This window comes from Ruegeria sp. R8_1 (genome assembly GCF_017743815.1).
Lineage (GTDB): Bacteria > Pseudomonadota > Alphaproteobacteria > Rhodobacterales > Rhodobacteraceae > Ruegeria > Ruegeria lacuscaerulensis_A.
In genome coordinates this window covers 508,102-565,772 of the sequence record NZ_JAGHRL010000003.1, presented here as the reverse complement: position 1 = coordinate 565,772, position 57,671 = coordinate 508,102, and the positions used below count along the sequence as shown (strand labels likewise).

The following is a 57,671-nucleotide window of genomic DNA, read 5'->3' as shown; positions in this document are numbered from 1 at the left end:
GCAGTCACATCATCCGTTGCTGCGGACTTGACGTGCAAAAAACTGCGCAGGAACGCTTTGGTCAAAATCGGATTCGACACCGTGGCCGAGGCGATAAACGGGCGCACAGTGTCGCTTTGCAGGTAAATCGGGGTCTCGGTTGGTGGATCATGCCTGCCAAGGGCTATCGCTCCGTTCACCACAACAAGACCCGACACCAGATCAGGGCGGCGCATCACGGCTTCGACAACGGGGCCTGCTCCGATGGAATGCGCGACGGCTATTGGCTGGTTGTCCAATGCCTCAAGCAGGGCGATCACGCGATCGGCTTGTTTGGGGCGGCTGTAATCGCTGTCGTAAGGGTGTTGTGACCATCCAAACGGGGGCATATCAAACGCGATTGCGCGAAAGCCTGCGCCCCCGACGGCATCGAGTGTAGGAAGCCACAGGCCGGACCAGGCCGCCGTACCGTGCGCAAACAAGACCGGAACGCCAGTGTCAGGGCCACGTTCCAGCGCAAAAACGGCACCTTCGGCAGTATCGATCAATTGGCCGCCCATTGGCAGATCTTGCCCAAAAGCGATGGTTTCGCGGTTACTTGCAACAAGGCGCAGCCCTATCAGAACCATCGCCACAAGGACCAAACCCGTAAAAACAAATCTAAAAAACATACGCATTGAATTTATAGTTGGGCGCTTGAAGTTTTAATGCAACCGCGGAAAACCATACCATTCCAAAGCGTGTGATTTTGGCAAAAGCTGACAGATCTCCGGCAGCTTGCTAGGGTAGTTTTACTTTTTGATCGGAGTTTTTACATGCTTTTCATAACCAACAGATTCCCGACCCAAAGCATCCGTACCCGCCGCGGGCGCCGGTTCACTTTTGACCTCAACAACAACGCGCCTTCCAATTCGGTGTTCTATTGCGAAAAGGGTGAAGACGAACACCATACCGAAATCACAAGTGCCGAATTGTTGCGGCGGGTCCGTGACAGCGATTGCCGCCAGATTCTGCTATACCTGCATGGGTTCAACAACCTGCCTGACGATGTCTTTCGCACCACAGCCGAGCTGCAACGCCTGTGTGATTTGGCCGATCCGGGCGAAGTGATGGTGCTGCCACTGATCTGGCCCAGCGATAACGAGCATGGGATCGTTCAGAAATACTGGGATGACCAGAAATCCGCAGACCAAAGCGGGTATTCCTTTGCGCGCGTGTTGGAGCGGTTTCTGGAATGGCGCAACAGCGCCGAGAATGAACCTGACGTGGCCCCGTGTCTAAAGCGGATCAACCTGCTGGCGCATTCAATGGGCAACCGCGTATTGCGGCAAACGCTGATAGAATGGGACCGCTATGATCTGGCCTCGGGCGTGCCGCTGTTGTTTCGTAACACGTTTATGGTTGCGGCTGATGTGGTGAATGAAACGGTGCACGAAGACGAACCGGGAGTTCTGGTCAGTCATGCGTCGCGCAATGTGGTGGTTTATTTCGCGTCAGACGATCTGGCGCTGCGGGCCAGTAAGGCGGCGAACCTCAAGAACAAAGTGGCCTCGCGGCGGTTGGGGCACACAGGCCCCGAAAACATCGACCGAACGCCACGCAACGTGTTTCAGGTCGATTGCGATGACGTCAACACGCGCTATGATAGCCCGACAGGTCACAATTATTTTGGGCCGGTCACGCCGGGCGGTGAGCCCGGACAGGTGTTCAAGCATATCTTTGACTGTATTCAGTCCGGACGTGTCTTCCCCCATGAGGAATATCGCAGGTCCGTTATTCTGCCTTCACCCTAGACGATGAATAGACCCTAATAAGGTCTATGGTTGAATTTCATGGCTATCTATCCGTTTTGATCACAATCTGGTGTTGCAACTGTGAAAATGATCTGGATGATCAGGGTCACCAAGGTCACGGAAATGGCCTGCCGTCTGAAATGGCGGCGCTAACAATAAACGGGGAGATCAAAATGATCCTGAGAAACTTGATGTTGGCTGCCAGCGCCACCGCGCTGATGGCCACGGGTGCTTCGGCTGAAACCCTGCGCTGGGCGCGTGCTGGTGACGCGCTGACGCTGGACCCGCATTCGCAGAATGAAGGTCCGTCGCACACCATTCGGCACCAGATGTACGAGCCGCTGATCATCCGCGACGTAACCGGCGCGTTTGAACCTGCACTGGCGACCGAATGGGGCCCAAAGGCAGATGATCCGAATGTCTGGGTTTTCAAGCTGCGCGAAGGTGTAAAGTTCCACGACGGTGCTGATTTCAACGCCGAAGACGTAGTGTTCAGCTTTGAGCGCGCCAAGCAGCCGAACTCGGACATGAAAGAGCTGATCGGCTCGATCACCGAAGTGCGCGCCGTTGACGATTACACCGTCGAGATCGTCACCGATGGTCCGAACCCGATCCTGCCGTCGAACCTGACCAACCTGTTCATTCTGGACAAAGGCTGGGCCGAGGCCAATGACACCGTCAACGTGCAGGATTTCGAAGGTGGCGAGATCACCTATGCCACCACCAACGCCAACGGCACGGGGCCATATAAGCTGCAAAGCCGCGAGCCTGATGTGAAAACCGTGATGGTGCGCAATGATGATTATTGGGGCATCGACCAGTTCCCGATGGAAGTGACCGAGATCATCTATACCCCGATCCAGAACGCTGCGACGCGTGTGGCAGCGATGCTGTCGGGCGAGGTGAACTTTCTTCAGGATATGCCCGTGCAGGATATCGAGCGCGTCAACGGTGCTGATGGCCTGATGGTCAAGCAAGCGCCGCAGAACCGCGTGATCTTCTTTGGGATGAACCAGGGCGCAGATGACATCGAAGCGGACAACGTGGATGGCAAGAACCCTCTGGCCGATGTGCGTGTGCGTCAGGCGATGTCGATGGCGATCAACCGTGATGCGATCAAGCAGGTCGTGATGCGCGGTCAGTCGCAGCCTGCGGGCATGATCGCACCGCCCTTCGTCAACGGTTGGACTGCTGACATGGACGGCGAATCCGCAACTGATCTGGAAAAAGCCAAGGCGCTGATGGCCGAGGCAGGTTATGGCGACGGATTCTCGCTGCGGCTGGACTGCCCGAATGACCGCTACATCAACGATGAGGCGATCTGTCAGGCGGCCGTCGGTATGCTGGGTCAGATCGGCGTGACCGTGAATCTGGACGCCAAGCCCAAGGCGCAGCATTTCCCGCTGATCACCGACAGCAAGACCGACTTCTACATGCTGGGTTGGGGTGTGCCGACATATGACTCGGAATACATTTTCAACTTCCTGGTCCATGGTCGCGAAGACGATATCGGAACGTGGAACGGCACCGGCTATCAGGACGATGCGCTGGATGCGAAGATCAAGTCGCTGGCCTCGAACACCGATCTGGACGCGCGGAACGCCGACATCGCCGACATCTGGCGCGTGGTGCAGGACGAAGCGCTGTACATCCCGATCCACCACCAGGTTCTGAACTGGGGTATGGCTGATGGCGTGGGCATCGAAGTGGATGCGGAAGACCAGCCGAAGGTCAAATACTTCACCATGAACTAAATCGGTTCGATTGCGAACAAGGCAGGGCGCGGATTTCGCGCCCTGTTTTTTGTTTCGACCTGAGATTTCCTTGCGCAGGCGAAAAAAACCAAGAAAACTTGAACGCAGAGAACAGGGAGAGATAAAAATGATCCTTAGAAACAGTGCCATTGGCCTGGCCCTGCTGGTTGCGACCAGCGTTCAGGCGGCCGAGTTCAAATGGGCCTCTACCACCGATCCGCAGACCATGGACCCGCACGCCGTCAACTCGGCCCCGGTTCTGGGTTTTCTCAACAATGTCTACGAAGGGCTGGTGCGCCGCGGCAAGGACATGACAGTCGAACCCGCACTGGCCGTAAGCTGGGAGCCGATCGGAGAGGGTGAGGGCTGGCGGTTCAAGCTGCGTGAGGGTGTGACCTTTCACGACGGCAGCACGTTCGATGCACAAGACGTGCTGTTCAGCTATCAGCGAGCCTCGGGCGAGGCGGCGGATACGCGCAGTTGGTTTGCGCCGGTCAGTGAGGTGATCGTGGTCGATGACTATACGGTCGATATCATGACCTCGGCGCCGAACCCGCTGTTCCCGTCCTCGATCGCCAACTGGATGATCATGGATCAAGGCTGGACCGAGGCGAATGACGCAGTGGTGCCCGACAAGGAAACCGGCAACTACGCCACCATCAACGCCAACGGCACCGGTGCATTCAAGGTCACTGCCCGCGAACCGGGACTTAAGACCGTGTTAGAGCCGCATGGTGACTGGTGGGGCGAGGTTGAACACAACATTACCCGCGCCGAATTCAACCCGATCCAGAACCCGGCGACTGCCGTGGCGGCGCTGCTGTCGGGTGATGTGGACATGATCAACCCTGTCCCGATCCAAGACGTTGCACGCCTGAAGGAAAACGCCGACGTGGACGTCATTCAGGGGATCGAGGCGCGTGTGATCATGCTGGGTTTCGATCATGAAGCCGAGACGCTGAAATACACCGATGACGCGGGCAAACCGAACCCGTTCCGTGATGCGCGGGTCCGTCAGGCCGTGGCGCAGGCGATCAATGTGGATGCTATTCTGGCCACGATCATGCGCGGCAACGCCGAAGCCGCCTCGCAACTGGTCAGCCCGGCTATGAGCGGCTATTCCGCCGCCAATGCAGATCGCCCTGCCTTTGATGTTGAAGGCGCCAAGGCGCTGCTGGCCGAGGCAGGTTACGCGGATGGGTTCTCGTTCGGGTTGAAGTGCCCCAATGACCGCTATCTGAATGACGAACCGGTCTGTCAGGCCGTCGTCACCATGCTGGCGCAGATTGGGGTCACGGCGGAACTGGATGCGATGCCCGTCCGCAACTACTGGCCAGAGCTGCGCGAGGATAACTACGACATGTATATGCTGGGCTGGAGCCCCGGCACATTCGACGCCGAACATCCCGTTCGCTTTCTGGTCGCTACGCCCAACGAGGAAAAGAAGCTGGGCAGCTGGAATTTCGGCGGATACTCGAACGAACGGGTGGATGAACTGTTGCCGATGATCCAATCCGAGCTGGACGCCGCAAAGCGTCAGGCCATGCTGGATGAGGTGACGGCCATCTATCAGGATGATCATGTCTATGTGCCAATGTATGTGCAGCCTCTGGTCTGGGGGACCGGCAGCAATATCGACCTGACACAACGCCCGGATAACTTCTTCATCCTGCGTTGGGTCACGGTGAACTGACCGCATGGGCGTTATGATTGCCGGGGTTTACCACGTGGACGACCCCGCCCCCGACACATCGCTTGACGGCGCATACCGTCGTCAGGCGTCGTCCATCCGCAACGCTCTGCCCGACGGCCCGTTCGGGCCGGGGCGGTTTCACCTGTATGCCGCGTGGAATTGCCCTTGGGCACACCGGGTCCTGCTGACCCGCGCCGTCAAGGGGTTGGAGGATGTGATCACGGTCGCCTATGCTCGCCCGCGTCGCACGCCGGACGGTTGGGTTTACGACACCGAAGGGGAATATGCTGACCCTCTATTCGGCGTTTCCGCGCTGCATCAGGCTTATGAAAAGGTAGATCCCGCCTATACCGGGCGCATCACCGTGCCTTTGCTGTGGGATCGCGCCGAAAACCGCGCGGTGTCCAATGAATCCGCCGATCTCGTGCGTATGCTGGGCACGTTGGAAGGCTATGGCCCCAATCTGGCCCCGCCAGACAAGCTGGATCAGATCGACGCTTGGAACGCCAAAATCTACCCGCGCCTGAACAATGGCGTCTATCGCGCCGGGTTCGCCCGCACGCAGGAGGCGTATGAGGCCGGTTTCCACGACGTCTTCACCATGCTGGACGAGATCGAGGCCCATCTGGCCACCAATCGATACCTGTGCGGCGACGATCTGACCGAGGCCGACCTGCGCCTGTTCCCGACTCTGGCGCGGTTCGATGTGGCCTATCACTATGCCTTCCGCTGCAATTTGCGGCGTCTGGTGGATTATCCACATCTTTGGGGCTATGCGCGGGATTTGTATTCTCGACCGGAAATTGCCCGGACAGTGAAGCCCGATATCTACAAGGCCGGGTATTTCTCACCTTCCGAGCTGCGAAACCCGCTGGGGATCGTGCCGTTGGGGCCATTTGTCGACTGGAGCGCGCCTCAGGACCGGGCGGCGTTGTCCTCTGCGACATCTTGACCATTTGGTCGGCGCATGCGTAGAGAGGCAGATCAACGGGGAAACTAAATGTTCGCATATATCGTTCGAAGGATGTTCCAATCCGTGATCGTGCTTTTGGTCGTGGGTCTGGTCGCTTTTTCCATGTTCCGATTTGTCGGCGATCCGATCGACAACATGCTGGGGCAAGAGCGCACCCAGGCCGATATCGACCGGCTTAGGGGCGAGCTTGGGTTGGATAAGCCCTTCCCGGTCCAGTATTTCAAGTTCCTGCAAGGGGCCGTTCAAGGCAATTTTGGCGTCTCTTACCGTCAGGGTCGCCCGGTCTCGACCATCATAGCAGAACGCGCGCCTGCGACGCTGGAACTGGCCTTTGTATCGGGCTTTCTGGCAATCACGATTGGAATTGCGCTGGGCGTTTTCACCGCCATCCGACGACAAGGGATCGCGGCGAATGTGATTATGACCGTCAGTTTGATTGGGGTTTCGTTGCCGACCTTCCTGATCGGGATTTTGCTGATCTATATCTTCTCGGTCGAACTTGACCTTCTTCCCAGCTTCGGGAGGGGCGAAACCGTTATGATTGGGAACTGGTCTACGGGCTTTTTGACCTCGTCTGGCCTTAAGGCGTTGATCCTGCCTGCGATCACGCTGGGCCTCTATCAGATGACGCTGATCATGCGGCTTGTGCGGTCCGAGATGCTGGAAGTGTTGCGCGCCGATTACGTCCGGTTCGCCCGCGCCCGTGGGTTGTCTGATCGGGTAATCAACTTCCGCCACGCGCTGAAAAACACCATGGTTCCGGTGATCACGATTACGGGTCTGCAGTTGGGCTCGATCATCGCCTTCGCCATCATCACCGAGACGGTGTTCCAGTGGCCCGGCGTTGGCCTGCTGTTCATCAACGCGATCCAGTTTGTCGATATCCCTGTCATGGCCGCCTATCTGATGCTGATTTCGGTCATGTTCGTGACGATCAACCTGATTGTCGATCTTCTTTACTATGCCATTGACCCGCGCCTGCGTGTCGACGCGAGGGCCACATGACCGATATTCTTGATACCCCCAAAGCGCCGGAAAAGTCGCGACTCGCCAAATTTTGGGACAGCGATTTCGCGTGGTCTTTTCGGCATTCGCCTGTGGCTATTATCGCGACTCTGGTTGTGGCCATTCTGGTGCTTTCGGCGATCTTTGCGCCGCTGATCGCGCCCTATAATCCGTTCGATCCGTCCTCGCTGAACCTGATGAACGGGTTCACGCCGCCCGGTACACCCAACGCCTTTACGCAGGAGACCTTCCTGCTGGGCACCGATGATCAGGGGCGCGACGTGTTCTCGACCATCCTGTACGGGATGCGCGTTTCCCTGTTCGTGGGCGCATCTGCCGTGTTGTTGGCCTTGATCATCGGCATCGTTCTTGGGCTGGTCGCGGCCTATTTCGGCGGCTGGATTGAAACACTGATCATGCGGGTCGCCGATGTACAGCTGACTTTCCCGGCCATTCTGGTTGCCATGTTGATCTTTGGTATCGCCAAAGGCGTAACTCCACCGGAATACCGCGATGAGATGGCGATCTACGTCCTGATCGTCGCCATTGCGCTTTCCGACTGGGTCCAGTTCGCCCGTGTTGTGCGTGGTGCGGCGTTGGTCGAGAAAAACAAGGAATATGTTCAGGCCGCTCGCCTGATCGGTCGTGGGTCCTTCCCGATCATGTTCCGTCACATCCTGCCCAATGTCCTAAGCCCGGTTCTTGTGATCGCCACGATCTCGCTGGCTTTGGCGATCATTGCCGAAGCGACACTCAGCTTCCTCGGCGTGGGCGCCCCACCGACCCAGCCTTCTCTGGGGACACTGATCCGTATCGGGCAGGGCTTCCTGTTCTCGGGTGAGTGGTGGATTCTGTTCTTCCCGGCCTGCACCCTTCTGGCGCTGGCCTTGTCTGTGAACCTGCTGGGCGACTGGCTGCGCGACGCGCTGAACCCCAAGCTGCGGTGATTTCATGAGCCTTCTGACGATCAATGACCTGACGGTCGAATTCCCGACCCGCCGCCAACTGTTCACCGCCGTGGACCATGTGGACCTGTCGGTGGAACCCGGCGAAATCCACGGGCTTGTGGGTGAATCCGGGGCCGGTAAATCCACCATCGGTGCGGCCATCATGGGCCTTCTGGATCGCCCCGGACGTATCGCCAGCGGTACGATCAAGCTGCGCGGTGATCAGATCAGCGGTATCGACGCGGACGCAATGCGGGGGTTGCGTGGCAAAAAGATCTCGATGATCTTTCAGGATCCGCTGACCTCGCTGAACCCGCTGTTCACCGTGCGCGAGCAACTGGTTGAGACGATTCAGGCCCATCTGGGCGGCTCGGATGCCGAGGCCAACAAACGCGCCCGCGATCTGATCGACCGCGTGGGTATCCCTGACCCCGATACACGGCTGGATCAGTACCCGCACCAGTTCTCGGGCGGGATGCGGCAGCGTGTTGTGATCGCTCTGGCGTTGTGTACCGAGCCGGACGTGATCATCGCGGATGAGCCGACCACGGCGCTGGACGTGTCCGTTCAGGCGCAGATTCTGGACCTGATCAAGGAACTGGCGACCGAGCGGCAGGTAGGGGTTATCCTGATCACCCACGACATGGGCGTGATTGCCGACACCACCGACAAGGTGACGGTGATGTATGCGGGCAAAGTGGTCGAAAGCGGCCCGACGTCTCAGGTCATGGGCCAGCCGACCCACGAATACACCAAATCCCTGATCGCCGCCGTGCCGCGCCCGACGCTCAAACTGCATCGCTTTCCGCAAATCAGCTATGGCGGGCGTGAGACCCGCTTTGCGATCGAAGACATGGCCCGCCACTGGCCCAAAGTGGACAATGACACCAGCAAGCCGGTGTTTGAAATCCGCAACCTGACCAAGAGGTTCCTGCAAAAGCGCGGACTTCTGCCGTGGGACCGCACCTATTTCACCGCTGTGGACGATGTCAGCTTTGATATCCGCGCCGGTGAGGTGTTTGGCGTTGTGGGTGAGTCCGGCTCGGGCAAATCCACCGTCGCGCGGATGATTGCGGGGCTTTACCCTGTTGATGGCGGCACGATCACCTTCGAAGGGCAGACGGTCAGCGATCTGACCAACAAGGCCGCGCTGGATGCCTATCGCAAGAACATCCAGATGATCTTTCAGGACCCGTATTCCTCACTCAATCCCCGGATGCGGGTGGATGAGATCGTGGCAGAGCCGATCCGCCATCACAAACTGATGGACGGGGCCGATATCAAGCGCCGTGTGGATGAATTGCTGGATCAGGTTGGGCTGGGTCATGAGGCCGGGCTGAAGTATCCGCATGAATTCTCGGGCGGTCAGCGTCAGCGGATTTCCATTGCCCGCGCGCTTGCCACGCAGCCGCGCTTCCTGATCTGTGACGAACCGACCAGCGCGCTGGACGTGTCTATTCAGGCCCAAATCCTGAACATCCTGAAGGACCTGCAGGAGCATCTGGGCCTGACCCTGCTGTTCATCAGCCATGACCTGCCGGTCGTGCGCCAGATGTGCGACCGGGTCGCCGTGATGAAACAGGGCAAGGTGGTTGAACTGCAAGAGACCAACGATCTGTTTGCCAATCCGCAGACTGAATATGCAAGCGAACTGCTGCGGCTGATGCCCAAACTTGATGACCTCTCCACCGAAGGGCTGAGCCCCGAGGCATAAAGACCACAATCCGACCCGCCCGGTACATCAGACCCTGAAGGGTTTGTCGTGCCGTGGGGAGGTGTCGTGATGATAAATCACATGTCAGATTTCTGACAGCGGGCATGTCATACAAAAAAGCTATGATGCATATCCTAAAGAAGTAAATCTCAATACAGTGACCGGGCCAAACCGCTTTTCAAAAAGGCCTTGCCCGATGACTTCATTGCCCCGCCCGCAACTTGGTGAGCCTTACTTGCTGACACCAGGCCCTCTGACGACCTCATATACCGTGAAACAAGCGATGCTGCGCGACTGGGGTAGCTGGGATAGCGACTTCCGCGCAATGACGGCCGAATTGCGCGCGCGGCTGCTGAGCCTGCTGGGCGACGGGCACGATGCATATGATTGCGTTCCGATGCAGGGCTCGGGCAGTTTTGCGGTCGAGGCGATGCTGACCTCATTCATCCCGCAAGATGGCAAGGCGCTGGTGCTGGCCAACGGGGCCTACGGCAAACGGGCGGCGCAGACGCTCGACTATGCCGGGCGGGCCTGTGTTGTTTTGGACAAGGGCGACTATCTGCCGCCGCGTGGGGTCGAAGTGTCACAAATTCTGGCTGATGATCCGGCGATCACCCATGTGGTTGCAATCCATTGCGAGACCAGTTCAGGTATTCTGAACCCTCTGCACGAGATTTCACAGGCCACCGAAGCGGCGGGCCGCAAGCTGTTGATCGACAGTATGTCGGCTTTTGGTGCGATCCCGCTGTCCCCCAGCGAATATACGTTCGAGGCGATGGTTTCCTCTGCCAATAAATGCATCGAAGGCGTACCGGGTTTTGGTTTTGTGTTGGCCCGCAAAACGGCGCTGGCCTCGGCCAACGGGAATTGCCCCTCGCTCAGTCTTGACCTGTACGCGCAATGGGACGCGATGGAGAAAACCGGGCAGTGGCGCTTTACCCCACCGACTCATGTGGTTGCCGCCTTTCTGCAAGCATTGAACGAACACGCGGCCGAGGGTGGCGTGGCCGGGCGCGGCGCGCGTTATGCGGAGAACCGCGATGTGATGGTCGCGGGGATGCGCGCGCTGGGGTTTGAAACCCTGCTGCCGGATGCGTGGTTGTCGCCCATCATCGTGACATTCTTTTGCCCTGCCGATCCGCGTTTCGAATTTACGCGGTTCTATGATCTGATGAAGGAGCAAGGCTTTATCATCTATCCCGGTAAACTGACCGAGGTGGACAGTTTCCGCATCGGCTGCATTGGCCGCATGGATGCCGAGGTCATGCGCGCTGTTGTGGCGGCGGCGGATCATGCGCTGAAACAGATGGGGGTGCGTAGCGCCGCACCACCTGCAGCGGCAATCGCATCACGGATGGCGCAAGTCGGATAAATGACGGAAGTACCGTCAAAATGACGGCATAATCGATAATATCGTCAAGATTGCCCCTGCGGACCGAACAGGCGTGCCTTCATACTTTCCCAAAACGAAAGAGGAGGCGCGTTTTGAGCTGGAAAATTTGTGTCATCGGAGCAGGCAAGATCGGTCAGATGATCGCGGCCCTGCTGAAGTCATCATCCAACTACTCGCTCACCGTGGCCGACCGCGATCTTGTGGCGCTGTCGGTACTGAACCGACAAGGTATTTCCACACGGCAGATTGACGTCGCCGATGCGGTGCAACTGACCAAGGGGTTGGATGGGTTCGACGCGGTGATCTCGGCCGCGCCTTTCTTTCTGACTCCGCAGATCGCCAAGGCGGCCAAGGATGCCGGCGCGCATTACTTTGACCTGACCGAGGATGTGGCCGCCACCAATGCCGTGCGCGATCTGGCCGAAGGCAGCGAAACCGCCTTCATGCCGCAATGCGGTCTGGCACCGGGGTTTGTCGGCATCGCCGGGGCTGCACTGGCGGCGGAATTCGACACGTTGGACAGCCTGCATATGCGGGTGGGGGCGTTGCCTCTGTTCCCGACCAACGCGCTGAAATACAACCTGACATGGTCCACCGACGGGCTGATTAACGAATACTGCAACCCTTGCGATGCGATCGTGAATGGTGAGCGGGTCAAGACCGCGCCGTTGGAGGACTACGAACTGCTGGGCCATGACGGGGTGGAATATGAGTGTTTCAACACCTCGGGCGGCTTGGGCACATTGCCCGAAACGCTGGACGGCAAGGCGCGGGCGGTGTCCTATCGCTCGATCCGGTATCCCGGACATTGCGATATCCTGAAACTGCTGCTCAAGGATCTAGGGCTGGAACGTCGGCGCGATCTGCTCAAGGATATTTTCGAGACCGCCCTTCCGCGTACGGATCAGGACGTAGTGCTGGTTTATTGCACTGCCAAAGGCCAGATCGACGGCGCACTGCGCGAGAAATCCCTGATCAACAAAAGCTATGCCCGCACCATCAACGGACAGACTTGGAGTGCGATTCAAGTCACCACCGCCGCCGGTGTTCTGGGCGTGGTCGATCTGATGCGCACCGGTGCGCTGCCTGCCAAGGGCTTTGTCCGGCAGGAACACGTGGCCCTGTCCGATTTCCTGAACACCGAATTTGGCCAGCTTTACCGCGCTGGCGATGCAACCCAACAGAACAAGGCGGCCTGAGATATGAAAGACATCGTGATGACTGCGCAAACCACCCTCGCCAATCTGGACCTGACGGTCGCAGAACTGACCGGCGGCTCGCTAGCCGTGCATTCGCCCATCGACGGCAGCCTGCTGGCCGAGGTGCATGAAACCCCGGCGGGCGACATGGGCACCGTCTTTGCCAATGCCAAAACGGCGTTCAAGGCGTGGCGCACCGTACCCGCCCCGCGCCGGGGCGAATTGATCCGTCTGCTGGGCGAGGAACTGCGCGCCGCCAAGGACGACCTGGGCGCGCTGGTCAGTTGGGAGGCCGGCAAGATCACGTCCGAAGGACTGGGCGAAGTGCAAGAGATGATCGACATCTGCGACTTTGCCGTCGGCCTGTCGCGGCAGTTATACGGTCTCACCATTGCGTCCGAGCGCCCCGGCCACCGGATGATGGAGACGTGGCACCCGGCGGGGCCGGTCGGCGTCATCTCGGCCTTCAACTTCCCGGTTGCGGTCTGGTCGTGGAATGCCGCGATTGCGCTGGTTTGCGGCGACACGGTGATCTGGAAACCGTCCGAAAAGACGCCTCTGACCGCGATGGCCTGCCAGAAGATCTTTGAACGCGCACTGGCCCGGTTTGGCGATGCGCCCGACCATCTGCTGCAAACCCTGATCGGTGGCGCCGCTCTGGGCGAGGCGCTGGTGGCCAGCGAGAATGTGCCGGTGATCTCGGCCACCGGCTCGACCCGGATGGGTCGCGCGGTTGCCCCTGTGGTGGCATCCCGCTTTGGCAAGTGCATTCTGGAACTGGGTGGCAATAACGCGATGATCGTCGGCCCCTCGGCCGATCTGGAAATGGCAGTGCGGGCGATAGTGTTTTCTGCCGTGGGCACTGCGGGTCAACGTTGCACCACGCTGCGCCGCCTGATCGTACATAACTCAATCCGCGAGGAACTGGTGGGCCGGCTGAAAAAAGCCTATGCCGGTCTGCCCATCGGCAACCCGCTAACTGAGGGCACGCTGATAGGCCCGCTGGTCGATGAGGCCTCGGGCGCGGCCATGACGGCCGCGCTGAAAGCCGCCGAGGCCGAAGGTGGCGCAGTGTTCGGCGGCCAGCGCGTGACCGAGGGCGTGCCGGATGGCGTCTATATGCAGCCCGCCATTGTCGAGATGCCCGGCCAGACGGCCACGGTAAAGACCGAGACCTTTGCGCCGATCCTCTATGTGATGGGTTACGACGATTTCGATGACGCCATCGAGATTCAAAACGACGTGCCACAAGGTCTGTCGTCCTGCGTATTCACCCTGAACATGCGCGAGGCTGAACAGTTCCTGACCGCAGCCGGATCGGATTGCGGCATCGCGAACGTCAATATCGGGCCGTCTGGGGCCGAGATCGGCGGAGCCTTCGGCGGCGAGAAAGAGACCGGCGGTGGGCGCGAAAGCGGATCGGACGCGTGGAAAGCCTATATGCGACGGCAGACCAATACGGTGAATTACTCGGCTGAATTGCCTCTGGCACAGGGCGTGAAGTTCGACATCTGAACAAGCAGCCCGGCGGCGCACAACAGCGCCGCCGGATCAATCCGCGAAAAGGTAATCCAGCTGCATGATCGCTTGTGCCTTTTCTTTCGATACACGCAGAAACCGGGCAACCGCAGCCTCGTTCTCGGCCCGCGAATTTGTCTCGCGCAAGCGTGTGTATTCATCAAGTGCGGCGTTTCTGATCAGTTCGGATTCATAGGCTAACGCATTGCGCAGCGTCGGCACTAATGGCGCAACAGTGTCCGCGGGGCTGTCCGCCCCGGCCAATCCGACACGTCGGGCATGACCGATCAGGTAGTCGTCAGAATACTGACAGTCTATCTCTAACACGTGGGTTTTGGCTTGATCGGCGCAGAAATCATTGATGATGTCCAGGTTGGCCGGATCGACGCACAAAACCAGAGCATCACTTTCAAAGCTTTCATACAGCATCCGCACGACGGCACGCCGGTGGCGCGACCGTTTCAACACTGTTGTTTCTATACCGCCCAAATCGGGTAATAGGGTATCGTCTTCGTTGAACAGGTATTCGACGCAAGGAATATCCGTTTCCGAGGCGATTTGGTCGACAAGGCGCTTGGCGACATGCCACTTTTTGCACACGACCACGAACAGTTCGCGCTCGGACCCCAGAGTATTGCTGGCTTCCCAGAAGCGTTGCCCATGTCGGCGCCCAACACGGCCACGCCCTGTCAGAAAGCTATAGAGGTTGCGCCCTTCGTTCGAGATCGGGAAATCAACGCCCTTGGTTGCATAAAGTCGGCCCAAACGTTCTTTCAGCTCGTGAGCCTCGGGGCTGATTTTGCGGGCGAACAGGTAATCCTGACCCAACAACATGTCATAGTGATCGTTGTAAAACGTGACCGGCATCCCATAGTCCGAGAACATCAGGAAGGTAGGGGTGCGGTTGTCGATCTCTTCTTTTGGCACAAGATGGCGCACAAGCGTTTGAAAAAACGTCTCGTCCGGAATCCAGGTGGTTGAGAAAAACCGTTTCACGTCCGGCCTCTGGCGTAGGAACTCCAGGATCATCTCGATCGTGCGGCGGCGCAGGCACCACCATTGGCTGCCGATCATCACCTGAATATCCGCTGGAACCTCGCGGGTCAGGCCAAAGCGTTTCTGCAATTCATATGAAGTGTAGAAGGGCCAGCTTTGGGTGCGTTCGTTGAAGAAATGGCGATAGATCAGCCGGTCTTCCTTCATCCCGGTTTTGATCCAATTGCTTTCGAAGAAATCGTGGCTTTCCACGATATCCATGTCGCGCTCGGCCAGAAAACGATGCGTGTATTCCGCTGTCTTGATGGCCATGCAATCGCCGGACAGCATGTAGAAATGCGTGGCCCGGGGAAACGCATGCACCGCAGCCTGCAACGCGTACAGTGTCGCCTGAACCAGGGACCACTCCCCCCAACCGCACTTGATCCGCTTGGCGGCAAAGGTCACATTCGGATTGTCTTTCAACGCATCCTGTATGCGTTGAAACGCCACCGCATCGGCGCGGGCATCAAAGTGTATAGACATACAGTCACCGGCCGCAGTCAGCTGTTCGGCCTGCGATATGATTGCGTCCGGATCTTTATGACACAGAAGGATATAGGCAATGCGCGCCATGTTGGTTCATTGTTTCCCATTTTCGCCCGGTGCCACCCGTGATACTGAGGATGAACGATTGAATAAACAGAATATTTTTGGTTTTTTGCTATGAAATGCGAGTGCGGCAAACCGCATAGGAGGCTTGCAGATGGGTTTTCCCGGAACATGGATGACCGAGAGTGAAAGCATGGTGTACCGTGTGGTACCGAAATGCGCCTGCTCGACCATTGGGCAGATCATGTATTATTCGGATCACGGCCAGTTTTTTGACGGTGACATCCATGACGCCAAGGATGGGATGCACAAATGGGCTTTTGACGGCAGCCAGGGGCCGATCTCGGATAATGTCCAGTCTCATGCATCTTACGCGTTCACCTGCGTGCGCAATCCGTACACACGGATTCTCAGTTCGTTTTTCGACAAGATCTGCGGGATTCAGCGCAACGGAAAACGGTATCGCGGGAACCTGGTGCCGACGCTGATCTATAATTACGGGATCGAAGTTGGCGGCGATGATGGCAAGGGTGAGTTCGACCAGATCGCCAGCTTCCGTAGGTTTCTGCTGTTTGCGCGTGATACGATCCGTTGGCGCAGGCCGATGGACCCCGATATTCACTGGTCGGCCATGTCAGGTCATGTCTCGACCTTTATCGTCAACGGCGGGCGGTATGATCGGATTTTCTGGACCGAAGCGTTCAATGACGGAATGCAGGATGTTCTGAACCACCTGGACACGCCGCACGGTGTGGACCTGTCCCAGATCCCGCGCTTCAACGAATCCGAAGGGCATGGCCCCAAGCGGGCGCACCCGGTCGAGGACTACTTCGACGATCTTTCGATGCATCTGGTCTACGAAATCTACAAACAGGATTTCGAGCTGTTCAAATACGATTTCGAGAACCCGGCCAACAAGATGCCAATCGGCGAGATTGATCTGGACGAGGTCCACGCCAAACTGGGGGATTGAGGGGCAGTAGGCGCATTAATAAGATTTGAAAGGACCTATATTGAAACCAGCTTTGATTGCATTAATGCTGTGTATTTTGGGATCGATTGAAGCTGCGGCGGGAGACTTGCGCGCGCAGCGGTTTGAATTCAAACAGGCCGTCGACCGCACATTCGTGGACACAGGTAGCTGCGTTCCGGAACGGGCTTTACTTCGGTCTGGGAAAATACACGCCGTCGGATTTCTTGGCCGTCGTGAACCGGGCGACGAACTAACTGTTGAGATCAAAAAAGACCAAGAGCCAATTCACCTTATTCTATATACCACCCAAGAGATTATTTGGAATTTGTCGGTTGAACCCGGCGCACAAGTTGAAACTGTATATACCGTTGGGCCAGTTCCTTCTGCCGTAGTCAACGTACCTGACCATACATTAGTTTACAGTATCGGTTACGGAGAAAACAACCGACCGTCACGTGAGTGTATTCCTGTTGACGAAACCGCATCGGGTCTAGCAAAAGCTCTTTTTAGGTATGACTGGCTACCTGCCAACCACTTTGAATTGGAAGCAGCCGTCAAAGCTTACGCTGACCAAGAGATAATCCATAGAGTATTGATTGAACCTGATACGGATATTGGAATTGTCTCGATCAATTCTTCTTTGAAGTCGTGGCGCACCCGAAAGGCAGGCGAGGCGGTTTTACGTTATGTTCGCTTGCCTCAAAACGAAAGAACTTCAGGCGAAATTATCACTGTCCCCAGCAGTTTATCCTCTTCAGGCATTCAAGATTGGTTGTTGGATTCCGGTGCAGCGACAATTGCTGGTGACGATATCCTTGAGATTATGTGCTTGCGGGAGGAAGCTGAGTATTGGGCTGTCGGGGTAACTAACCTTTCGGTGCGACAATGGTGCACAACACGCGCATGGTGGGAAAGCAGTCCGCAATTGGTTTTGACAAAGTCAATAGACTTTGGCGACGCATACATATGCGAAAACGGTTCTCTTATAAAGCTGTATGTGCCGGACCGAATTGAAATAAAAGGAAAATTTACAAATTGCGATATATCAATTGTGAAGTTTGACTAATAAAAATAGTTCGGGCGCCGCATACCTTAGTAAATTGGCGATTTGAGCCGGGAGTAATAAAGCTTCCGTTGATGATGTCCGACGTAGTGTACGCTTTGCCAGCACAACAGAACGAAAACGGCCCACCGGATAGGCGGGCCGTTTTTTGAGCGATTACTGACTCAAACCTGACGCACGGCTCCTTTGGCCGCACTTGTAGTCAGCTTGGCATAGGCCTTCAACGCTGTGGACACTTTGCGTTTGCGCGGTGCGGCGGGTTCCCAGCCTTTCTCGTCTTGCTCGGCGCGGCGGGTCGCCAGTTCTTCGTCCGAGACCGCCAGATGGATCGAGCGTTTGGGGATGTCGATCTCGATCTTGTCGCCCTGACGTACCAAGCCGATGACACCACCCTCGGCCGCCTCAGGCGAGACGTGGCCAATCGACAGGCCCGAGGTGCCGCCCGAGAACCGACCGTCGGTCAGCAAGGCGCAGGCTTTGCCCAGACCTTTGGATTTCAGATACGAGGTCGGGTAGAGCATTTCCTGCATCCCCGGCCCACCGCGCGGGCCCTCATAGCGGATGACGACCACGTCGCCCTCTTTCACCTTGCCGGTCAGGATGTCGTTCACCGCCTGATCCTGGCTTTCGCAAACATAGGCCGAGCCGGTGAAGGTCAGGCTGGCCGGGTCCACACCGGCGGTTTTCACGATGCAGCCGTCGCGCGCGATATTGCCGAACAGAACGGCCAGACCGCCATCCTGACTGAATGCGTGCTCCTTGGAGCGGATCACGCCGCCTTCGCGGTCGGTGTCCAGCTCTTTGTAGCGGTTCGACTGGCTGAACGCCTGCGTGGTGCGCACGCCACCCGGCGCGGCCTTGAACAGATCCTGCGCCTTGGGGTTGTTGGCGACCTTGATGTCCCAGTTGGCAATCGCTTCGCCCATGGTGCCGGAATGCACGGTGCTGCACCCCTCGTGCAGCAGACCGGCGCGGCTGAGTTCGCCGAGGATCGAGAAGATGCCACCGGCGCGGTGAACGTCCTCCATATGCACATTCTCGGTGTTGGGCGCGACCTTACACAGGCACGGCACTTTCCGGCTGAGACGGTCCATGTCGGACATGTCGAAATCCACGCCGCCCTCATGCGCGATGGCCAGCAGGTGCAGCACGGTGTTGGTCGAGCCACCCATGGCGATGTCCAGCGACATGGCGTTTTCGAACGCATCAAACGTGGCGATTTCGCGGGGCAGGAAGCCTTTTTCGTCCAAGTCGTAGTGCCGTTTGGTGATCTCGACGATGCGGCGACCGGCCTCAAGAAACAGCTCTTTGCGGTCCGAATGGGTGGCCAGCGTGGACCCGTTGCCCGGCAGCGCCAGACCCAGCGCCTCGGCCAGACAGTTCATCGAGTTCGCGGTGAACATGCCCGAGCATGACCCGCAGGTGGGGCAGGCGTTTTCCTCGATATGCTGAACCTGTTCATCGGTGAACTTGTCATCGGCGGCAGCAACCATGGCATCCACAAGGTCGATTTTCTTGGCGTCCAGATCGGCGATGTCGATCTTGCCCGCCTCCATCGGCCCGCCCGAGACAAAGATCGCAGGGATGTTCAGGCGCATGGCGGCCATCAGCATACCCGGCGTGATCTTGTCACAGTTCGAGATACAGACCATCGCATCGGCGCAGTGTGCGTTGACCATATATTCGACGGAATCGGCGATCACCTCGCGCGAGGGCAGCGAATACAGCATCCCGTCATGGCCCATGGCGATGCCGTCATCCACGGCGATCGTGTTGAATTCCTTGGCGACACCTCCGGCCTTTTCAACCTCGCGCGCGACCATCTGGCCAAGGTCTTTCAGGTGGACGTGACCGGGCACGAATTGCGTAAACGAATTGACGATGGCGATGATCGGTTTGCCGAAATCGTCATCCCCCATGCCGGTTGCGCGCCACAGGCCGCGGGCGCCGGCCATGTTACGGCCATGAGTAGAGGTTCTGGATCGGTAGAGTGGCATGACGCTGTTTCCCTATTGCCTCGGGTTGCATGTCTTGGGGTTCGTACGTTATAGCGCACGTATCACATGTGCGCTATAACGCACAAGAGGATTCGAAAGACGAGCGATATGGCACCGGACGACATTACGCTGAAATTACGGGATGTGCGCGCGGCCTCGGGGCTGAGCCTGTCCAAGGTGGCCGAGATGACGGGCGTCAGCAAAGCCATGCTGGGCCAGATCGAGCGCGGCGAATCCAGCCCGACCATCGCGACCCTGTGGAAGATCGCCAAAGGGTTTCAGTTGCCGCTCAGCGCGCTGATAGGATCGTCGGTTTTGCGTGACCCAACGGATGAAAGCCTGTTTCGAACCGTGACTTTCCCCGGCAGCATCGAGGTCAAGATCGTCTTTCCCTATGATCCCGCGCTGGGGGCCGAAACCTTCCATGTCGACCTGGCCCCAAACCAGAGCCACGAATCCGCCGCCCACGCCGCAGGCGTAACCGAAGAGGTGTTCGTGCTGAACGGATCGCTAGAGATTCTGCGCGATGGCGAATGGGTGCCTTTGCAATCCGGGCAAGGGCTGCGCTTTGCCGCCGATTTGCCGCATGGCTATCGCGCTGGGCCGCAGGGTGCCGCCTTTCTGAACATGCACCACTATGGTCAGGCCGGTTAAGCAGCCCGCTGCCCCCATCCAGTCTTGAACCTGCACCCCTGCGCGTATAGGGAAAACCCAAGCTCGCTTAGGGGAGGCTTTGATGCAGGACGATCCGAAAACCCTCGTTTCTACCGACTGGCTTGCGGCCCATATGAAAGACCCGGACCTGCGGGTTCTGGATGGGTCGTGGTATCTGCCTGCGCAGAACCGCGATGCCAAGGCCGAATATGACGCGGCCCACATCCCCGGTGCGCGGTTCTTTGATATTGATGAGATTTCCGACCGCCGCTCGGACCTGCCGCATATGGCGCCCCCGGTTGAAAAGTTCATGTCGCGGATGCGGGCCATGGGTGTGGGCGACGGCCATCAGGTTGTGGTCTATGACGGCGCCGGGCTGATGTCCGCGGCGCGGGTCTGGTGGCTGTTCCGCCTGATGGGGCAGGAGAACGTGGCCGTGCTGGACGGTGGCTTTCCCAAATGGCAGGCCGAGGGCCGCGAGATCGAAGACCTGCCCCCCGTGATCCGTGACCGCCACATGACTGTGCGCGTGCAGAACCATCTGGTGCGGGACGTGACGCAGGTCTCGGCCGCTGCCAAGCTGAATGACCACGAAATCATCGACGCCCGCGCGGCTGCGCGCTTTGCAGGCACTGCGCCCGAACCGCGCGAGGGGTTGCGCTCGGGCCATATTCCGGGGTCGCGCAACGTGCCTTTTGGCGAATTGCTGAACAAAAACGGCACGATGAAATCGCCCGAGGAGTGCCGCACCATGTTCGAAGCTGCTGGCGTTGACCTGACAAAACCCGCGATCACCACTTGCGGGTCGGGCGTGACCGCCGCGATCCTCAGCCTGGCGCTGGAACGCTTGGGCAAGAAAGACCATTCGCTTTATGACGGATCCTGGGCTGAATGGGGTGCCTTCCCGACCCTGCCCGTCGCAACCGGAGAGAACTGATGTTCGAGAACCTCAAACCGCAGCCCGCCGATAAAATCCTGGCGCTGATGCAGATGTATCGCGACGACCCGCGCGATCAAAAGATCGACCTGGGTGTGGGCGTCTACAAGAATGCCGAAGGCGTGACCCCGGTGATGCGTGCCGTCAAAGCTGCCGAAAAGCGCATTCTGGAAGAGCAGGAGAGCAAAGCCTATACCGGTCTGGCTGGTGATCCGGCCTATGCCGATGCGATGATCGGCCTGATCCTTGGCGACGCCGTGCAGCGCGGCAATATCGCCGCCGTTGCGACCCCCGGCGGTACCGGGGCCTGTCGGCAAGCCTTCGAGATGATCCGCATGGCCAACCCTGAGGCCCGCGTTTTTGTGTCGAACCCCACATGGCCGAACCATCTGTCGATCCTGAACTATCTGGGCATCGAAACCGTACCCTATCGGTACTTCGACGGTGAGACCCGTGGCGTTGATTTCGACGGTATGATCGCCGATCTGAAGACCGCCAAAGCAGGCGACGTCGTGCTGCTGCATGGCTGCTGCCACAACCCGACCGGGGCCAACCTGAACATGGTCCAGTGGCAAGAGGTGGTGAACGTTATCAACGAGCTGGGCCTCGTGGCGATGGTCGACATTGCCTATCAGGGCTTTGGTGACGGGCTTGAGGAAGACGCGCAGGCAACCCGTCTGGTAGCCTCATCCGTCAAGCGTTGCCTGATCGCGGCGTCGTGCTCCAAGAATTTCGGCGTTTATCGCGAACGGACTGGCTTGCTGATGGCGATCAGTGATGATGCGGCGCAGACGGCGCTGAACCAGTCGACGCTGGCCTTCCTGAACCGTCAGAACTATTCCTTCCCGCCCGACCACGGCGCGCGGGTTGTGACCACAATCCTGAATGACGACGCCCTGCGCGCCGACTGGGCGGCCGAGCTGGAAGAGGTCCGCCTGTCCATGCTGGGCCTGCGTCAGCAACTGGCCGACGAATTGCAGCGCCTGAGCGGGTCAGACCGCTTTGGTTTTATCGCCCAGCACCGCGGCATGTTCTCGCGTCTGGGTGCAGCACCTGAATTGGTCGAGCAACTGCGCAACGATCACGGGATCTATATGGTGGGAGACAGCCGTTTGAATATCGCTGGTCTGAACGCCAACACGGTTCCGATTCTGGCCAAGGCGATTGTCGACGTCGGCGTTTAAGCCTATCTGGTTAACACATCAAAGCCGCGCCCTAGGGCGCGGCTTTTTTCATGCCTGTATGATCCAAAAAAAGCCGGACGCGAACGCCCGGCTTTGGTTTGGGTATCTCGGGGATATTAACCCTTCGAGAATTCCGGGTAGGCTTCCATGCCCAGCTCGGCCATGTCGAGACCGTTGATCTCGTCTTCTTCACTGACACGGATGCCAAGGGTGGTCTTTAGGATGACCCACAGGATCAGCGCGCCGACAAAGGTGAACACACCGTAGGCCGCGATACCCAGCAGCTGAGTGCCCAACGAGGCCTCACCATAGAAGACCACGGCGATGGTGCCCCAGATACCGGCGAACAGGTGAACCGGGATCGCACCGACAACGTCGTCCAGCTTGAACTTGTCCAGCATCGGAACCGCGAAGACCACGATGACACCGCCCACAGCACCGATCCACAGCGCACCGAACAGGGTCGGGGCCAGAGGTTCAGCGGTGATCGACACCAGACCGGCCAGCGCGCCGTTCAGCACCATGGTCAAGTCAGGCTTTTTGTACAGCAGTTGCGTCAGGATCAGCGCGGCTACGGCACCGGATGCAGCGGCCATGTTGGTGTTGGCAAAGATGCGCGACACGTCGGAAACGTCACCCACGGTGCCCATCGCCAGCTGCGAGCCGCCGTTGAAGCCGAACCAACCCAGCCACAGGATGAACGTACCCAGGGTTGCCAACGCCAGGTTCGAACCGGGCATCGGGTGAACGCGGCCGTCTTTGTACTTGCCGATACGCGGGCCCAGTACGATCACGCCTGCCAGAGCAGCCCAGCCACCGACCGAGTGCACAACGGTCGAACCAGCGAAGTCCGAGAAGCCAGCTTCAGACAGCCAGCCGCCGCCCCACTGCCACGAACCAGAGATCGGGTACATGATGCCCGTCAGCACAACGACGAAGATCAGGAAGGGCCACAGCTTGATACGCTCGGCCACTGCACCTGACACGATCGAGGCCGTTGCGGCAACGAAGACCAGCTGGAAGAAGAAGTCCGACCCAATCGACGCATAATCCAGCGCCGCATCCGCAGACGCAATGCCAACCGGATCAAGAACGGTCTGACCACCAAGGGCGAAGAAGCCGTTAAAGTCGCCGGGATACATCGTGTTGAAGCCAACCAGCCAATACATGATCGCCGCAATCGAAAACAGCGCGATGTTCTTGATCATCTGCATCGCCACGTTCTTGGAACGCACAAGGCCACCTTCCAACATGGCAAATCCGGCCGCCATGAAGAAGACCAGGAAACCGGCCATCAGGAACAGCAGAGTGGTGAAGATATAGCCCACGTCCTCCATCGACGAAGGCGGGTCATTAGCGAAGGCAGCCGCAGGAAAGGCGACCAGCACAGCGGCTGTGGTGAGAATTCGGTTTAGTTTCATCTGATATCTGTCCTTTTACGGATGGGGGCGCCTTACAGCGCCTCTTCGTTCGTTTCCCCGGTCCGCACGCGCAGGGCCTGCTCGACATCAAGGACGAAAATCTTGCCGTCGCCGATCTTGCCGGTCTTGGCGGTTTTGGTGATGGTTTCGACGATCTGGTCGGCCATCGTGGCGGGCACCACGATTTCCAGCTTGATCTTGGGTACGAAGTTCACGGCGTATTCGGCGCCACGGTAAATCTCGGTGTGACCGGACTGCGAGCCGAAGCCCTTGATTTCGGTCACCATCATGCCGCGCACGCCGGCCTCGGTCAGTGCTTCGCGCACCTCCTCCAGCTTGAACGGCTTGATTGTCGCAATGATCAGTTTCACGTTGATCCCCTCTGCTACCCGGTCTGTCCGGCTTGTTTGCACTCGCAGCAAAAAAGCCTGACTGGCCGCGTTTAGAAACGCCGATAGCAGCCAGACGCTGGGGAAATTTGCGGCGAGGTGCACAATTTTTGCACAAAATGAAGACAATGCCTAATAAATGTGCAAAATAAGGAAGCGATTTACCTGAAATTCAGACCTCAACTTCATTGGTCGGGCAAGGTATGGTGGCTCAAAACGATAACCGGGCAGAGTTCGGAAATGACAGATTCCAGGCGTCGCAAATCCCCTTTGGTTGCGGACAAAAGATACCCGTCCAAGGGTCGTAAACCCAAGGCGACCAAGCGCACCGCGAAACCTGCGGGCAAGAAGGCTGTCGCACGCAAGACAACCACCCGAAAGTCCACCCGTAAGAAAACACGTAAGAAATCAGGTGGCAAAGGGGGCGGGATTTTCCGCCGCATGTTCCGTTGGCTCTGGCGTATGGTCTGGGGTGTGACCTGGCGCGTGGGGGCCGTGTGCGCGCTGTTGCTCGCGTTGGCGATCGGTGTTGTCTACACCTCACTGCCTGATGTTGATTCGCTGTTGGACGGACGCGCGCGGGGTTCCGTGACGATGCTGGACCGCGAAGGTAAGGTCTTTGCATGGCGCGGCGACCAATTCGGCGGCGTGATCACAGCAGATACCGTTTCACCGCATCTGAAACACGCGGTCATCGCAACCGAGGATAAACGGTTCTACCGTCATTTTGGTGTCAGCCCCCGTGGTGTGGCAAGTGCCGTGCGTATAAACCTTAGCGAGGGACGGGGGCCGCTGTCGGGCCATGGTGGCTCGACCATCACGCAGCAGACGGCCAAGTTGCTGTGTCTGGGTGTGCCCTATGATCCGGCCGAGTGGGAGTCAGAGGCCGCATACGAGTCCGATTGCCGACAGGGCTCGCTTTGGCGCAAGGCGAAAGAGGCCGTCTATGCGATGGCGATGGAGGTGAAATACTCCAAGGACGAGATTCTGACGATCTACCTCAACCGTGCTTTCCTTGGCGCCGGAGCCCGCGGATTCGAAGCCGCCAGCCAGCGTTATTTCGGTATTTCAGCGGCCGAGGTTTCACCGTCCGAGGCGGCGATGCTGGCGGGCTTGCTGGTCGCCCCCACCCGCTATGCGCCGACCAACAACCTTCAACGATCGCAGGACCGGGCGCGGCTTGTTGTTGGTTTGATGGAGGATCAGGGATACCTGTCCACCGCGCAGGCCAGCGAGGCGCGCGCACGGCCCGCACAACTGTCCGAGGCCGCGGCTGCGCGCGCAGGCGGGTATTTCGCCGATTGGGTCATGGCCAGCGGACCCGAGTTCTTTACCCGCAACACCACTGAGGATGTGGTGATCCGCACAACTCTGGATCAGCGGCTGCAGAAGTCGGCGGAAGAAGCGTTGCAATATATCTTTCAGGAAAAGGTGCGTGAAGGATCCAAGGCGCAGGCGGCGATTGTCGTGATGTCCGCTGACGGGGCGGTGCGCGCGATGGTCGGCGGGCGTAAGACCCGCGTATCAGGCGCGTTCAACCGTGCCACGCAAGCGCTGCGACAGACCGGGTCATCGTTCAAGCCGTTCGTCTATGCCACGGCGCTGGAACTGGGCTATTCGCCGCTGGATACGGTGATGGACGAACCCTACTGCATCGATATTCCCGGTTCGGGACCATGGTGCCCCAAGAACTATACCAACAAGTTCTATGGCCGGGTGACATTGGCAGACGCGCTGATGAACTCGCTGAATATCCCGGCGGTGAAGGTGGCCGAAATATCGGGGCTTGAAAACGTACGCACTGTTGCCAGCGGGTTTGGCATCGCAAACGACCTGGCCGAGGGGCCAGCTCTGGCGCTGGGCGCGTCCGAGAGCACGCTGATCGAGATGACGGGCGCTTATGCGGGTATCCTGAACGGCGGTTCGTCGGTCGAGCCTTATGGCCTGACTGAACTGAAGCTGTTGGGCGATGAGACGCCCGTCATGGTGACGACAACTGGTATCGGCGAGCGTGTGATCAACGATAAGGCGGCCAAGCAGCTGACCTGGATGATGGAGCGTGTGGTGTCCGAAGGGACCGGCGGGCGCGCGAAACTGCCGGGCTGGCAGGTGGCAGGCAAGACAGGTACAACGCAGGCCGCTCGGGATGCGTGGTTTATCGGCTTCACGGCGGATTATGTGGCTGGTGTATGGATGGGGTATGATGACAACACACCCCTGTCCGGCGTTACCGGAGGTGGTCTGCCCGCCGAGATCTGGAAAGAGACAATGGTCCGCGTGACCGAGGGGATGACGCCCACACCGCTGCCGATGTTGGCACCGGACCCGCCCGTCAGGACCGCTCAGCCACAGCAACAGCGTCGTAAAAAGCAAACCGGTTTGGATCGGGCCATCAATAACCTGCTGAACAACATTTTCGGGAATTGACCGGCCAAAGAAAAAGGCGGCGCACCGGGCACCGCCTTTATTTGCCGTGGGCCGAGGGGATTAGACGCTTTCGTCCAGCGCCGCCAGAATCGCGTCACCCATCTCGGTGGTCGACACAGGCTGTACGCCCTCTTCGGCCAACAGGTCGGCAGTGCGGACACCATCGGCCAACACTTTTTCAATTGCGGCTTCCAGGCGATCCGCCTCATCCCCCTGATCAAAGCTATAGCGCAGCGCCATGGCAAAGCTGAGGATACAGGCAATCGGGTTGGCCTTGCCTTGACCCGCGATATCGGGAGCCGAGCCGTGGACGGGTTCGTACATTGCCTTTGGGCGGCCATTGGCCATCGGTGCACCCAGCGAAGCGGATGGCAACATCCCAAGTGAACCAGTCAGCATCGCTGCACAATCCGACAGGATATCGCCGAACAGGTTATCGGTGACGATCACGTCAAACTGCTTGGGCGCGCGCACCAGCTGCATAGCGCCGTTGTCAGCATACATGTGTGTCAGCTCGACTTCGGGGTAGTCCGCAGCCACACGGTCTACGACCTCGCGCCACAGGATGCCCGATTCCATCACGTTGGCTTTTTCCATCGAGCACAGCTTTTTGTTCCGGCGCATCGCCAGTTCAAAGGCCGAGCGCGCGGCGCGTTCGATTTCGGACTCGGTGTAACGCTGGGTGTTGATGCCCACGCGTTCGTTGCCTTCGTTGAAGATGCCGCGCGGTTCGCCGAAATAGACGCCCGAGGTCAGCTCGCGCACGATCATGATGTCCAGACCGGCCACGATATCTTTCTTCAGCGACGAGAAATCCGCCAGCGCGTCAAAGCACTGGGCCGGGCGCAGGTTCGAAAACAGGTCCATTTCCTTGCGCAGGCGCAGCAGGCCGCGTTCAGGTTTTACGCTGAAATCCAGATCATCGTATTTCGGGCCGCCCACGGCGCCCAGCAGAACCGCGTCCACCTCTTGTGCCTTGGCCATGGTTTCATCCGAAAGGGGCTTGCCATGCGCGTCATAGGCGGCACCGCCGACCAGATCCTCGCTCACGTCAAAGTGAAGGCCGCGCTTGTCGCCGAACCATCCGATGATTCTGCGCACTTCGGCCATAACTTCCGGGCCAATTCCGTCTCCGGGCAGGATGAGGAGCGAAGGGTTGGACATGAAGGATCTCCTTGCGTTTCGTCGCACAGGGCCTAGCGTCTGGACCCGAGCGGGTCAATGAGACGATCCAGCCAAATCACGAGGAAAACACATGTTAACACCGGGAAATCCTGTTCCAGGCCTGAAAATCGATACCGTCAGCCACGGAAGTTTCGATCTGGATGCCGATAAGGGTGAAAACGGCACGCTGGTGATTCAATATCGCGGGCTGCATTGCCCCATCTGCATCAAGCAAATGACCGAGGTTGAGGCCGCGCTGGACGATTTTGCCGCTCTGGGCGTCGAGGTGATCATGGTGACCACGGATACTGCTGAACGGGCTGCGGAAACTGCCGAAAAAGCGGGGGTGTCGCGTCTGCGTGTGGGTCACAGCCTGCCTTTGGCCGCTGCGCGTGAGGATTGGGGGCTGCAAATCTCAACCGCGCGCGAGGGCAGTACCGAGCCCGCGATGTTCGCCGAACCCGGCCATTTCTATATCGGGACAGACAGGACGTTGTACTATGCGTGGCAGCAGACAACGCCGTTTGGCCGCCCGGCCATTTCTGATATCGTCGGCGGCCTGAAATTCACGTTAGGCAATGATTATCCGCCGCGTGGCACCTATACCGGCCCGCTCTGATTGAATTCTGTGACACAGCCCGGATATCTGCTGGTCCGGGCTGATACCCTGTGCAGGGTTTGTATTCCTGCTGATGCCGCTTTTTGAGCCTCTATGGCTGGGCCAGATCGACCCATACCAAACGGTGGCGACTGGCTGCTTGCGCCTCTTTTCGCAAGCCTGTGTCTGTGTCGGGCCAATGAATGCCCGCGTCCACCACGCGCAAATGCGTCGAAGGCAGAACGTAGTCGACCCGCATTTCCCCAACTGATTTCCAACTGACCGTGGCCGTGTTGCCGGTTGGGTCCGCAGGCTCGGGGTCTTGCAGACGTTGGTCTTCTAACAGCATGCGAATGGCCTCTTTGCGCCCTTGGCCCCGTGACGGGTCCAGATTTGCGTCTCCGGCAATGACGAAAGCCGCATGGGGCGGTGTGCCGATCCGATCGTTTAAAAGGGCAAGCCACAACAGGATTTCATCTTTGTTGCGCAGGCCATTGCGGTCTTCAGGCCCGTCGAACACCGGTGGCGCCGCGTGGAAGGTTAGCAGGTCCAATGGCCCAAAGGGCGTTTCGATCGGAACAACCCAATGCCCGACGGAAGACAAGCGCTGAACGCGGTGCGCCGCGTCGGATGGGAAGGGGGCACCATCCTTGACCGGTAGCTGCGCATCGGGCGCATTGCGCCACAGCAATGGCGCGAAATCCTGAACGCCTTCACGCACAATGGGATAGCGGGACAGAACGACCATGCCCGCCTGACCAGTAAAGCGACCCCAACCCTGAGCGTCCCCTGGACCATGTGTGCGACCGTCGCCATCCAGATCCAGATCGGTTTCCAAACCTGCGTTTGGTTGCGCGGAAAAGTGGTGCAGGTAGTCCAGCCCAGCCAAGCGCAGCTCGGACTTCAGAGCAGCAAGCACTTCGCCATTCAGGTCCCAATCGACACCCTGTAGCGCAACGATATCAGGGCGGGTCCGCGTCAGAACCGCGACCACGGCCTGTACCTGCGGATCGCCGCGCCGAATATCGCGCAGCAGCAGGCCCGGGCCGTCACGGCTGAGTTCGGTGTTGAATGAGGCTACACGGATGGTTTCTGCCTGCGCCGCAAAGGGCAGCAGCAGCAAAAGCAAGACGCGGATCATGCGGTCTGTGTGGACTCGGTTGTTGAATATGCGCGGCGCTTTTCGACGATCAGGTTCGCAATGCGCAGGGTGGCCATACCGCGCATGATCATACTGGCCGGCAGGAAGGCCCAGGCGCTCATGGTCCAGATCAGCGTCTGCGGGTTGCTGAGCGAGATCGGATTCGCATAGTCGGTCAGCAGTTTGATCAGCGCCGGTATCAGGAAGGGCAGCAACACTCCGATCGAGATATTCAGACGACCGTCTCGCTGCAGGCGGGTGACGACGTCTCCGCCTTTTGTGGGGTCGAACAGTGGTAGGTTGGTCCACACATTGAACGCGCCATTGCCTGTAGGCCACCCGCGCAGTTTGACCGCATATGCAAAGCTGCCGATCGTGGCCAGCGCAGCCACATACGCAACGCTGGCTGAAATGCGAACCAGTTCGGTCAGTGGAATGCTTGCGTCAACGGGTAGCATAAGAACGATCAGCCGAACGGGCGAATACGGGAAATCGACGACATTCGCGACACCAACGCCTATCGTGTAGAATACCTCGGTCAGAGCGGTCGGCGCGTAGGCATTCTTGCAGATCAGCGTCAGGAACATGATCATCGATACAAGTCCGACGAACCTCAGGCGGTTTACAGGCGGCGCATCTCGGAATTCGATAAAGCTGGGAAAGGCCGAGTTATATTCGGCAAACGTCAGGAAAAACGCGAGAATGGCGAGAAACACGACGATCTCGGTCCCATTCGTTGACGATACGGGCAGATACAACGCGGGGGTCAGCACCATCAGTGCAACCAATATCCCCCGAATTGCCGCCCCTGTTGTGCGCGCAATCACTATCCGAACCCTTTCAAACTGGATAGGCCGATTCTTTGCCGACTTCTTTCCAACTTGTGCCCGCCGTTGATTATTTTGACGGATGCCTCTTTAGCGCCAACACTGGCCCCCTAAGGCACTTCGCTCAAGCCAAGGTGCAGAAAACACGCCATTTTGGGCAAAAAGATGGCAAAACTGGTGCGGGTTTGCATCATTCGTGTCGCAAATCCGACGCGGTATTTAAGACGCCCGCAATATGTTGTGGTCGCGTTAGTCTCGACCCCAAGAATGCGAAAGGGGCCGCTGACGCGACCCCAATAAGTTGAGTGTTTGCAGAATCGAAAGAATCAGACCCAGGGGCGGGCCTGGCTTGCGTGATCCTCGAACTTGTCGATGTGGTGATCTTTCTCCATGGTCAGGCCAATATCGTCCAAACCGTTCAGCAGGCAGTGCTTGCGGTGAGGGTCAATGTCAAATTCGATCTCGACGCCGTCCGAGGTCGTGATCTTCTGATCTTCCAGATGCACGGTCATGCGGGCATTCTCGCCCTTATGCGCGTCATCCATCAGGATCGCATGGTGTTCTTCTTCAACCACGATGGGCAGGATGCCGTTCTTGAAACAGTTGTTAAAGAAGATGTCGGCGAAGCTGGTCGAGATCACCACCTTGATGCCGAAATCCTTGATCGCCCAGGGCGCGTGTTCGCGCGAGGAACCGCAGCCGAAATTGTCGCCGGCCACCAGAATCTCGGTCTGGCGATAGGCGGGTTTGTTGAGAACGAAATCCTCGTTCTCGCCGCCATCGTCGTGATAGCGCATCTCGTCAAACAGCACGACGCCAAGGCCGGACCGTTTGATCGTTTTCAGGTGCACTTTGGGGATGATCATATCGGTGTCGATATTGATCAGCGGCATTGGGGCGGCCACCCCGTGGACTTTTTCGAACTTTTCCATCTCTACACTCCTGCAGGGGAGGGCCGCGCCCGTACCCTGCTTTTAAGCTTGTTTCGCTTCTGTGGTTTCGTCAGGTGATAGGGTGGCGTCGGGGTTGTTCTTGACGAAGAACGCCATGAAGACCAGACCAAGCCCGTTGAACAGCATCTCGATCCCCAGCAGAATGCCCAGCAACTGGAACAGTACCGCAGGGTCGGTGGCAGCAAAACGCCAGATCAGGACAGCCAGAACAATCGACATCACGCCCGAGATCAGCGTTGCCCAGAAATACTGTGTGCCACGCATCTGGAACGACAGGATAACCCGGGCGATACCGCCAGCCAGAAACAGGATCAGGCAGACGGTTGCCAATGTCAGCGTACCCTCAAGTGGATGCATCCAGAAGGACCATCCAAGGAACACCATCACCACACCCATGATAAGCGAAAGGATCTTGTTACCGGTGCCTTCGACCGTAAAGCCGCCGACAATCTGCAACACACCCGAAATCAGCAGCAACACACCGGTTACCACCGTTACTGCAATAGACGCCACCGCAGGCGCGCCCAGCACAAAGATGCCAAACGCGATGGACAGAAGCCCCAACAGCAGCCATTTGATCCAGTCACTCATTTGTTCAATCCCTCAAATATCTAGATATGAGGGTACCTTACATCAATTCGCGGACGTCTGTCAGCCGTCCTGTGAGTGCCGCGGCGGCAGCCATTGCCGGGCTTAGCAGGTGGGTCCGACCTCCGCGGCCCTGACGCCCCTCGAAGTTACGGTTCGAGGTCGCAGCACAGCGCTCGCCCGGTTGCAACTGGTCAGGGTTCATCGCCAGACACATGGAGCATCCCGCCAGACGCCATTCGAAACCGGCCTCTTTGAAGATATCTGCCAGACCTTCTTCTTCGGCCTGCAAACGCACAAGGCCCGAGCCGGGCACGACCATGGCGCGCATGCCGTCCTTGACCTTTTTGCCCTTGAGGATTTCGGCCGCGGCGCGCAGATCCTCGATCCGACCGTTGGTGCAGGAGCCGATAAAGACGGTGTCGATTTCCACATCGCTCAGCTTTTGACCGGCTTCCAGACCCATATACTCGATCGAGCGGCGGGCCGCGTCGACCTTGCCACCTTCGAAATCTTCGGGGTTCGGCACGGTTGCGGTGATCGGCAGCACGTCTTCGGGGCTGGTGCCCCAGGTGACGACGGGCGCGATATCTTCACCGCGCAGGGTGATGACCTTGTCGAAATGCGCACCTTCGTCGGTATAGAGCGTTTTCCACCAGTCCATCGCGGCTTCCCATTGCGCGCCTTTCGGGGCGTGGGGGCGGCCTTTGACATATTCGAACGTGGTCTCGTCGGGGGCGATCAGGCCCGCGCGGGCGCCGCCTTCGATGGCCATGTTACAGACGGTCATGCGGCCTTCCATCGACAGATCGCGGATCGCTTCACCGCAATATTCGATGACATAGCCGGTGCCGCCAGCGGTACCGGTCTCACCGATCACGGCCAGAGTGATATCCTTGGCGGTCACGCCCGGCTGCAATTTGCCGGTGATTTCCACCTTCATGTTCTTGGATTTTTTCTGGATCAGGGTCTGCGTGGCCAGAACGTGCTCAACCTCAGAAGTCCCAATGCCGTGGGCCAGCGCGCCAAACGCGCCGTGGGTGGCGGTGTGGCTGTCGCCGCAAACCACGGTCATGCCGGGCAGGGTCCAGCCCTGTTCGGGGCCGACGATGTGGACGATGCCCTGGCGCACGTCATGCACCGGGTAGTAGTGAATGCCGAAATCCTTGGCGTTCTTATCCAGCGCTTCGACCTGAATGCGCGATTCCGGGTTCTCGATCCCGTTCACGCGGTCGGCGGTGGTGGGGACGTTGTGGTCCGGTACCGCGATGGTCTTTTCCGGCGCGCGCACTTTGCGGCCCGCCATACGCAGCCCTTCAAAGGCCTGCGGGCTGGTCACTTCGTGAACCAGGTGGCGGTCAATATACAGCAGGCAGGTGCCATCATCGGCTTCGTGCGCGACATGGGCATCCCAGATCTTGTCATAGAGTGTTTTGGGGGACATCGGTCCTCTCCCGTATGTAATGAGAAATGGCTGGCGAAATGGCTTAGGCCGCCGATAGGCGGGCCAGAACCGTGCGGGCAGCCCCATAGAACCGTTCGCGCAGGCGTGCGCGGTCTTCCAGGTTCTGAATTTGGGCTACAGTGAGTCTCATGGCGTCCAGATATATCGCGGCTTGCCGTCAATCAAGGTTCAAAACTGCGTCAGGCTTGCATCATGGGGCTGTGCTGTCCAAGCTGGGGGCATGAATCAAGACCTGATCCCCAGCTCGCTGTCGGACCTCTATGACAACATGGTCGCGGGCTTTTCCGTGCAATTCGAAAACCTTCTTGAACTGGTGGTCACGCCGGGCTGGCGTCAGCACCAGCTGGTGATCATTCTATTGCTATGGGCTTTGGCATTTGGCCTTAAGCTTTTCACGCAAGGCCGGTGGGACACGTGGGCGCGGGCGCGCACGGGGTGGCCCAAATGGCGTTTGCGCGTTTTAGTACAGCTGATGCAGCGCTTGACGCTGGTCTATTTCGTAGTGCTGTCCTGGGCACTGTATCTGGTCATGCAGCAGATCACATGGCCGTCCCGCAGCTATATCATTGGCGTTATCGCGACTTTGGCGACGGCGTGGTTGGCCATAGCGCTGGTGGCGCGACTGGTGCGCAACCGGACGCTGCGGCGGATCTTCAAATGGGCCATGTGGGTCTATGCAACGCTTGTCGCCCTGAATCTGACTGATGACGTGGCCGAGTTTTTGGACGGAGTCGCGATTTCTATCGGAGATCTGCATATCTCGGTGCTGGGGATCATCAAGGCGACGCTGTTGATCGGTGTTTTGCTGACGTTGGCGCGTGTGGGGACGCGCGCAGCCGAACGTGGTTTGAAAAACAACGATGACATTACGCCTTCCATGCAGGTTCTATTGGCCAAGGGCATTCAGGTGGTTCTGTATGGGGCGGTTTTCTTGGCAGCCATTCGAACGTTGGGCTTTGACCTGACCGGGATTGCACTGTTGTCCGGTGCCATCGGTGTGGGCATCGGGTTTGGGCTGCAAAAGGTGGTATCTAACCTGATCTCGGGGATCATCATCCTGATGGATCGTTCGATCAAGCCGGGCGATGTGATCTCGCTTGGCGATACGTTTGGGTGGATCAACGCTCTGGGCGCGCGTTATGTCTCGGTCGTGACGCGGGATGGGCGGGAATACCTGATCCCGAACGAAGATCTGATCACCAGTCAGGTCGTGAACTGGTCGCATTCCGACAAGTTCGTACGGCTGGATCTTGAGTTCGGTACCAGCTACGACGACGACCCGCACCAGGTACGTGCAACGGCCATCAAATCAGTAAAATCGGTAGGTCGGGTTCTGAGCGGCGGTCTACATGAACCAGTCTGCCATATTACCGGTTTCGGGGACAGCAGCGTCGACTATGTCCTGCGCTTTTGGATCAGCGACCCGACCAAAGGGCTGACGAACATCCGCGGCAATGTCTATCTGGCGCTGTGGGATGCGTTTAAAGCCGAGGGGATCACTCTGCCTTTCCCGCAGCGTGAAGTGCGACTTTTGTCCGACGCAGAGTAGCAACAGATCGCATTGGAGTGACCCCACGTTGCGCGGCGCTTCATTGAAATGTTGCATTCCCCTTGTTACCTTATTAGTACCCCGGCGCCGGGATTTGATGGCGTGCAGCAAAGGAGGACTATGTCCTGTCTCTACATACCCAGGCGGGTTTGCCCGCCGATGACGGGGCCAGCGTGATGGCCCACTCTCAGTCAATCAGCGACAAGCTGCTTGAGCGTATCCTTTCCTCACTTTCCGATGACAAGGCCGAAGACGTCGTGCAGATCAACCTGCAAGGTAAGTCTTCTGTTGCGGATCACATGGTGATTGCCTCGGGTCGGTCGACCCGTCAGGTGGCTGCCATGGCGGAAAAGCTGACGGATCGCATCAAGCAGGAATTCGGTTTCACCTCGAAAGTCGAAGGCAAGGATGCCGGCGACTGGGTGTTGATCGATACGGGCGACGTGATCGTCCATATCTTCCGCCCCGAAGTGCGCGAATTCTACCAGCTGGAAAAGATGTGGCTGCCTGCGGGCGGCAGCGCCTCGGCGAACTGAGGCGCCATCCCGGCCTGGATTGAAAGGCCGGAGGCGAGAGAGATATGCGGATCAGCATAGTTGCGGTCGGGCGATTGCGCGCCGGACCCGAAAAGACCCTGCTTGACGATTACCTGACCCGATTTGACCGGACCGGCCGCGCGCTGGGCCTTGGTCCCGCGCGGGTGATTGAGGTTGAAGACAAAAAAAACGCAGGCATGGGGGCCGAGGCCGCGTTGCTACGCAAGGCGCTGCCCAAGGGCGCGGTGATCTGTACGCTGGACGAACGGGGGCGAGCAATGTCCTCGCCAGATTTTGCCAAAAAGCTGGGCGGCTGGCGCGATGCCGGGCGGCAGGATCTGGCGCTGATCATCGGCGGAGCGGACGGAATAGACCCTAATCTGCGGGCAGAGGCGGATTTTTCGATCTCATTCGGGTCGATGGTCTGGCCCCACATGTTGGTCCGTGTGATGCTGGCCGAGCAACTTTATCGGGCCGCGACCATTCTCTCGGGCGGCCCTTATCACCGGGTCTAATATGGCGCAGCTTTTGATCGTCTACCATTCGCGTACCGGTGGGGCCCGGCAAATGGCCGAAGCCGCGGCGCGGGCCGCGCGGGATGAGGCGGATGTGGTTCTGAAAACCGCGGATCAGGCCGGACCGGAAGACTTACTGCAAGCCGACGGCTATATCTTCTGCGCGCCTGAGAATCTGGCCGCTGTTTCGGGTCTAATGAAAGAGTTCTTCGATCGCAGCTACTACCCGGTTCTGGGCCGCATTGAGGGCCGCCCCTATGCGCAGATGGTTTGCGCCGGGTCCGATGGCGAAAACGCCGCCCGCCAAACCGCCCGCATCGCCACCGGCTGGCGGTTGAAAGTGGTGCAGCCGCCTTTGATCATCTGCACCCATGCGCAAACGCCCGAGGCGATTCTGGCCGAGAAAACCATCCCCGACGCTCAGTTGGTCAACTGCCGCGAATTGGGCTTGGCCATGGCCGCCGGGTTGGCGATGGGGGTCTTCTGAACTCAGTTCAGATCGACCACAAAGGTCTCTTTGGCCCAGCCATCCGTGTTGGTGCGGGCTTGTACCTGCACCCGCGTCACGCCTTCGGGAATCGCCACGCCGCTGAGGGATCGGGTAAACGGTTGTTCATTCTCATGCGGGTGATGCAGTACGCGCATCCCTAGCTCTTTCCCCTCCATATCCAGCACACGCCAGCCATCGGCGTAGTCATCCCAACCCGTTTCGGGATGGAGGACGGTGACATCGAATCGCCATGTCTCACCGCTCTGTTTGGCAGTGACGGCCTCGATCACGGGATCATCGGCAAGGGCGGGGGTGGCCAGAAGGGCGGTCAAAACAAGATATCGCATGATTTGAACTTAACCTCATTGATGCAGAGTGGTGATCACGATCCGGTGTTAAGCAGTACCGTGCGCGAATGCGATGCGAACTCGCGCCGATACAGCATCGCCAGTGTCGCCACGGTCCCCGCAATCAAAGCTACAGGTCCCAGAATCCACGCCACGGCCGCCAGTGCGAAATACGTCGCCCGCAGGCCGCGATTAAAGGCGCGGGCAGCGGTGACGCAGATCTCGGCTGCTTGCCCGGCACGGGGATAAGCGGTGGGATCATCGGGGTCATTCGGGACGGCGGCCATCAGCACGGCGCAATAGCCAAACAATCTATGCGCCCAGACATATTTCAGAAAGGCATTGGCCAAAAACAACAGGATGATCAGGATCTTGACCTCCCACACCAACGCGGGTGCGGTCCCCAGGGCCAGATCCTGCGCCAGTCCTGCCAGCCGTTCGGTATTGCCCAAAAGGGCCAGCCCACCCCCGATGGCGATCATCGTAGTCGAGGCGAAGAATGTGCTACCCTGTCGCATCGTGCCCACCACTTGCGCGTCGAACATGCGTGGTTGGCGCGTGACCATTTCCTTCATCCAGTCCCGGCGATAGCCATCCATGATCATCCCGACCGAGGGTTTTTCAGGGGACGGGTTTTCGATCCGCCAGCCGATCCACAGCCACGCGCCGATCAGCAAGGCGATGCCGACAAAATCGAGGGGCGCGAAGGGCAGAGACTGATCAATCCAGGACATAAGCGTGACACTAGGTTGTGACGTTAGAACTTGCCAGATCAGAAAATTGGTAATATTATTTTACCAAACTGGAGGGCCGCCATGGAAATGCCAAAGCCAAATCCCGACATCCTGCGTCGAAAGGACGTAGTTCTGCGCCGATTGCAGCAGGTTTTGCCAGAAGATGCGGTGATCCACGACCCGGCCGAGACGCGCGCGTATGAGTGCGACGCGCTGACGGCTTATCGCTGCCCTCCGATGTTGGCGGTGCTACCATCTACGACGTCTGAGGTCTCGGACGTGCTGCGCATCTGCAATGAAGAGGGCGTGCCGGTGGTTCCGCGCGGCTCGGGCACGTCGCTGGCAGGCGGGGCATTGCCCACGGCGGACAGCGTCATTCTGGGCATCGCCCGAATGAATGACGTTCTGGAAACCGACTATGATAACCGCTTCATCCGCGTTCAGACCGGCCGTACCAATCTGAGTGTGACAGGTGCCGTGGAAGAAGATGATTTCTTCTATGCCCCCGACCCGTCGTCGCAGCTGGCCTGTGCGATTGCGGGCAATATCGCGATGAACTCGGGCGGGGCACATTGCCTGAAATACGGTGTGACGACGAACAACTTGCTGGGCGTCACGATGGTGATGATGGATGGCAGTGTGGTCGAAATCGGCGGCGCGCATCTGGACGCGGGCGGGCTGGACTTGCTGGGCGTGGTTTGCGGATCCGAGGGACAGTTGGGTGTCGTGACCGAGGCAACCCTGCGCATCCTGCGCAAGCCCGAAGGTGCGCGGCCCGTTCTGATGGGCTTTGATGATAACGAAGTTGCCGGGCAATGTGTGTCTGACATTATCAAATCTGGCATCCTGCCGGTGGCGATCGAGTTCATGGATACGCTGTGTATCAAGGCGTGCGAGAACTTTGCTCAGGCCGGCTACCCCGACTGCCACGCCTTGCTGATCGTCGAGGTCGAAGGGTCCGAGGCCGAAATCGACTATCAGCTGTCCAAGATCATCGAGATCGCCAAGAGGCATAACCCGGTCGAGCTGCGCGAGAGTCAGTCGGCGGAGGAAAGCGCCAAGATTTGGCTGGGCCGCAAATCTGCCTTTGGCGCGATGGGGCAGATGAACGACTATATGTGCCTCGATGGGACGATCCCCGTGTCTGCTCTGCCGCAGGTGCTGCGCCGGATCGGAGAGCTAAGCGAAGACTATGGCCTGCCCGTGGGCAACGTGTTCCACGCGGGCGACGGCAATATGCACCCGCTGATCCTGTTCGATGCCAATAAACCCGGCGATCTTGAGAAATGCGAAGCGTTCGGGGCGGATATCCTGAAGCTTTGCGTGGATGTCGGCGGATGTCTGACCGGCGAACATGGTGTGGGCATCGAAAAGCGGGATCTGATGTCGCATCAATACGCGCATGCGGATCTTGAGGCGCAGATGGCCGTCAAAGATGTGTTTGATCCGAACTGGCTGTTGAACCCGGCCAAGGTGTTCCCATTGGATGTGTCTCAGCCCCGCCGCGATGCGCGGATCGCTGCAGAATAGGCTCTAGCAAAGAAGAAATGTGATGAAACCCAGGACTGAGGCCGAGCTGGCCGAAGCAGTGGCCGGGCTGCAGGGCCCCGTGCGAATTGCAGGCGGTGGATCCCGCGGGATCGGTGGGCCAGAGATGACTATCGAAACCGGCGGACTTAGCGGGATCACCCTGTACGAACCGGGCGCGCTGACGATTGTGGCGCAGGCCGGCACCCCGTTGGCCGAGATCGAGGCCGCGTTGGAGGCCGAAGGGCAGCAACTGGCGTTCGAGCCGATGGATCATCGCGGTCTGTTGGGTACGAATGGTGCACCCACCATTGGCGGTGTCGTGGCCGCCAATATCTCGGGCCCGCGCCGCATTCAGGCCGGGGCCTGTCGCGATTTTCTGTTGGGCGTGCGGTATGTCGATGGCAAGGGGCAAGTGGTCAAGAATGGCGGTCGGGTGATGAAGAACGTCACCGGCTATGATCTGGTCAAGCTGATGGGCGGGTCGTGGGGCACATTGGGTGTGTTGACCGAAGTGTCGCTGAAAGTGCTGCCCAAGCCACAGGCAGTGGCGACGTTGGCAGTGCGAGTTGCCGATGCATCCCGTGCGGTGGGGGCATTGTCTGCGGCCTTGAAATCCCCTTTCGAGGTCGCGGGTGCGGCCTATGATCCGCAAGACGGTCATGCGTTGCTGAGAATTGAAGGTTTCGCTGACTCCGTGGCGTATCGCGTTGGGCAGTTAAAGTCGATTTTGGCGGAATACGGGGATGTCGCGGAGCGCGACGGTTCGGCCGAGATTTGGCAGGCCATTCGGGACGTATCGGCGTTTCACGGGCATGATGGAGATGTATGGCGGATCTCGGTCAAACCCTCGGATGCGCCTGGGATTGCGGCGCGGCTTGGGGCGGATCAGACGCTGTTCGATTGGGGCGGCGGGCTGATCTGGGCGCTGGTGCCCAAAGGCACGGACCTGCGGGCACGTCTAGGGGCATTTGACGGTCATGCGACCTTGGTCAGGGCAGAGGCCGAAACGGTTGAGGCCCTGGGGCGGTTCCAGCCGGAAAGTGCCGGAATTCAGGCTCTGACACAGGGCATTCGTCAGCGTTTCGACCCGCGCGGATTGTTCAATCCGGGATTGATGGGGTAGGCCGATGCAGACGACATTCACCGAAAAACAACTGCAAGACCCGGCGATCCAGCGCTCGAACCAGATTCTGCGCAGTTGTGTGCATTGCGGCTTTTGCACCGCCACATGCCCCACCTATCAGGTGCTGGGGGACGAGTTGGACAGCCCCCGCGGGCGGATTTACCTGATCAAGGACATGCTGGAAAACGAGCGTGTGCCGGATGAAAAAACGGTCAAACATATCGACCGCTGCCTGTCCTGTCTGGCCTGCATGACCACCTGTCCATCCGGTGTGCATTACATGCATCTGGTCGATCACGCGCGCGAATATATCGAGCAGAAGTACAAACGCCCCTTCACCGACCGCGCCCTGCGCTGGGTGCTGGCGCAGATCCTGCCTTATCCGATGCGGTTCCGCTGGGCTCTGATCGGGGCCAAGCTGGGCCGTCCGTTCAAATTCCTGATGCCGGATGCGCGGTTGCGGGCGATGCTGGATATGGCGCCGAAGCATATCCCTCCGGTCAGTCGCAATGATGACCCGCAAAGCTTTGCTCCCAAGGGTGCGCGCAAAAAGCGTGTGGCGCTGATGACGGGATGCGCTCAGAAGGCGCTGAACACTGATATCAACGATGCCACCATCCGCCTGCTGACCCGGCTGGGCTGCGAGGTCGTGGTGGCCGAGGGCGCGGGTTGTTGTGGGGCGCTGACGCATCACATGGGCAAGTCCGATGACAGCCACAAAGCGGCCGCTGCCAATATCGGCGCTTGGGTGGCCGAGATGGATGGGGATGGGTTGGATGCCATCGTCATTAACACGTCGGGCTGTGGAACGACCGTGAAGGATTACGGGCATATGTTCCGCAATGACGCCTTGGCCAAGGACGCGGCGCGGGTGTCGGATATTGCCATGGATATCAGCGAGGTGCTGATGCAGTTGGACCTGTCTGAGGGCGCGGATAAGGGCATGACTGTCGCCTACCACGCGGCCTGTTCCCTGCAGCATGGTCAAAAGATCAAGACCTATCCAAAGGATCTACTGAAACGAGCGGGTTTTTCTGTTGTTGAACCCGCCGACAGCCATCTGTGTTGCGGCAGCGCGGGGACGTACAATCTGATGCAGCCCGAAATCTCGGGCAAGCTGAAACAGCGCAAGGTTAGAACGTTGGAGGCCAAGAACCCCGACGTTATTGCCGCAGGCAATATCGGATGTATGATGCAAATAGGGTCGGCCACCGAGGTTCCGATTCTGCATACGGTCGAACTGCTTGATTGGGCGACCGGAGGTCCGTTGCCGCGGGCTATGCAGCAGGACCGCAGGCCAGACCGAGAGGTGCCGATCTTAAGGTAGGTATCTGATACGGCAGTGCCAGACTGTCGCGATCGGATTCAACCCGACAAGCAAGCGCCCTAATTTCGCCCCACGTGGCGCGTAGGAGGAAACGTACCAAGCAACGTCGGAGAAGCGCTTGCGAGACTGGTTGAAGGTTCTGACACTGGCTTTGATGCCGATGGCTGCGATTGCGCAGGATTCCAGGTTGAAAAGCCTGGATACGACTGATGCGGGCCGCGCGTGGATGGCGGTTGGACGCCTGGATATTGGCGGAACGGGGTTCTGTACAGGCACGTTGATCTCTCCGACGCTGGTCCTGACGGCCGCGCATTGCCTGTTTGACAAAGCCACAGGTCAGCGTGTGGATTTGTCCGATGTCGAGTTTCTGGCCGCGTGGCGACTTGGGCGCGCATCTGCCTATCGCGCCGCGCGTCGAGCGGTTGTGCATCCGAAATACCAGTATGGCGAAGATGCGACCGCAGCCCGCATCGGCAATGACATTGCGCTGATCGAGTTGTGGCAACCGATCCGAAACACAACGGTCGTTCCTTTTGAAACAGGTGATCGCCCTGCCCGAGGGGAAGAGGTTGGTGTCGTATCCTACGCGCGAGACAGGGCCGAAGCTCCGGCGCTGCAAGAGGTGTGCTCGGTCATGAGCCGCAGGTCCGACGTTCTTGTCATGTCTTGTGACGTAGAGTTCGGGTCCTCTGGTGCGCCAGTATTTTCCTTCGAGGGTGATCGCCCTCGCATTGTGTCCGTGGTCGCCGCAAAGGCAGAATTTGACGGACAGCGCGTAGCGGTCGGAACAACGGTCGAAGATTCTCTGACCATTCTGCAAAGGGAATTGTCGGCGGGTCGTGGCTTTATCGCCAAGACCCCGCAGGGCGCCGCGCGAAATAATGTTGGCGCAAGGTTCGTCAAACCATGATCCGTGCATTGCTGACTGCCTTGTGCTTTATCGGTCTAGCGACCGCATCCTTTGCACAGAGCGCAAAGCGAAAGCTGACTGACCGGGATGATCTTTATGGTTGGGAGGCTGTGGGGCGTCTGGATATCGGCAACCGAGGGTTTTGCACCGGTACTCTGATCGCGCAGGATATTGTCCTGACCGCTGCCCATTGCGCGCTGGATCGGGGAACCGGCCAGCTATACGCGCCGGGCCAGTTAACCTTTCGGGCTGGGCTGAGCGATGGTGAGGCACTGGCAGAGCGCAAAGTCGAACAGATCGCCATTCATCCCGACTATACCAAGCACGGTGGGCTATCGGCCGAGGCTGTTCGGATTGACGTTGCGCTGATGCGGCTGGATCAACCGATCCCGTATTCCGTGGCCAACCCTTTCGCCCTGCACAGCGGGCGCGTTTTGGGCAATGAGGTCAGCCTTGCTTCGTACGGGCGCGGCCGGTCCGAGGCGATAACGCGGGAACGCTCTTGTCGAATTCTGCGGCGCCATCAGGGATTGATCACGTTCAATTGCGATATCACCTTTGGGTCGTCCGGTTCGGCCTTGCTGGCCCGGAGCGGGTCACGCTGGCAGATTCTCTCCGTCGTGTCCGCTGTTGGCAGCGACGGGAGGCAAAAGGTCGGGTTCGGGATGGAATTGTCCGGAATAGTGTCGGAATTGAAGGCCGCGCTGCGTCGGGACGCCCCGCAACCCAAAGCCGAGATCCGACGCTTGCAGGTCGGTTCGGGCAAGTCCAATTCCGGCGCGAAATTCATCAGCTCGGGCGGGGGTTGAACTCGGTCAAATCGTTACCCATCTGAACTGTATCGGGTCGCCAATGATGGGACCTGACACAGCAAACGCCCGTCCAAACCGGAGGGCATATCGTAGATCGCTCAGATGAGGATACACAACATGCGTAGTTTTGATTTTGCACCGCTGCACCGCGCCACCATTGGCTTTGACCAGATCGCCGACATGATGGATCGCGTTCTGACCAATGACGTGGCCCAGCCCAGCTATCCGCCTTACAACATTGAAAAAACCGATGCCGACACCTATCGGATTTCCGTCGCTGTCGCCGGTTTCGCCGAGGCCGACCTGTCGGTCGAGGTGAAGGAAAACGCCCTGATCGTGGCCGGCAAGAAGGCCGCTGAGGACAAGGACCGTTCCTACCTGCACCGTGGCATTGCCACCCGCGCGTTCGAGCGCCGCTTTGCGCTGGCCGACCACGTCCGCGTCACCGGTGCCAGCCACGAGAACGGCATGCTGAACATCGACCTCAAGCGCGAGGTGCCCGAAGCGCTGAAACCGCGCCGGATTCAGATTTCGTCTGGTCAGGCCATCGAAAAGGACGTGGTTGACGCCAAAGCCGTGAACTAAGGCCGTCCGACCACCGCGATAGTCCTGCCTCTCGGGGTTATCGCAGACTGCACGCCCCGCGTTCCTCCAGACGCGGGGCGTTGTTTTTGGGAGCGGGAGTCAGCTTTTTCCGCACCTAGACGGAGAAAGGCGAGACGTGGCGGAATAATCAACTTTCGAGAAAAATGTCGCACTAGGACAAATGTTTTTGATGTAGATTTTTCACTTCTTTATCTACTTTTGGAAGTCTGCAATTTTTTAGCAGTGTTTTCGGGTTGTTTGCTTTGAAATCTGTATTTTTACGTAAATCTAAAAAAATAATGTTTAAAAACAATATTCTGGATGGTGGAAAAAAGGTAGCCGTGGCCTTGATCTGGGCCGGTTTGGCTTTTTTCCTTCTCGTGTTTTACCTGCTCAATCTGACTGACGGATTGGAGCCAGGCGAAACGGGCATGTTGGTAGGGCGAGATTTTCTCAACTTATACACTGCGGGTGAATTGCTTGCGGCAGATCAGTATGAAGTCCTGTTTTCTCCTGAATCTTACATGCTGCTGATTTGGGAAAATTATGGCTCTGGCTATTCACATCACTATTGGTCCTATCCACCGACAATGTTTCTGCCAGCAAGTTTCTTTGGGATATTTGACTACTCACTTGCATTGACTATTTGGCATGTCTTCGGGGTATTTTTAATCTTATTGGCGCTAAACACGCTTAGGTTGCCTTGGTTCTGGACCCCGCTTGTAGTTTTGTCGCCAGCTGGCATCCTGAACTTTATTGGTGGACAGAATGGCAATTTCACCGCGAGTTTTATCGTTTTTGCGTTTGCTTTTGCCAAACGCCGACCAATTATTGCAGGGGTAAGCTGGGCCATTCTAACTATAAAACCGCATCTGGGCGTTTTGGCTGTCCCAATGCTAATTGCTCGACGCCAGTGGTCTGTGATCTGCGCTGGTAGCGCAGTGTTTCTTTTTATTTTAGGGGTGAGTGTTTGGGCTTGGGGCTTTGAGCCTTGGGAGCTGTTTTTTACACACACAGTCGATCAGCAGCAAAGAGTTCTTGAAGAATGGGGCGGGCTAATGCTCGCACTTGTACCGACAGGTTTTATGCAAGGCCGTGTACTGGGTCTGAGTGCTGACTGGGCATATCGGTTGCATGCTGTTTACGCGGTGGTTGGAATCCTATTGGCAATTCGCGCTTGGCCGAAAGATGCAGAAAATGTCCGTCTTGGTCTTACATGGTTTGTTTTGAGCACGTTTTTAATTCTCCCGTACAGCTTCCTCTATGATCTAGTAATCTTTCAGATTGTTCTGGCTCTTTGGCACAAAGACGGAGGAGAGCTGTTTCGGTCCAAAAGGATGGATCCAGATTTCTTTTGGGTGATCTGCTGGCTATCACCAGTGCTAAGCTTGGTTCTCGTTGAATTGACGAATTTGCAAGTGTTGCCGCTCCTATTTGCGTTTCTGCTTTGGAAGCTTGGAAACACCCGATTGAGTTAGCAAATTTGCAATGACTTCTTGCCCCAGCAAGTCGCGCTGCAACTCATTTGTAAATACATCGATGCGGTAGCTTTCAAATGCTCAATAACGTACCCGCTTAGTTGTAACATATACACAAGATAAAAACGCCCTGCATGACGTCCACGCAGGGCATTTTTCGCAATATTTTTTGCTTTAATTCCCAGCCGAAACCGACCCGATCGACCAGAACATCGTCTCGCCCGAGGCATCGTCGACGCCGTCATTGTCGGTCATCACAAACGCCTCGCCCGAGGGCAGGATGGCCAGACCTTCGATCTTGTCCAGAACGTAACCGCCGGTCGAGGTCAGGTCGGGCAGCAGGTCGCGAACCTCTTCCTTGCTGACCACGGGCAGGTCGCCGCCCAAGGGGGCCGGGGTCATTTCGGACAGCGGGATACGGTAGACCTTTTTGGTCACCGCGCGGTGGTCGTGCTGGTTGTCGCGCTCGATCACATAGACATGGTCACCGAAGGCCACGATTTCCGACAGGCCGACCCAACCGGTATCCGGGTCCGCTTTGGGGTAGTGAACCGCGCCCCATTCCTTGGTCTCGAGGTTATAGGCCACCAGTTTCACGTGGTTGTCCGGATCGTCCTTCCATTCACGCTGCACGGCCATCCACAGGGTGTCGCCGACGCGGGTGATGCCTTCGAACCCAAAGCGTTTTTCGACCGCCATCAGTTCGGCAGGCAGGCCGATCTCGCCCTTACGATCCTTGATCTTGCCCTCGGCTGAAACGTGGTAGATCGCGTGCGGGATCACACGATCAGTGCGACCTTCCGAGGCGACGTAGAACCCGCCATTGCCGTCCAAAGTGATGCCTTCAAGGTCCAGCTTTTGTGCTGGGTTGCCATCCTGACGGTGGATGCGGATCACGTCGACGATGCGGGCGGGTTGCTGGCTGGGATCGATCTTGAAGATCGACGGCTGGAAGCCGTAAAAACTGTCATTGACCGCATAGATCATGCCGTCCTCGTCGGCCACCAGACCGGACAGCGCCCCCCATCCGATCAGCTCATCCGCGCCTTCCGATGTCAGATGCGGGTAAGCGGCGGGGGCGTCCTGATATTCAAAGATGCTGACATGCGCGCGCGGGCCGCCATCTTCGATCAGGTCTTTTTCATTGGCCGAGATCAGCAGGTTCCGCTCGGGGATCGCCACATAGCCTTCCGGGCCAACGCCCGAAGGCAGCAGTTGTTTCAGAACCGGGTTCGCCGGATCGGTGGCGTCATAGACCCCCACGACCGAGGCGCGCTCGGCCCCCACAAAGATCATCGGCGTGCCGCCAAAGGTGGCTGCGGTCACGCTTTCCGGCTCAACGCCTTTGCTGTCCGAGCGTTTGTCAGGGTAGTGGCCGATCTGGATGATCGCCTTTTCGAACTCGGTGCCGTTTTCGTAAACAACGGTGCCGTCCTTGTGGAAGATCGTCCAACCACGCGAGCCGCCCTCATAGTCGCCTTCATTGGCGGTGGCGAAGTGGTTGTCGTCGATCCATTTTACCGCGTCGGGTTCGCGCAGGCGGCCCGGCTGGCTTTCGGTGAAGATCAGCGCGCCGCGCTCATCCGTGGCGTCGATGCCCTCCAGATCCACGCTGCCAGCCGAGAAATGGCTGATCACGGTGCCGTCTTTGGCAACAACCGCGATGTGGTTGTTTTCCTGCAGCGTCACGACGGTTTCACCGAGGCCGTTGATATCCACGAATTCAGGTTCGGGGTCGGTCGGCGCAACCTCGGCCAGGCCGGTCAGCGAGGCCATTTTCATGCCTGTGCAATCCAGCGCGCCATCTTTCAGCGGCACCAGCGCCAGCTCACCCGCGGGCAGCTGTGGGATGATGCCGTCGTTCAGGTCTTCGTCCCGCTCATTTTCGATCGCCACGGCGACAAAGCTGGCATCGGGTGCGATGGCAACACTGTCAGGCTGACCGCCCAGATCACAGGCGCCGGTTTCGGCCTTGCCCGCGATATCGACCGAGATCAGCTTACCAGACGGCGCGGTATAGCTCTCCGAGGTGTTCACGCCGACAAAAGCGGTTTCACCGACGATGCCCACGGATGTCGGCTCACCACCCACCTCCATTGCACCCAAGGGCGCAGGGTTCGCGGGGTCGGTGATGTCGACCATGCCGATCACGCCCAGCGGGCTGTCGGTGTAGACCAGCGTCATGCCATCTGCGGTCGCCGCGATAATCTCGGGCGAGGTTTCGCGGGTGGTGTCCGCGCCTTCGGCCATGTTTTTCACCACGGGGAAGGATGCAATTCGGTTGAAATTCATCTCTGCCAAGGCCTGACCAGCAGTCAGAGCAAGGGCAGATGTCAGGCAGACAGTGCGCAACGACATCGGTGGGTTTCCTCTTTTCACACGGATGCGAGGGGGATGGACCGGGATCGTTGCGGTGTTGTGACAGTTTGGCTTCAGTTTTGTGACAAACGCGGCCACTACCGGGGCAGTGGCCGCGAAGAGTTAGACCGAAAGACAGACGTATTTCATCTCAAGGTAGTCTTCCATTCCATGATGGCTGCCTTCGCGACCCAGGCCGGATTGTTTGACACCGCCAAAAGGCCCCACCTCGGTCGAGATGATGCCCGTGTTCACGCCGACTATGCCATATTCCAATGCCTCGGCCACCTTGTAGACGCGGCTCAGATCCTTGGCATAGAAGTAAGAGGCCAGACCAAAGATCGTGTCATTGGCCATGGCAATCACGTCATCTTCGTCCTCGAATTTGAACAGCGGGGCCAGCGGGCCGAAGGTTTCATCCTGCGCGACCATCATGTCCTGCGTCACGCCAGTTACGATGGTGGGCTGGAAGAAGGTGCCACCCAGATCATGCGGCAGACCCCCGGTCAGAACGGCACCGCCCTTGTCGGTGACGTCCTTGATATGCTCTTCGACCTTGGCGACCGCCTCTGCGTTGATCAGGGGGCCCGTGGTCGTGCCTTCGGACAGGCCATCACCAATCTTCAGCGCCTCAACGGCGGCTTTCAGTTTAGCCGCGAAAGCGTCATAGACACCTGCCTGCACGTAGATACGGTTCGCGCAGACACAGGTCTGACCATTGTTGCGGAACTTGCACAGCATTGCGCCCTCGACCGCGGCATCCAGATCTGCGTCGTCAAACACGATGAACGGCGCGTTGCCGCCCAGCTCCATCGAGCATTTCATGACCTGATCGGCAGCTTGTTTCAGCAGGATGCGGCCCACTTCGGTCGAGCCGGTAAAGGTCAGTTTGCGTACGCCGGGGTTTTCGCAGAACTCCTTGCCGATCTCGCTGGCGCTGGAGGACGGCAGCACGTTGAACACGCCCGCCGGAATGCCAGCCTGTTCGGCCAGAACGCCCATGACCAGCGCAGACAAAGGTGTTTCCTTGGCAGGGCGCGCAACAAAGGCGCATCCGGCCGCCAGTGCCGGCGCGGCTTTGCGCGTAATCATCGCGTTGGGAAAGTTCCACGGCGTGATCGAGGCTGCAACGCCTATGGGCTGCTTCAGAACCATGATCCGCTTGTCGCGCTGATGGCCCGGGATCATCTCACCGTAAACCCGCTTTGCCTCTTCGCCGAAGAATTCGATGAAGGACGCACCATAACCGATTTCGCCAATCGCTTCAGCCAGCGGTTTGCCCTGTTCGGCGGTCAGAATCTTGCCCAGATCCTCGGCGTTTTCCATCATAAGGTCGAACCAGCGGCGCAGGATAACTGCGCGCTCTTTACCAGTCAGTTTGGCCCATTCCTTTTGGGCTGCCTCGGCCTGCGCAATCGCACCTGCCACCTGCGCGCGGCTTAGGTCCGCGACCTCGGCCACGACATCTCCGCGCGCGGGGTTCGTGACGGCAAACGTGCCGTTGTCGCCGTCCACCCACTGACCGCCAATATAGGCCTTGGTTGCTAAGAGATCGGGGTTTTTCAGGATGGATTTCAGATCGGTTGTCGTGTCCAGCATAGCATGGCCTCCGGCAGGGATTTAGAATTGTCGCACACAAACAGGTGGGGTCTGGAATGTCTATGTCCACAACCCGGCAGGGATCAATCCAGATTTGATCAAAAGCGGCACCCGGGTGCGAAAGATCGCGCCTATCTTTTTCGGGCCGAGTTTGCCACAGTTTGCAGGAATTTGGCTGTTGGGGGATGTAAATGGATGTAACATTCCCTATCTTATTGGGTAATTGAACAAAAAAGGGGATAGTGCAGATGTCGAACCATAAATTTGACGCGTTGATCGAAGAAACGCAGTCGAAAGTCCGCGAAAGCCAGTCGCAGATCGAAAACCTGACCTCGCGCATTGACGCCGCCCGGGCCAAGATTGGCACGGCCGAGGCTGATATCGACATCGAAAACGCTACGCTGGAGGATGTGCACGCCCATACTGAAGTGATGAACGCCAATATTGCCGAGCTGATCATGGGGCTGGATGACGTCACCAACGCGTTTTCCAAGGATTTCGACGAGATGCGCTCGAAAACCGGGTGGGAGAGCTTTGTGGGCATCTTCGCCAAAGCCAAGTCCGAGTCGATGCGACAAGAACGGATGCGCACTGCCAACATTGACGACAAGCTGCAGGACCTGATCGCCAAATCCGATGTGATCGTGAAATTGCTGGAAGGGCAGCTGTCGGTGCTGGAAGAACAGCGCGTCAAGGTTGAAGACAATCTGACCGGCACGCTGGATGATCGCGAAGCCACCGTGGCCGAGCTGGAAGCCCTGCGGGCAGAGATTCAGGGCATGGACCCGACCATTATCACGCTGGAAAACAAGATCAGCGTCGAACAGGACGCCGCTGCGCGCACTCAGCTGGAGACTGAACTGGCCGAGCTGAACAAGCAATACAACGCCAAGGTTCAGGAGGAGCAGGTCAAGCTGGCCAAGTCCCAGACGCTGGAGCGCTATATCGAAAAGGGAAAGACCTGGGTCGATTCCCTGCAAAACCAGGCGGCGACGCAGATGGTGCTGATCAACAAGCTGCAAACAGACACGCAACAGCGCGTGGTGCTGTATGACGCCCTGACCAAATCGCTGAAAACCGCGCAGCAGCAGGACGTGGCCCACCGCATCAACGAGATCGGTGTGCAGACGGATCAAGAAGCGCAGACGGCAATGGCCGCCATCGGCACCGCGACCAACCAGAAGATGGCCGACATGCTCGAGGCGCATGAGGACCACATGGTCTTTGCCCGCGACGTGCTGGAGAAAAAGGCCAAGGCCGACGAACGCTTTGCCCGCCGGTTTGCCTCGATTGTCGAGAAGCATGACAAGAATTTGTATGGCGGATGAGACAGTCTAGTAGTCGTAAAACCGGAGATATCTGGCTTACCCTCCTTCTCATAGCCTCACCATTCGTAGCATTTGGTCTGGCTTACATACTTCTTTCACTTGAAGCTTTCCCGAGACTGGCAAACCTTCTTACTTTGTTTGTGTTTACTGTTGGCCCAATTTGTTTGGTGATTGGGTTATTGGCCCTCATCTTGTACCTTTTTTGGCTTATCGTCAGTCTTTCTTCCCGTATGAAGCAGCGGAGAATGAACCAAAGCGATCCTTCTGCCGATGACTGACCCCACCCAAGACCATGTCGGCCTGACCGACACCTTCGCCTCGCGCCGCTATTTCCGCAAATTCGAGGTGATCACCGTCCACCTCCTGCGCGTGGCTGCGACGATGGAGGCCGAGGGTGCGATCAGCAAGCAAGAGGTGCGGATCGTGTCGCGCTACCTCTCGGGGCTGCTCTACACCTTCCGGGCGCTCAGCATGAAATACCTGCTGGTCGGGCGCGATACGGGGCGGTTCTTTGGCAGCCTTGCGATGGACAAGCGCGACAGCGGGTTTCCGGTGGCGGCTGAGTTGCTGACCATGGCTAACGATGCGCAGCAGGCGCAGGTGCATCTGGCGAATATGCCCTCGGAAGATGATCTGAAAACCGACATGGTGCGGACGATCATTGGCGACCGGGACATCCCCACCAAGCTGCAATTCGCGCTGTCCCAAAGGCTCTATTACGAGGAATTGCTCAAGGGAGAGCTGTTCTGGGCCCGCAATGATCCCGAATGTCAATGGATCGGGAATGAGGGCGAGCGGCGCAAGTTCCTGCTCCATTGGGCGGTCTATGACAGCCAGATCAACCTGCCGGTTATCTACTTGATGCAGTTGGAGGACAGTGGTCGGACGGCCCTGCCCAAAGACCAACGTCGCTGGCCCGAGGTGCAGGCGCATCTGATGGCGCAATCCTTGGGCGGGTTGAAGCTGGTCACAATTGCCAAGGGCTTCGATCAGGATTTCGACGACCTGCACCCCAAACACCTGCGCCGCATCCATGTAGGTCCGATGTATTCCTCGGCCTATACGGAACAATCCGGGCCCTTGCGGCAAGTGCTGGAGGACGCTCAGGCCCCCGAAGGTCAGGATTGGGCGCTGGCCTGGACCATGGAACAGTTGGAAAGCGAGGACGTGATCGAAGAACGCGCCGGGTGGTTTTCGACCGTCGAGCGCGAGGTGTTCGCCTTGGACCCGTTCGGCGGGCAGGGGGCCGAGACCGGAGCTACGCAAACGCAGCGGTCGATCATCCTGCCCCAGCGCCCGTTTCAGGTTCTGGCCGAGCGCAGCCCGCCGGGGTTTGCTGATGTGCGCAAATTCGTGGTCAGCAAGACCGGGCAGGTGTTGCGCTATTAGTTTTTTCGCATCGGGCGGAAGTATTTTTGAACAGAAGAAGCAACGGCGGTTTTTGAAATGAGTTTGACGTCAGATCAGATGGAATTGCGCGAAGACGATATTCGCAAGCATTACCCGGCAGCGACCGCTTTGCTGAACGGGTTCGAACACGCGCCGCGGATTGCAAAACCCGTTGATACGGCGGTCGAGCGGTCGCCGGGTGTTCCGACCGGACGGCGGTTTAGATCCACGACTCCGGGGTTGGTGACGCGGCGCAGCGTGCGTGCGGACGGGGTGCATCTGGTTGAGCGGATCGAGGCTTCGGACGACGGCGATACGCTGGTTTCGCCGCCGCAGGCCACCACACAACAAGCCCTTCGCCGGGCGATTGCGATCGCTCTGGCCGTGGCCGAGGCTTATGCGGAACAGACCCCGCTGGCCGATCTGAAACGCGCCAACCTGGCGGGGGATTTGCCCGTGGCGCGCAAAACAGAATTCTCGGAATTGCTGACGGCCGAAGCTTTGATCACATCCCATACATTCGGGAATGCGCTGGCCTACCTGATGTCTTCGCATCTGGGCGAGACCACCGTCGACCTCGGCGAGATCGAAGAGGTTCTGACTGACAATGGTCAACTCGTTCTGCACGGTGCCCTGTGGGAGCTGGATCAAGTGTTGGCAAAACACGCCCCCGACGACGCGCATCTGATCGCGGCCACGAGCGCCTATGCCGAACAACTGATGGACAAGGCCGCCCTGCGCGCGCAGTCCGCGCGCCATATGGCCCCGTTCCAGAACGCCGCGTGGCATATTGAGGCCGACGACCTGACAATCCGGGGGTTTGAGCCCGCCTCCAAGGCCAAGTCCACCACCCTGACCATGACGTTCAAGAAGCCGAACGAGGTGGTGGGCAACCACATCGCCAAGTATCAGGCAATGAAGCTGGCCAAGATGCTGATGGCCTATGATTTCGACCGCCGCTTGAACCCGTTTGCGGAGCTTGGCGGGTTCATCTTTACCTTCATGGGCGACGGCAAACCGGGCACCGGCAAGACCACCCTGATTCAGATGATGGCCGGGCTGATCAATGACTACTGTCAGAACGCGGGCTATCCGTTCCGGTATCAGAACCTGAGCACCGACAATATCGACAGCTATCAGGGCAAATCCGGCCAGAACGCCAAGGCGTTTATCAACACGATCATCGACCCTTCGGTCATCGGGTTCGGCACCATCGATGATATCGACCAATTGGCAGGCAAGCGTGGCGACCGGCAGTCCAGCGCTGGGCAGTTGGAAATCACCGCCGTGCTGATGGAGAGTTTTGCGGGCGCCAACACTGTTGTGCGCGGCAATTGCACCTTTGGCATGTTCTCGAACTACCCCGAGAATGTGGATGACGCCCTGCGCCAGCGGGCGGGCGCGCGGTTTCTGGTGGACGGGCCGCAGACGCGCGAGGATTACATCGACATTCTGCATCTTCTGATGGGCCGCAACCACGACATCCCGCTGGGCGAACACGAAGCCTATGCCGCGCAGGAGATCAAGAAGGCCGTCGCCGCCAGTTTCGAAAGCCATTCCCGCCCGCATGAGGACGCTCTGCTGCAGGTCTATGACCGCGTGTCCGGCGAGATCGGCCAGATGGACACAATCGCCAAGCTGGGCACCTACCTCAAGGCGATCCAGCAGGCGGATGAGCGCTTCACCGGCCGCGCGATCAAGAACATCACCGACGCGGTCAAGGTTCGCGCGATGGATTTCGAACTGCCTGATGAGTGGATGGAGAACCCCGACCTGTTCCTGTTTCGCGACTACGACACCAAGAAGGCGATGATCGAAGACCTGCGCCAGCCGATCACGGTGGACATGGTGATGCAGGAAATCAACCGCTACGCCGACAGCGAATTCCGCTATGCCGACAAGAGCGATGAGGTCGCGATTGAGGCCGCCGTGCGCGACATGGGCCGGATGGAAGAGGCCAAGCGGCGGTATCTGGAGGGCAAAACATGACCGGTGGCCTGATCCTAATCTTCGGGTCGCTGATCGGTGTTTGCCTGTTTTTCGGCATCATGGTCGCCCGCCGCCGATCACCCTCCCGCCGTGCATTTGCGATGCTGGTGCTGATCGTTTTCGCAGTCACCTATATCTGGAGCGCCCTGTTTGAGATCTGGATCAACGGCGCGTCCGTTCTGCGCCCCGCCTCACTGATCCATGCTTTTGGTCCGGGTCAGGCGCCTTCACAATTCCTTGTGCAATCGTTGTTCTGGCTCGTCCCCGCGATGATCTTGGCCGGCGGAGCGTATGCAGTCACGCATCGCCGGAAAAAGGACGTAATGACATGACTTTAACTCTCGCAATCTCTGGTTTGGCGCTTGTACTGGGCCTGATCCTGCCCCTGCGTTGGGGTGTGTTCGGATTTCTGGGCGCCGTCGCGGTTCTGTATCTGACTCAGTTCGGTGTGAATGCAGGCAGCGGCTTTGAAGGCGCGTCGTGGGACGAGACCCTGATCCTGTTTGAAGGCAGTGTGGTGTCGTACATCGGGTTCAACCTGCAAATCACCGCGCGGGCGTTTGCGCTGCCACTGTTGGTGCTGGCAGTTGTGGTTGTTGGTCGTCTGAATAGAATGATGAGGTGACGAACTTGAGAGTGATCATCGCCGCAGTCTTATTTGCAGTCAGTCTGGCTGTATTTATGACCGCCACTATTTGCGGTTGGGACGGGCTGATGCCCGAAAACTTCCGGGTCATTCGTAGTTGTGGCGCAACGGACTCACCAAGCGAAGTTTTTCTGAGCTTCCTGCTATTTGGGTGTTTCCTCGGCGTGATCTTATCAATTTTGCTTCTTCTGGGGCGATGGGTTTTCAAAAGGTATCTTCCATGATCCGCCTCATCGAAAAAGGCCTGATGTTTGGCAACCTCGTCCACATTTCCAGCCCGGCCTTGGTCGAGCGGTATAACCGCGCATTGCAGCATCTGGCGGGCAAGACCACTGATCTGACAGATTTCCACGTGGATATCTCGGGCTATTCGCCTGAGATCGGGCAGGAATTGGACGACCCGCTCTACCTCAACCCCAACGGGGTCAACCGGCAGTTCATCCTGCTGACGACCGAGCAGAAACGCGCGCCTTTGCTGAACGTCAAATTCTCGACCTCGCGCGATATTCTGCGCGAGTTCATCGAGATGAATGAGGCGCAGTTGTTCGCCCTGACGGCCACGGATGCGGTGGCCGGAGAGCTGGTGAACTCGGTCTTCAAACTCACCACGCCCGCCGATCTTCTGAACCTGCGCAAGATTGAGATTGAAGCCGACACGGTAGGCGGCACTCTGCGCAGGGCCGAACAACTCGCAGGCATGGTCGAACAGTTCAAAACCCAAGAGGACGCCTGGTTCGACGATGTGCTGATCGCCAAAATGATCGAAACTGCCAAAGAAACCGGGGACGTCACCCGAAACCCTGTTCACCTGCGTCACACTGCGTTTGAACAGCGCAATTTCTGGACGGCGCATTTCGGCGGGCTCTACCTCTTCCCCGATCTGGACTATCCGGCGGCGATTTGCATAGGCGGCCGGGCTGATGATTTGCCGTTGAACCACGTGTTTGATCCTGCGCAGTGGCACCAGATTGCGGCGTTTCTGAACGACAACTCTCTGGTCGAAACCATTATCGAGGCGCGTGGCGTGAACTCAGCCGCTGTGTTGCAGCAAAAGATGGATTTCCTGACCATCCATGCCGCAGCTGACGCGGGCGTTGACCTGACCGGGCTGGACCGCAGCGATATGCGCCGTCTGGCCCGCAACCACGCCGATCACCTGCCCGAGGCCTATCATGGCCTGGCCCAGTTGCTGCGCTGGGCTAGTGACGGGGGGCCGTGGCCGCGGATCACCTCGGACCACCCGGCTTATTTCTATACGCTGCGCGCCGCCGACACGCCGAACCGCGATCTGGTGAACATGCTGTTGGCCGAATTGGCCCCGCTGGACCCGCGCCAGATGTTCATCTGCCACAAAGAGCTGTTCTACCAGACCTATTCCACCTGGCCGGACACCAAGAAAGCCTATGTTGCCGACTTCCTCGCGCGCGAGTATCAGGTGGACAAAGCCGGTGCCCGCGCCGCGCTGTTCGGCCATGAACCGGACATGACCGGCACCGACCGGGTCAGCGACGCGGTCATCGCGCGGGTTGGCCCCTGGGGCGCGGTAGGGAGAAGCTGAATGATCGTCGCAATCCGTTTTCTGATCCCCTTACTGGTCATTCTGACAGTGATTTATGTCGGGTTGTCGATCTATTCCCGTCTGATACGCCGTCGTAAACTGATCGCACATTGGGAAAAGAAAGGGCTGCATGGCGATCGTGACGCATTTCTGCAGCGGGGGATGCGGCAGTATGATAACTCGTTCCGAAAGAAACTGCTGCTGGGTGTCTATGTCATCCCGCTGGGGGGCATTGCCCTGCTGATCTATATAACAAATTTCATGTGAGGGCCGAATAGATGGTCTATATCAAATGGGCATTCATCATCGTCTTCTGGGGGCTGGTTGCCTCGGTTCTGGAATACACCCTGCCACAGCAGGATGTGGTGCGGATCGTCAAGACCGAGGTGCGGCGCGTCGATTTCGGTGAGAACTCGATCTTCTGGGCGCAGCAGGATACCGGGCAAGAGGGCGCGCAGACTGTCAACCGCGACGTGCGCTTTGTCGAAACCTTCCGCCCCAATGGCAAACCGCGTGTTTACCGCAATGAAGATACCGGCTGGGGATGGCCACCATACTTCAAGCTCGATAGTTCGAACCTGCAGGCCGAACTGACCAATTTGGTCTCGACTGCGGATAACCCGCAATGGGTGGTGCTGCGCCATTACGGCTGGCGCAATCAGTTAATGTCGATCTTTCCAAATGCTGTTTCTGTTCGCCCGGTCGATAGCCCCGATGTGCGGCTGATCCCTTGGTTCAACATCATTTTCCTGACCGTCTTTTTCGCGATCATCTGGGCCATATGGGTGCGTTGGCGCAGGTTCCGCGCGGCACGAGTCGATCCTGTGATCGAAAACGTCGAAGACGGGTTATACGCCGCCGGGGATGCGATTGGAGAACAAAGCAGCAGGTTCAGGAAGTGGCTGGATAGCTGGAAATCCAAGTAATCCCGTTCTTCTTTCGCGAAAGGCAGGACGGGGCCCATGGCCCCGCCGAACCCTTAACGCACCACGAATTCCGCGTGCAATGCCCCAGCGGCTTTGATCGTTTTCAGGATATCGATCATGTCGCGAGGTGAAACGCCTAGTGCGTTCAGGCCGGCAACAACCTCTGATAGTGTTGTTGCCTCGGGGATTTCGGCCAAACCAGTCCCTTCTTCTTCTTCGATCCCGGCTATCGTTCGGGGGACAACAACTGTTTCACCACGCGCAAACGGGTTGGGTTGTACTGCAATAGGGGCTTCTTCTACCGTGAGGGTCAGGTTCCCCTGCGAGACTGCAACGCGCGAAATGCGAACCTCTTGACCCATGACAATCGTGCCAGAGCGCTGATCCACCACGACGCGCGCTTTGGTTTCCGGCTCGACCAGAATGTTTTCGATCCGACCCAACGCATGCGCAGTCGAGATCGACTGTGTCGCGGCAATGTTCAACTCCACCGTGCCAGAATCTCGCATGATGGCAACGGGGCGGTTAAATTCCGTGTTGATTGCAGACTCAATCCGGCCAGCGGTAGTAAAATCCGGCTCTCTGAGCGCCAGCCGCATTTGCGTC

At 58.4% G+C, this 57,671-nt stretch carries 53 protein-coding genes (2 of these 53 only partly in view); 36 read left to right on the top strand and 17 right to left on the bottom strand.

All coding sequences use genetic code 11. The features are described from left to right. Positions 1–539, bottom strand: the 5' portion of a protein-coding gene (locus J7380_RS10130) for an alpha/beta hydrolase (RefSeq protein ID WP_209195612.1). Its footprint begins 337 nt before the window's first position; only the first 539 of its 876 coding nucleotides appear in the window; its start codon is at positions 537–539; its stop codon lies off the left edge, out of view. A 255-nt stretch (positions 540–794) separates the two neighbouring features. Between J7380_RS10130 and J7380_RS10125 the strand changes: the two genes are divergently transcribed. The 10 genes from J7380_RS10125 (at position 795) to J7380_RS10080 (ending at position 13,965) form a co-directional block, all read left to right on the top strand. After that, positions 795–1,772, top strand: coding sequence for an alpha/beta hydrolase (locus J7380_RS10125; RefSeq protein ID WP_209195611.1), 978 nt, complete (start codon positions 795–797; stop codon positions 1,770–1,772). 173 nt (positions 1,773–1,945) lie between these two features. After that, the gene (locus tag J7380_RS10120) at positions 1,946–3,526 is read left to right on the top strand and encodes an ABC transporter substrate-binding protein (RefSeq protein WP_209195610.1); all 1,581 of its coding nucleotides are present in this window, start codon (positions 1,946–1,948) and stop codon (positions 3,524–3,526) included. 127 nt (positions 3,527–3,653) lie between these two features. Continuing rightward, positions 3,654–5,219 (top strand): ABC transporter substrate-binding protein, encoded by a 1,566-nt coding sequence (locus J7380_RS10115; protein ID WP_209195609.1) that lies wholly within the window; start codon positions 3,654–3,656, stop codon positions 5,217–5,219. A gap of 4 nt (positions 5,220–5,223) precedes the next feature. Beyond that, on the top strand, positions 5,224–6,171 hold the full coding sequence (locus tag J7380_RS10110; RefSeq protein WP_209195608.1) for a glutathione S-transferase C-terminal domain-containing protein: 948 nt from the start codon (positions 5,224–5,226) through the stop codon (positions 6,169–6,171). A 48-nt stretch (positions 6,172–6,219) separates the two neighbouring features. Next, entirely contained in the window at positions 6,220–7,197 is a 978-nt protein-coding gene (locus tag J7380_RS10105) for an ABC transporter permease (protein ID WP_209195607.1), read from the top strand. Continuing rightward, positions 7,194–8,144 carry an ABC transporter permease gene (locus J7380_RS10100; protein ID WP_209195606.1) on the top strand — a complete coding sequence of 317 codons (951 nt, stop codon included), beginning with the start codon at positions 7,194–7,196 and terminating at the stop codon, positions 8,142–8,144. The genes J7380_RS10105 and J7380_RS10100 overlap by 4 nt, the downstream gene beginning before the upstream one ends. Positions 8,145–8,148: 4 nt before the next feature. Further along, a complete protein-coding gene (locus J7380_RS10095; RefSeq protein ID WP_209195605.1) occupies positions 8,149–9,858 on the top strand; it encodes an ABC transporter ATP-binding protein in 1,710 nt (569 codons plus the stop codon). 196 nt (positions 9,859–10,054) lie between these two features. After that, positions 10,055–11,230, top strand: a complete 1,176-nt coding sequence (locus tag J7380_RS10090) for a 2-aminoethylphosphonate--pyruvate transaminase (protein WP_209195604.1) — start codon at positions 10,055–10,057, stop codon at positions 11,228–11,230. Between the two features lie 56 nt (positions 11,231–11,286). Next, the gene (locus J7380_RS10085; RefSeq protein WP_348539092.1) at positions 11,287–12,450 is read left to right on the top strand and encodes a saccharopine dehydrogenase NADP-binding domain-containing protein; all 1,164 of its coding nucleotides are present in this window, start codon (positions 11,287–11,289) and stop codon (positions 12,448–12,450) included. Positions 12,451–12,453: 3 nt separating this feature from the next. Next, a complete protein-coding gene (locus J7380_RS10080) occupies positions 12,454–13,965 on the top strand; it encodes an aldehyde dehydrogenase family protein (RefSeq protein ID WP_209195602.1) in 1,512 nt (503 codons plus the stop codon). Positions 13,966–14,001: 36 nt separating this feature from the next. Here J7380_RS10080 and J7380_RS10075 read toward each other — a convergent pair whose 3' ends face one another. After that, positions 14,002–15,579, bottom strand: coding sequence for a DUF5928 domain-containing protein (locus J7380_RS10075; RefSeq protein ID WP_209195601.1), 1,578 nt, complete (start codon positions 15,577–15,579; stop codon positions 14,002–14,004). 130 nt (positions 15,580–15,709) lie between these two features. Between J7380_RS10075 and J7380_RS10070 the strand changes: the two genes are divergently transcribed. Both J7380_RS10070 and J7380_RS10065 read left to right on the top strand, forming a co-directional pair. Next, entirely contained in the window at positions 15,710–16,528 is an 819-nt protein-coding gene (locus J7380_RS10070; protein WP_209195600.1) for a sulfotransferase family protein, read from the top strand. Between the two features lie 40 nt (positions 16,529–16,568). Then, the gene (locus J7380_RS10065; RefSeq protein ID WP_209195599.1) at positions 16,569–17,594 is read left to right on the top strand and encodes a hypothetical protein; all 1,026 of its coding nucleotides are present in this window, start codon (positions 16,569–16,571) and stop codon (positions 17,592–17,594) included. Positions 17,595–17,755: 161 nt separating this feature from the next. Here the strand turns inward: J7380_RS10065 and ilvD are convergent, their stop codons facing one another. Further along, positions 17,756–19,588 carry a dihydroxy-acid dehydratase gene (gene ilvD, locus J7380_RS10060; RefSeq protein WP_209195598.1) on the bottom strand — a complete coding sequence of 611 codons (1,833 nt, stop codon included), beginning with the start codon at positions 19,586–19,588 and terminating at the stop codon, positions 17,756–17,758. A 108-nt stretch (positions 19,589–19,696) separates the two neighbouring features. Between ilvD and J7380_RS10055 the strand changes: the two genes are divergently transcribed. The 3 genes from J7380_RS10055 to J7380_RS10045 all read left to right on the top strand — a co-directional run bounded on the left by J7380_RS10055 (position 19,697) and on the right by J7380_RS10045 (position 22,363). Continuing rightward, positions 19,697–20,242, top strand: coding sequence for an XRE family transcriptional regulator (locus J7380_RS10055; protein WP_209195597.1), 546 nt, complete (start codon positions 19,697–19,699; stop codon positions 20,240–20,242). Between the two features lie 82 nt (positions 20,243–20,324). Next, positions 20,325–21,179, top strand: coding sequence for a 3-mercaptopyruvate sulfurtransferase (gene sseA / locus J7380_RS10050; protein WP_209195596.1), 855 nt, complete (start codon positions 20,325–20,327; stop codon positions 21,177–21,179). After that, positions 21,179–22,363, top strand: coding sequence for an amino acid aminotransferase (locus J7380_RS10045; protein WP_209195595.1), 1,185 nt, complete (start codon positions 21,179–21,181; stop codon positions 22,361–22,363). Before sseA ends, J7380_RS10045 begins: the two co-directional genes overlap by 1 nt. A gap of 116 nt (positions 22,364–22,479) precedes the next feature. Here J7380_RS10045 and J7380_RS10040 read toward each other — a convergent pair whose 3' ends face one another. Together J7380_RS10040 and J7380_RS10035 are read right to left on the bottom strand one after the other, a co-directional pair. Next, positions 22,480–23,784 carry an ammonium transporter gene (locus tag J7380_RS10040; protein WP_209195594.1) on the bottom strand — a complete coding sequence of 435 codons (1,305 nt, stop codon included), beginning with the start codon at positions 23,782–23,784 and terminating at the stop codon, positions 22,480–22,482. Positions 23,785–23,816: 32 nt separating this feature from the next. Then, complete coding sequence (locus tag J7380_RS10035; protein WP_058273036.1) at positions 23,817–24,155, bottom strand: P-II family nitrogen regulator; 339 nt, start codon at positions 24,153–24,155, stop codon at positions 23,817–23,819. A gap of 258 nt (positions 24,156–24,413) precedes the next feature. Between J7380_RS10035 and J7380_RS10030 the strand changes: the two genes are divergently transcribed. After that, positions 24,414–26,600 carry a PBP1A family penicillin-binding protein gene (locus J7380_RS10030; RefSeq protein ID WP_209195593.1) on the top strand — a complete coding sequence of 729 codons (2,187 nt, stop codon included), beginning with the start codon at positions 24,414–24,416 and terminating at the stop codon, positions 26,598–26,600. Positions 26,601–26,660: 60 nt separating this feature from the next. Here J7380_RS10030 and leuB read toward each other — a convergent pair whose 3' ends face one another. Then, entirely contained in the window at positions 26,661–27,764 is a 1,104-nt protein-coding gene (leuB, locus tag J7380_RS10025; RefSeq protein ID WP_170755329.1) for a 3-isopropylmalate dehydrogenase, read from the bottom strand. Between the two features lie 91 nt (positions 27,765–27,855). On the opposite strand from leuB, the gene J7380_RS10020 reads away from it, so the two are divergent. Next, on the top strand, positions 27,856–28,383 hold the full coding sequence (locus J7380_RS10020) for a redoxin domain-containing protein (protein ID WP_170755330.1): 528 nt from the start codon (positions 27,856–27,858) through the stop codon (positions 28,381–28,383). Between the two features lie 91 nt (positions 28,384–28,474). On the opposite strand, the gene J7380_RS10015 is transcribed toward J7380_RS10020, so the two are convergent. The 6 genes from J7380_RS10015 to J7380_RS09990 form a co-directional block, all read right to left on the bottom strand. Continuing rightward, positions 28,475–29,503, bottom strand: a complete 1,029-nt coding sequence (locus tag J7380_RS10015) for an endonuclease/exonuclease/phosphatase family protein (protein ID WP_209195592.1) — start codon at positions 29,501–29,503, stop codon at positions 28,475–28,477. Continuing rightward, positions 29,500–30,279 carry a hypothetical protein gene (locus J7380_RS10010; RefSeq protein ID WP_247742473.1) on the bottom strand — a complete coding sequence of 260 codons (780 nt, stop codon included), beginning with the start codon at positions 30,277–30,279 and terminating at the stop codon, positions 29,500–29,502. Before J7380_RS10010 ends, J7380_RS10015 begins: the two co-directional genes overlap by 4 nt. A gap of 377 nt (positions 30,280–30,656) precedes the next feature. Beyond that, the gene (gene leuD / locus J7380_RS10005) at positions 30,657–31,262 is read right to left on the bottom strand and encodes a 3-isopropylmalate dehydratase small subunit (RefSeq protein WP_209195590.1); all 606 of its coding nucleotides are present in this window, start codon (positions 31,260–31,262) and stop codon (positions 30,657–30,659) included. A gap of 42 nt (positions 31,263–31,304) precedes the next feature. After that, positions 31,305–31,874, bottom strand: a complete 570-nt coding sequence (locus J7380_RS10000; RefSeq protein WP_209195589.1) for a DUF308 domain-containing protein — start codon at positions 31,872–31,874, stop codon at positions 31,305–31,307. Positions 31,875–31,911: 37 nt separating this feature from the next. Beyond that, positions 31,912–33,315: a 3-isopropylmalate dehydratase large subunit gene (gene leuC, locus J7380_RS09995; protein WP_209195588.1), complete on the bottom strand. Its 1,404-nt coding sequence runs from the start codon at positions 33,313–33,315 to the stop codon at positions 31,912–31,914. A 43-nt stretch (positions 33,316–33,358) separates the two neighbouring features. After that, the gene (locus J7380_RS09990; protein WP_174819376.1) at positions 33,359–33,466 is read right to left on the bottom strand and encodes an isopropylmalate isomerase; all 108 of its coding nucleotides are present in this window, start codon (positions 33,464–33,466) and stop codon (positions 33,359–33,361) included. A gap of 90 nt (positions 33,467–33,556) precedes the next feature. Between J7380_RS09990 and J7380_RS09985 the strand changes: the two genes are divergently transcribed. The 4 genes from J7380_RS09985 (at position 33,557) to J7380_RS09970 (ending at position 36,423) form a co-directional block, all read left to right on the top strand. After that, positions 33,557–34,885 (top strand): mechanosensitive ion channel domain-containing protein, encoded by a 1,329-nt coding sequence (locus tag J7380_RS09985; RefSeq protein ID WP_209195587.1) that lies wholly within the window; start codon positions 33,557–33,559, stop codon positions 34,883–34,885. Between the two features lie 176 nt (positions 34,886–35,061). Next, positions 35,062–35,421 carry a ribosome silencing factor gene (gene rsfS / locus J7380_RS09980; RefSeq protein WP_170353820.1) on the top strand — a complete coding sequence of 120 codons (360 nt, stop codon included), beginning with the start codon at positions 35,062–35,064 and terminating at the stop codon, positions 35,419–35,421. Positions 35,422–35,465: 44 nt separating this feature from the next. Next, positions 35,466–35,936: a 23S rRNA (pseudouridine(1915)-N(3))-methyltransferase RlmH gene (rlmH, locus tag J7380_RS09975; RefSeq protein ID WP_209195586.1), complete on the top strand. Its 471-nt coding sequence runs from the start codon at positions 35,466–35,468 to the stop codon at positions 35,934–35,936. Between the two features lies 1 nt (position 35,937). Then, on the top strand, positions 35,938–36,423 hold the full coding sequence (locus J7380_RS09970) for an NAD(P)H-dependent oxidoreductase (protein WP_209195585.1): 486 nt from the start codon (positions 35,938–35,940) through the stop codon (positions 36,421–36,423). A 2-nt stretch (positions 36,424–36,425) separates the two neighbouring features. On the opposite strand, the gene J7380_RS09965 is transcribed toward J7380_RS09970, so the two are convergent. Together J7380_RS09965 and J7380_RS09960 are read right to left on the bottom strand one after the other, a co-directional pair. Beyond that, positions 36,426–36,773 (bottom strand): hypothetical protein, encoded by a 348-nt coding sequence (locus J7380_RS09965; protein WP_209195584.1) that lies wholly within the window; start codon positions 36,771–36,773, stop codon positions 36,426–36,428. A gap of 35 nt (positions 36,774–36,808) precedes the next feature. Further along, a complete protein-coding gene (locus J7380_RS09960) occupies positions 36,809–37,507 on the bottom strand; it encodes a DUF599 domain-containing protein (RefSeq protein WP_209195583.1) in 699 nt (232 codons plus the stop codon). Positions 37,508–37,588: 81 nt separating this feature from the next. Here J7380_RS09960 and J7380_RS09955 point away from each other — a divergent pair, with 81 nt between their 5' ends. The 7 genes from J7380_RS09955 to J7380_RS09925 all read left to right on the top strand — a co-directional run bounded on the left by J7380_RS09955 (position 37,589) and on the right by J7380_RS09925 (position 45,272). Beyond that, complete coding sequence (locus tag J7380_RS09955) at positions 37,589–39,037, top strand: FAD-linked oxidase C-terminal domain-containing protein (RefSeq protein ID WP_209195582.1); 1,449 nt, start codon at positions 37,589–37,591, stop codon at positions 39,035–39,037. 22 nt (positions 39,038–39,059) lie between these two features. After that, entirely contained in the window at positions 39,060–40,160 is a 1,101-nt protein-coding gene (locus J7380_RS09950; protein WP_209195581.1) for an FAD-binding protein, read from the top strand. Positions 40,161–40,164: 4 nt separating this feature from the next. Further along, positions 40,165–41,487: a glycolate oxidase subunit GlcF gene (gene glcF, locus J7380_RS09945; RefSeq protein ID WP_209195580.1), complete on the top strand. Its 1,323-nt coding sequence runs from the start codon at positions 40,165–40,167 to the stop codon at positions 41,485–41,487. Positions 41,488–41,605: 118 nt separating this feature from the next. Continuing rightward, the gene (locus tag J7380_RS09940; protein ID WP_247742472.1) at positions 41,606–42,397 is read left to right on the top strand and encodes a trypsin-like peptidase domain-containing protein; all 792 of its coding nucleotides are present in this window, start codon (positions 41,606–41,608) and stop codon (positions 42,395–42,397) included. After that, positions 42,394–43,206, top strand: a complete 813-nt coding sequence (locus J7380_RS09935; protein ID WP_209195579.1) for a trypsin-like serine protease — start codon at positions 42,394–42,396, stop codon at positions 43,204–43,206. The genes J7380_RS09940 and J7380_RS09935 overlap by 4 nt, the downstream gene beginning before the upstream one ends. Positions 43,207–43,326: 120 nt before the next feature. Then, a complete protein-coding gene (locus J7380_RS09930) occupies positions 43,327–43,794 on the top strand; it encodes an Hsp20 family protein (protein ID WP_209195578.1) in 468 nt (155 codons plus the stop codon). A 263-nt stretch (positions 43,795–44,057) separates the two neighbouring features. After that, positions 44,058–45,272, top strand: coding sequence for a glycosyltransferase family 87 protein (locus tag J7380_RS09925; protein WP_209195577.1), 1,215 nt, complete (start codon positions 44,058–44,060; stop codon positions 45,270–45,272). A gap of 174 nt (positions 45,273–45,446) precedes the next feature. On the opposite strand, the gene J7380_RS09920 is transcribed toward J7380_RS09925, so the two are convergent. Together J7380_RS09920 and J7380_RS09915 are read right to left on the bottom strand one after the other, a co-directional pair. Further along, complete coding sequence (locus tag J7380_RS09920) at positions 45,447–47,630, bottom strand: esterase-like activity of phytase family protein (protein ID WP_209195576.1); 2,184 nt, start codon at positions 47,628–47,630, stop codon at positions 45,447–45,449. A gap of 123 nt (positions 47,631–47,753) precedes the next feature. Then, positions 47,754–49,229 carry an NAD-dependent succinate-semialdehyde dehydrogenase gene (locus J7380_RS09915; protein WP_170353808.1) on the bottom strand — a complete coding sequence of 492 codons (1,476 nt, stop codon included), beginning with the start codon at positions 49,227–49,229 and terminating at the stop codon, positions 47,754–47,756. 248 nt (positions 49,230–49,477) lie between these two features. On the opposite strand from J7380_RS09915, the gene J7380_RS09910 reads away from it, so the two are divergent. The 8 genes from J7380_RS09910 to J7380_RS09875 all read left to right on the top strand — a co-directional run bounded on the left by J7380_RS09910 (position 49,478) and on the right by J7380_RS09875 (position 57,065). Beyond that, a complete protein-coding gene (locus tag J7380_RS09910) occupies positions 49,478–50,557 on the top strand; it encodes a hypothetical protein (RefSeq protein ID WP_209195575.1) in 1,080 nt (359 codons plus the stop codon). A gap of 270 nt (positions 50,558–50,827) precedes the next feature. Continuing rightward, complete coding sequence (locus J7380_RS09905; protein ID WP_209195574.1) at positions 50,828–51,946, top strand: hypothetical protein; 1,119 nt, start codon at positions 50,828–50,830, stop codon at positions 51,944–51,946. A gap of 57 nt (positions 51,947–52,003) precedes the next feature. Next, the gene (locus tag J7380_RS09900; protein WP_209195573.1) at positions 52,004–53,935 is read left to right on the top strand and encodes an ATP-binding protein; all 1,932 of its coding nucleotides are present in this window, start codon (positions 52,004–52,006) and stop codon (positions 53,933–53,935) included. Further along, positions 53,932–54,267 (top strand): hypothetical protein, encoded by a 336-nt coding sequence (locus J7380_RS09895; RefSeq protein WP_209195572.1) that lies wholly within the window; start codon positions 53,932–53,934, stop codon positions 54,265–54,267. Before J7380_RS09900 ends, J7380_RS09895 begins: the two co-directional genes overlap by 4 nt. Then, positions 54,264–54,560 (top strand): hypothetical protein, encoded by a 297-nt coding sequence (locus J7380_RS09890; RefSeq protein ID WP_170353801.1) that lies wholly within the window; start codon positions 54,264–54,266, stop codon positions 54,558–54,560. The genes J7380_RS09895 and J7380_RS09890 overlap by 4 nt, the downstream gene beginning before the upstream one ends. Before the next feature lie 241 nt (positions 54,561–54,801). Further along, positions 54,802–56,139, top strand: a complete 1,338-nt coding sequence (locus tag J7380_RS09885) for a DUF6638 family protein (RefSeq protein ID WP_209195571.1) — start codon at positions 54,802–54,804, stop codon at positions 56,137–56,139. Beyond that, positions 56,140–56,406 (top strand): hypothetical protein, encoded by a 267-nt coding sequence (locus J7380_RS09880; RefSeq protein WP_170353799.1) that lies wholly within the window; start codon positions 56,140–56,142, stop codon positions 56,404–56,406. An 11-nt stretch (positions 56,407–56,417) separates the two neighbouring features. Continuing rightward, entirely contained in the window at positions 56,418–57,065 is a 648-nt protein-coding gene (locus J7380_RS09875) for a DUF1523 family protein (protein WP_209195570.1), read from the top strand. Positions 57,066–57,118: 53 nt separating this feature from the next. Here J7380_RS09875 and J7380_RS09870 read toward each other — a convergent pair whose 3' ends face one another. Continuing rightward, positions 57,119–57,671, bottom strand: partial view of a flagellar basal body P-ring protein FlgI gene (locus J7380_RS09870; protein ID WP_170755354.1) — the 3' portion only. It continues 542 nt past the right edge of the window; the window shows 553 of its 1,095 coding nt (coding positions 543–1,095); the start codon falls outside the window, past its right edge; its stop codon occupies positions 57,119–57,121.

Coding starts and splice junctions, on each gene's coding strand:
- J7380_RS10125 (WP_209195611.1), top strand. CDS start 795: ATGCTTTTCATAACCAACAGATTCCCGACCCAAAGCATCCGTACCCGC.
- J7380_RS10120 (WP_209195610.1), top strand. CDS start 1,946: ATGATCCTGAGAAACTTGATGTTGGCTGCCAGCGCCACCGCGCTGATG.
- J7380_RS10115 (WP_209195609.1), top strand. CDS start 3,654: ATGATCCTTAGAAACAGTGCCATTGGCCTGGCCCTGCTGGTTGCGACC.
- J7380_RS10110 (WP_209195608.1), top strand. CDS start 5,224: ATGGGCGTTATGATTGCCGGGGTTTACCACGTGGACGACCCCGCCCCC.
- J7380_RS10105 (WP_209195607.1), top strand. CDS start 6,220: ATGTTCGCATATATCGTTCGAAGGATGTTCCAATCCGTGATCGTGCTT.
- J7380_RS10100 (WP_209195606.1), top strand. CDS start 7,194: ATGACCGATATTCTTGATACCCCCAAAGCGCCGGAAAAGTCGCGACTC.
- J7380_RS10095 (WP_209195605.1), top strand. CDS start 8,149: ATGAGCCTTCTGACGATCAATGACCTGACGGTCGAATTCCCGACCCGC.
- J7380_RS10090 (WP_209195604.1), top strand. CDS start 10,055: ATGACTTCATTGCCCCGCCCGCAACTTGGTGAGCCTTACTTGCTGACA.
- J7380_RS10080 (WP_209195602.1), top strand. CDS start 12,454: ATGAAAGACATCGTGATGACTGCGCAAACCACCCTCGCCAATCTGGAC.
- J7380_RS10075 (WP_209195601.1), bottom strand. CDS start 15,579: ATGGCGCGCATTGCCTATATCCTTCTGTGTCATAAAGATCCGGACGCA.
- J7380_RS10070 (WP_209195600.1), top strand. CDS start 15,710: ATGGGTTTTCCCGGAACATGGATGACCGAGAGTGAAAGCATGGTGTAC.
- ilvD (WP_209195598.1), bottom strand. CDS start 19,588: ATGCCACTCTACCGATCCAGAACCTCTACTCATGGCCGTAACATGGCC.
- J7380_RS10055 (WP_209195597.1), top strand. CDS start 19,697: ATGGCACCGGACGACATTACGCTGAAATTACGGGATGTGCGCGCGGCC.
- sseA (WP_209195596.1), top strand. CDS start 20,325: ATGCAGGACGATCCGAAAACCCTCGTTTCTACCGACTGGCTTGCGGCC.
- J7380_RS10045 (WP_209195595.1), top strand. CDS start 21,179: ATGTTCGAGAACCTCAAACCGCAGCCCGCCGATAAAATCCTGGCGCTG.
- J7380_RS10040 (WP_209195594.1), bottom strand. CDS start 23,784: ATGAAACTAAACCGAATTCTCACCACAGCCGCTGTGCTGGTCGCCTTT.
- J7380_RS10030 (WP_209195593.1), top strand. CDS start 24,414: ATGACAGATTCCAGGCGTCGCAAATCCCCTTTGGTTGCGGACAAAAGA.
- leuB (WP_170755329.1), bottom strand. CDS start 27,764: ATGTCCAACCCTTCGCTCCTCATCCTGCCCGGAGACGGAATTGGCCCG.
- J7380_RS10020 (WP_170755330.1), top strand. CDS start 27,856: ATGTTAACACCGGGAAATCCTGTTCCAGGCCTGAAAATCGATACCGTC.
- J7380_RS10015 (WP_209195592.1), bottom strand. CDS start 29,503: ATGATCCGCGTCTTGCTTTTGCTGCTGCTGCCCTTTGCGGCGCAGGCA.
- J7380_RS10010 (WP_247742473.1), bottom strand. CDS start 30,279: ATGGTGCTGACCCCCGCGTTGTATCTGCCCGTATCGTCAACGAATGGG.
- leuD (WP_209195590.1), bottom strand. CDS start 31,262: ATGGAAAAGTTCGAAAAAGTCCACGGGGTGGCCGCCCCAATGCCGCTG.
- J7380_RS10000 (WP_209195589.1), bottom strand. CDS start 31,874: ATGAGTGACTGGATCAAATGGCTGCTGTTGGGGCTTCTGTCCATCGCG.
- leuC (WP_209195588.1), bottom strand. CDS start 33,315: ATGTCCCCCAAAACACTCTATGACAAGATCTGGGATGCCCATGTCGCG.
- J7380_RS09990 (WP_174819376.1), bottom strand. CDS start 33,466: ATGAGACTCACTGTAGCCCAAATTCAGAACCTGGAAGACCGCGCACGC.
- J7380_RS09985 (WP_209195587.1), top strand. CDS start 33,557: ATGAATCAAGACCTGATCCCCAGCTCGCTGTCGGACCTCTATGACAAC.
- rsfS (WP_170353820.1), top strand. CDS start 35,062: ATGGCCCACTCTCAGTCAATCAGCGACAAGCTGCTTGAGCGTATCCTT.
- rlmH (WP_209195586.1), top strand. CDS start 35,466: ATGCGGATCAGCATAGTTGCGGTCGGGCGATTGCGCGCCGGACCCGAA.
- J7380_RS09970 (WP_209195585.1), top strand. CDS start 35,938: ATGGCGCAGCTTTTGATCGTCTACCATTCGCGTACCGGTGGGGCCCGG.
- J7380_RS09965 (WP_209195584.1), bottom strand. CDS start 36,773: ATGCGATATCTTGTTTTGACCGCCCTTCTGGCCACCCCCGCCCTTGCC.
- J7380_RS09960 (WP_209195583.1), bottom strand. CDS start 37,507: ATGTCCTGGATTGATCAGTCTCTGCCCTTCGCGCCCCTCGATTTTGTC.
- J7380_RS09955 (WP_209195582.1), top strand. CDS start 37,589: ATGGAAATGCCAAAGCCAAATCCCGACATCCTGCGTCGAAAGGACGTA.
- J7380_RS09950 (WP_209195581.1), top strand. CDS start 39,060: ATGAAACCCAGGACTGAGGCCGAGCTGGCCGAAGCAGTGGCCGGGCTG.
- glcF (WP_209195580.1), top strand. CDS start 40,165: ATGCAGACGACATTCACCGAAAAACAACTGCAAGACCCGGCGATCCAG.
- J7380_RS09935 (WP_209195579.1), top strand. CDS start 42,394: ATGATCCGTGCATTGCTGACTGCCTTGTGCTTTATCGGTCTAGCGACC.
- J7380_RS09930 (WP_209195578.1), top strand. CDS start 43,327: ATGCGTAGTTTTGATTTTGCACCGCTGCACCGCGCCACCATTGGCTTT.
- J7380_RS09920 (WP_209195576.1), bottom strand. CDS start 47,630: ATGTCGTTGCGCACTGTCTGCCTGACATCTGCCCTTGCTCTGACTGCT.
- J7380_RS09915 (WP_170353808.1), bottom strand. CDS start 49,229: ATGCTGGACACGACAACCGATCTGAAATCCATCCTGAAAAACCCCGAT.
- J7380_RS09910 (WP_209195575.1), top strand. CDS start 49,478: ATGTCGAACCATAAATTTGACGCGTTGATCGAAGAAACGCAGTCGAAA.
- J7380_RS09905 (WP_209195574.1), top strand. CDS start 50,828: ATGACTGACCCCACCCAAGACCATGTCGGCCTGACCGACACCTTCGCC.
- J7380_RS09900 (WP_209195573.1), top strand. CDS start 52,004: ATGAGTTTGACGTCAGATCAGATGGAATTGCGCGAAGACGATATTCGC.
- J7380_RS09895 (WP_209195572.1), top strand. CDS start 53,932: ATGACCGGTGGCCTGATCCTAATCTTCGGGTCGCTGATCGGTGTTTGC.
- J7380_RS09890 (WP_170353801.1), top strand. CDS start 54,264: ATGACTTTAACTCTCGCAATCTCTGGTTTGGCGCTTGTACTGGGCCTG.
- J7380_RS09885 (WP_209195571.1), top strand. CDS start 54,802: ATGATCCGCCTCATCGAAAAAGGCCTGATGTTTGGCAACCTCGTCCAC.
- J7380_RS09880 (WP_170353799.1), top strand. CDS start 56,140: ATGATCGTCGCAATCCGTTTTCTGATCCCCTTACTGGTCATTCTGACA.
- J7380_RS09875 (WP_209195570.1), top strand. CDS start 56,418: ATGGTCTATATCAAATGGGCATTCATCATCGTCTTCTGGGGGCTGGTT.